The following is a 57671-nucleotide window of genomic DNA, read 5'->3' as shown; positions in this document are numbered from 1 at the left end:
GCCGGTGCGTCGTCATCGACTATCCCGAAGGTGGCGTCGAAGCGGCGGTTCTGGCGCATTATCGATCCGAGGGCTGGCACGGAACGCATTCCGAGAACTGGCTATGGAAATCGGGTTTCGGGCTTTTGTTGTGGGACATCATCTACGATCCATCGGTCGGGACGTTTCATTCGCCATTGCAATTCGCGCCCGGCGATCTTCACGAGCCTTTGTTCTACGAACGGCGGAAGGCCGCGATCGAGGACCGCCTGCTTCGCTTGGCGGAACCGCGGGCCGCACTCGCATTGATGGAGCGTCACTACCAGGCCAAGCATGGTATCGCCAACCCGTTTGTTTACTGGCACGACGAGCTGCTTTCCGTTCTTGAGATCATGGTCCATCGGCTGCCGACCGAGGGACTCGCCGCCGCACTCAGGCATTTGGCGCAGGATGTCGGGCGCCGCTCGCGCGGCCTGCCCGACTTGTTCCTCTGGACGGATCAGACCTATCGCTTCATCGAGATCAAGTCGGCGAACGACCAGCTCTCCGCGCATCAATATCAATGGCTGCAATTCCTCGAACAGACCGGGATCCATGTTTCGCTTGAAAGGATCGAGCGGCCGGGTTTCGCGCGCACTCGGAAGGGCGACAAGAGCCGCCCGACGCACACCGGGACCGACGAGGCGCGTTCAGCCTAGGTTGCAGCCTCTTCGGCGACCGCCGCCAACATTGTCGTCATGCCGCCCAGGACTTGCCAAACGCCGGGCAGATCTCCATGCCGCGCTGCAAGCCATTCCGGGTCATCATAGGCGAGCCAGGTTTGGGATGCCTCATCCTCCCAGACCAGGGCTTTGAGCGGCAGATCGATCCCCATCGTTTGTGCCGTTTGCATGAGGGGCGTTCCCGCCTTCGCGTTGCCGAAAATGAGCAGTTCGGTCGGCCGCAGCGTCAAGCCCACCTCCGCAGCGGCTTCGGCATGGTCGATACGCGCCAGAACGGTCACGCCCCGGGCGGTCACCGCAGCGGCGAGACGGTCCATCGTCTCCTTTGGACCGTGGCTGCTTGCACATGTCGTCAAGCCTTCGATCTTCATGGCGATAACCTCTCCCCACAGGCCTAAGATGAGATTTGACGCCGGATACCGATTTGAACGCAAGATCTACGGCGCGCGCGCGATGGCTGTTCGGGCTACTCGTTGGAAGTTCGCGCTGGCGGATAGTATTGCGGCGCCTCCCTGCGGTCGGCCATGCCGTAGTCACGGATAATGCGGACCTGGCGATGACGCAGCCTGCCGGTGTCCGCGACATGTGGCCTCCAACGATCGGCGGCATCAGCATTCCGCCACGAGGCGAGAAGCAGCGCCTTTCCCGGAATGTAGATGCTGTCGAAAAGCTCATGGTCCAACAGTTCCGCGGAGCCAGAGTCGCGCGCACCTAGCTCAACGGAAGGGTCGGCATCTGTGGGGTTTCCGACCGCCATCGGCATCAATTCACTGATGGTCATCCTCTTGGCCTCGCCAACCTCCGTCACATCGAATCTTTGCTCTCGCAAGCTATGACCCTGCGGAATGTTGGTGTCGGCGACGATCTCGCCGACGAGAAGATGATAATCCTCGAATACCTCGAAACGACCTTTTTCCTGAACCCCGTGATGGACTGCCAGCGTGCGCCAACGGATGACCGCCTTCTCGTCTCGCCAGGTTGAGAGCGACAGGAGCCTGCCCTTTCTGCGCCGACTCTCAAACCGTTCATTGTCAATAAAGCCGTCGATCTTCTCGAGTTCGGGCTTCAGGAACCTGGCAAGCTCAAGGTATTCGTCGAACCGTTCGGCTTTGGGTTGGACTTCAAAGATGACAGCGAACATCGTGCTCCTCCTTCGCCTCAGGCGTCGTTTGTGCGATCAGGTGAGTCGTCACCGCACAGGAAAGTCTGCGTCTCGCGATAAAGCGCGCGGCGATTTTCCTCGAGGTGCATGAGATGTGTGGCGCGTCCGATCTTGATGTCGCGCCGGATCCGCGATGCTCGCAAAGCAGACATTAGCCAAGCCGCATCCTTATCCGTGCAGAGGCTGTCCCATTCGCCGCGAATAATCGCGACGGGCGCCTGAATAGAGCCCGGGTCGTAGGCGAGTTCGCCGCCCCATGCGTCGAAAATGTCCTGGAATGCGCCGCTGGGTGTCTTCACCGCCGCGGGATCGCGCTCGCGGCTTTCGGGATCGACTTTGAGATAGGCCTCACCCCATTCCTCGAAATGCCGCTTGAGGAGAACGGGTGGCTCGCCATCGGGAACGTCCGCGACGAACCGGTTCCACTGGTCCGCCAGGGAAATCAGCCGCCAGCCGGGTAGGCGGACGGGATCATCACCGCGCTCGCGCTGGGCGATCGCACCGAAGAAGACTAGGCGGTCGATCAATTCAGGGCAGCGGCTGGCAAGGCGGCCGGCAACGATGCTGCCCCAAGAATGCGCAACGATCGACAGACCTGGAACGCCGTGATGGGCGCAGATGAAGCGAATCGCGGCTTCGAGTTGGAAGCTGGCGTCCTCGGCCCGGCCGAGCGGCGCGTGATTTTCAGCCGCCTCTACCATTTCCGGACAGGGGTCCGAGAGGTTACCGAAACCGTGAAAATCGAGGCCCCAAACATGAAAGCCGGCGTCGCCTAACTCGTCTCGCCAGGAGCGCCCATCGAAGCGATGCGCGATCGAAACCGCCGAGGGAAAAGTGCCGCCATGGACATAGAGCACGACGCGGCGGTTCGGTGTCGTGCTCTGGGCCGGCGGCAGATAGCGCAGGAAGAGCGAAAGCGCAGCATGAGGGCTCGGAACGATGAAGTGCTCTTCGCGCAGGTCTAGCTTCGGCGCTGTGGGCTTGATCGGCATGTCTAAATCTCCAGCCTGAACGCGACCGTTATCTTGGGGGCGTCCCGGATGGATGTCGCGCTCCATTACTTCGGGTAAAGCCGAAGTATGGGTTGACGATGGGTCGCGTATTCCGCGTCCATCTGACGAATGACGCGACAGGCTCGGGCGCGGGCCATGTCTCGGAGGCTCTCAGCCCTGCGGAATGACCGCGATCACGTCGATTTCGACAAGCCATTCGGGTCGGGCCAAAGCAACCACCACAAGCCCCGTGAACACCGGGTAGACGCCCTTCAACCAGCGGCCGAGCACGCCGTAGACCGCCTCGCGATGGCGGATATCGGTGAGATAGATCGTCACCTTGCAGATGTGGCCGAGCTCGGAGCCTGCTTCACGCAAAAGCAGATCGACATTGGCCATCGCCTTTTCCGCCTGGCCCGCGGCGTCACCGATTGCGACGCTCTCCCGGGTGTCGAGGTCCTGAGCGACCTGGCCGCGCAAATAGACAGTGCCATTCGCGACTACCGCCTGGCAGAGATCATTGTCGAGCTTCTGCTCGGGGTAGGTCTCCCGCGTGTTGAACTTGCGGAGGCGCTGATGGGGCATTGTGTGGTCCCTCCCCTACTCGGCCGCCTTCATGAGCGGAGCCTTGCCGGTGACCCGTTCGTTGAGGCCAGCCGATTTGCGCACAAAGTCCAGCGGTTCGTCCCAATTGAAGTTGCGATAGACCGCCGCGAGATGCGCGAAGGGTGGCGATTGCGCGAAAAGCTGGAAGGTCAGCCGGTGCCCGGCATAATCCGAATTCAGCAAATCACGCGCGAAGGCGAGGAGCTTGCGGCGGTCCTCGGCCTCCCAATTCTCGTTGATCGAATAGAATTTCTTGAGCCACGGGGCGGTTTCGGGATCGCGGAAGGCAGCGACATCGGGGGTGACGCAGATCTGGCCGCCACAAAGCTCGCGGGCGATGTGCATCATCTCATGCAGTTGCGAACAGGCGAAGACCCGGCCGGTCATGAGCAGCGACTGGTTCGGCATGAGCAGGCCGCCGGGGCTTTCCTGCGCGGTCACGATCGCCGCCGTCAAATGCGCGTTAATGCCTTCCCGGTAGCAAGCAAGCTGCGCCAGCTTCTCCTGCACCGCCTGCTGCTTGTCGAGGCCGGTTTGCCGCGCGTTGAACAGCGCCGCGCCGATCAGCATATCGGCGAGTTTGAGGTTACGCTGCACGAAAGCAAAGGCGCTGTAGCGGTGCAGGGTCGCGCGGATAAAGGTTGCCGCTTTGGTGTGCCGATAGAAGAGCACGTTCTCCCAGGGAATGAGAACGTCATCGAAGATCACCAGACACTCGACCTCGTCGAAGCGGTTGGAGAGCGGATAGTCCTCGATCGGCGCGCGGCCGGCGAAGCCAGTGCGACAGATGAACTTGAGATTGGGCGAGCCGAAGTCGCAGATGAAGCCGACCGCGTAGTCCGACAGCTCGGCATCGCCCCAATTCGCGATGGTCGGCTTCGTGAAAGCCTGATTGGCGTAGGCCGCTGCGGTCTCGTATTTGGCGCCGCGCACGACGATTCCGGCATCCGTCTCCTTCACGACATGCAAGAGCATATCGGGATCCTGGTCCTGCGGACGTTTGGAGCGATCGCCTTTGGGATCGGTATTGGCCGAGACGTGGAACGGATCCGTCAGAATGGCCTTCTCGACATGGTTGCGGATATTCGCCGAGAAACGCGGATCGACCTGGTTGAGGATGTCCTGCCCGTCGAACAGCGACCACATCTCGCCAATCGTCTCGTCGCCCACACGCGTGACGATGCCGCCGATTTCGTTGAGGACGTGATCGGTCGCCGCGCGTTTCGCCTGCCAGTCGGCCTGGCTCCGGGGCAGCTTGAGCGGGATCGAGGAGGGCTCGCCGCTCTCGGAACGGTAAGTCAGGATGTCGGCATGCGCGGGGTCATGCTGCATGTCGTAGAGGCGCGCGCGGATGTCCACGATCGGCTTGAGCATGGGATGAACCGTGACGTCCGGGATCCGCTCGCCATTCATCCAGACCTGGCGACCGTCGCGGAGAGAGTCCCTGTATTGCTGGCCGGTCCGTAGCATTGGCGCTGATTTCCAATCCTGCTCGCGTCACATGGAAGGCGATAGAGCCTGGGCAAGCGCATAGGCCTGCCCAGCATAAACCAAAGGTGAGGCGCTTCCCGCAACCGCATCCTGCACCTTGCCGATGAGCACGGTGTGGCTGCCGGCGTCGAGAACGTGCTCCACGACGCAATGAAATGAGGCGGCGGCACCGGCGAGGTGCAAGGAGCCTTCCCCCGCTTCCACCCAATCCGCACAGGCGAAGTCGAAGGGCTTATGACGAGACGAGCGTCCGGCGAAAACATCGGCGACGTGGGATTGCTTGGAGGACAGCAGGTTCATCGTGAAGATTCCATGGGCCCTCACGGCATCCGCCACCGGGCTGCGCCGGTTGATGCAGGCGAGAACCATGGGCGGATCGGCGGAGACGGAGGCGACAGCACTCACGGTAACCGCCCAGCGGCCCATGTCGCCGGAGGTGGTGATGACCGACACCCCGGTCGCCGCCCCACGCATCGCCCTTATGAACCTTTGGCGCGCTTGGTCTCCGTCCAACTCCTGTGATCGCATGGTACGTCGATCGGACATGGCGGCATCGGCCTTTAGGAGTTCCTGAAGCATGGGTGACCATGGCAGCCGCGGCTGCATTCGTTAAACATATACTTTGTCATCTTTGGTTCAGTAATTCCGATGCAAGAGAGCAGAGTGGTCCCGCGTCTACTCGTCCCCCGGCACCCCGTAGGAGGGCGCAGCTGAAGGATCCAGCGCGCGGGTAACGTAAGCCTCCATCTGCGGCTTCCAGACGTCCCAAAGCGATGCCAGTTCCGTGATCGGAGCCTCGTGCCAATCGACGCGGAGGTCGGCGATCGGCCAGGCGACCTCGCCGGCGATGAGCAGGCCGGCCGAACGGATCGGGCCGGCCTCGCCGCCCGCCGCAAGACCGGCTCGCATCGCGGCGATCACGCGGTCACCCAGATCACCAGGCGTCGTCTCAAAGGCCGCAACGATGCCTTGCGGCACGCCGGGATCGGCGAGCAGGTTGCCGGCGGAGACCACGTCTTGCCCCCGCGCCTCGGCATGGACGCCGAGAACGTGTTCGCCGGAGAAAACGGCGGTCTCGCCGTTCCGGTCGATCAGGGTGAGCTGGCGGTATTCGGGGTGGGGCGCCCCGCGTCGCAAAGCCTCGCAGGCCGGTCCCGCCGCGACCCCGAGCGCCAGCAGGTCGAGGCCGCGCGGCCCGAGCCGCGGATCCGTGATGTTCTGGGTCGTCACCGCCCCCACGTCCGCGCGCAGATGCGCGCAACGGGCGGCGACCGCCGGGGAGGATGAGGCTACGGCTACGGCAAAGCGGCCGGTGGCGGCACAACGAGCGGCGATCGAGAAGGTCATCGGCTTTCCTCTGCCCTAAGTCCGGACAGCGGAGCAGGTCCCGCCGTCCGGAACAAGATCGCGCGCCCTGCCACCGAGGGTTATCCTACCCGGAACTTCGGCAATGACGATTGAGTGGGAGACGCCGTGCGGTTCACGCTCAAGCAGATCGAATATTTCGTTGCCGCCGCTGAAACCGGCAGCATCACCCTGGCCGCGCAGCGCATCCCGATTTCACAGCCCTCCGTCTCCACGGCGGTTGCTGGGCTCGAGGAGCAATTTGGAATCCAGCTTTTCATCCGGCATCACGCCCAGGGTCTGTCGCTCACCACTGCGGGTCACCGCTTCCTCAAGGAGGCGCGGACGCTGCTGCGGCAGGCGGAAGAACTGGAAGCCGCGGCTGGCGAAATCTCGTCACGCGTCTCGGGGCCGCTGGCGATCGGCTGTCTCTCCACCCTCTACCCCCTCATGGTGCCCGAGCTGCTGCAATGCTTTCGCGCCGAACATGGGGCGGTGACCGTCGAGGCGGTGGCCGGAAACCAGATCGAGCTGTTCGAGGGGCTGCGGAATGGCCGGCTTTCCCTGGTGCTGACCTACAACCTCGACATTCCGGCCGACCTCGACTTCACGCCTCTGGCCGAACTGCCGCCCTTCGCCTTCGTCTCCGCGGACCATCGCTTCGCGGACCGCACGTCCGTGAGCCTCGGGGAGCTGGGTGGCGAAGGCTTCATCCTGCTCGACCTGCCGCTGAGCCGCGAGTACTTCCTCGGCCTTTTCGAGAAAGCGGGACTGACGCCGCGCATCATCGGCCGCTTCGCGCATATCGATGTGGTGCGGAGCCTGGTCGCGCGCGGCGAAGGGTTTGGACTTGCGAATGCGCAGCCGAAGAACCGCGCTTCGCTCGACGGGCTGCCGCTGGCCTATCTGGCGCTGGATGACGCGCCGCAGCCGCTGATCCACGGGATCGTCACTCTCAAGGGCTCACGCCGCACGCCGGCAATGCAGGCTTTCCTCGGTCTCTGCCACGACAAGCTGCACAACAAGAAGTTACCCGGAACCGTGTGACTTCCCGCGTTGCGGTCTAGACTGTGGTCGGGTGTCGCGCACCCGCCATAATCTTACGATGTACATTCGTTGCCGCGAAATCAGACCCAACCACGAGGAAGCCCATGGACGTCTCGGAAGGCAAGCCGGCGATCTATGCCGCCGCACAAACGCTCACGAATTTGGAGCGCTAGGAAAGACGATCAAGTCGGTACGCTCGGTCGTAGCGAGCCACAGGATATCGTGGCGGCAGCGGGACTTATCCGGCGCGGCGCGGTCCTTGCCTTAGGCATTCCGCTGGACCAGAAGGGGCCGCAGAATGGGTTGTTCGGTGGGCGGTGGGACCCGATCCATACGATGCTCGCGACCGGTGCCATGTTCTGGCGGAACGTTTCGACCAGGCGACAAACAATCTGCGATATTCTGATGACGCGCTGAACATGTCGATCCAGGCGGCAACGCATTGCGACAGCCTCGGTCACATCTTTCTCGATAATACGATGTACAACGGCTTCGAGGCACGCCATGTCGATAGCGGCGGCGATACCTGCATTCATCGGCTGCCCAGGCCCTTGGAGCCACTCGAAACCGTGACTGGTGGATGCGCCGTCCCCTCTTTTGCTCTCGTGCTTGTCGCGACGGCGATCTGCCGGAGACACGCGAAAAGAACCAACGACCTATGCCTGTTCAAGCGGCGTCACGCCGACCGGCGGCCGCATCCTTGCTGATGCCCTTCATATTCACGGCACAGATCGCGTCTTCTGTGTTCCATAGACGCTCTCGACATCTTCTACGATGTACCGGGAATCGATGTCGTCGTGGCGAAGCATCAAAGCGCCGCATTTATGCGCAGGAGTTATCGACCGCCGCGCAAGTGGGCGCGCCGATCATTGTCCTGATGGTCAGTAACGGACTCTCCGGCAAGAGCCGCATGCATCAGATCCGGCGCTTCCCAGGACGCCCGTCCGCCACCATGATCGAAGGGCCGGACATAGTCGCCTTCTCGGTCGCTTGGCACCTATGCCTAAGGGGTTCGGCCGGCGGCGGGTTGCGAAGCCGCTCTCGGGCGTGCTGTCGCTTATGGGCGCGTCGCACTTCTCGATCTGATCACCGACCGCGATCGGATCGCCCCGACTGTCCGGCCGGCCGACCAGTCCAACGGCAATATACGAGGGGTCATAGCGGGAGGGCTCGCGCGGGCGCGGCCAACTCGATCAGATCGCAGGTGCGTGCGATGACAGAGCAAGGCGCGCCCGCAATCTCCGGGGCGCGCCTTTGTACATCCAGGGCGGCACCGCTAAGGATGCCGCCCCGTGGGACAACCGGCTGTTATCACGTGTACAATGTGGAGTGGACACCGACCAAGGTGATGGTGGTGTTATCGCTCAAGGTCAGGACGTCGGATTTGCCCCAACCAGCGACATTCTCGACGGACTCACTTGCGACCGCGTGCCCGCCGTAGCCTGGATCGAAGAGCAGGGCATCGATACCGATCTTGAAGTTGATGATAGTCTCGCTGCCCCCAGCATGACCGTAGAGGAAGGCATAGAGGTCGGGGCCCGTGCCACCGATCACGATGGAGTCGCCTGAACCACCCACCACCATGTCGGCATTGTTATTGAGCCCGATGAAGGCCTGCCCTGATCCGGTGCGCATTTCCTCGGCGCCGGCGCCGGTGCCGCCTACCATTTCGATGGCGCCCGACCCGCCCGTGATCATCGTGTTACCGCTGCCCGCCGCCAAAGCGAGGGTAAAGCCACTGCCGCTGCCCCCGTTGAGCACGGTGGTGCCTGTCCCGAAACCACCCAGCATGAGATTCTGACCGCTGCCGCCCGTGAAGTCGGTAGCAGCGGCACCCGATCCACCGAACAAGATCATGTTCCCGGTACCGCCGCTGACCGACGCGGCGCCCTGCCCCCCAACGAAAGTGAGATCCCCGGAGCCGCCCGTGACGTCTACGTTCCCCGCTCCTCCGTGGATTGTGTCGGCGCCACTGCCGCCGAAGATCGTGTCCTGGCCTCCCGCTTGGACGAAGTCGTCGCCGCTTCCGAGGAACAGCGTGGTGCCCATCACATTGGGACCGTTATCCTGCAGGTAGAAGTCCGTGTCCTGCGTACCGGCAACCACGGTATCCCCGCTGTTGGTGTCCCAGACAGCTGTATAGCCAACAGGCACGATGGTTGAGGTCCCGCCGGTTATGATGAGCGTATCGGTGGTGCCGGTGGCCGGCGGTATTGCCCCGGAACCGTTAGCGATGAAGCTATTGGCACCAAGCCCCGCACCCGTGCCGAAGATTTGCGCGAAATCGCTAAGCGCCTGGCTGGACGCAGGAGAATTGAATCCGGCAAAGGTGAAGGTGGGCAACGCCGGGCCGCTGGTCGCCGTCGAACCGGTGCTCGGCGGCGCCGAGGCCTGCGGCGTACCGAGCAATACGCCGCCGTCGCCGTCGGACTGTTCGGAGACCGTCTCGCCCGCCGCCACGCCCGCCAGCGCTAGCACTGTGCTGCTGCCGCCCGCGGCTACGGTCAGGCTGCCATCTCCGACCTCAAGGGATGGACTGCCTCCGAAACCTCGAAGATCGATCGCGTTGCCGGCGGCCTGGTTCCAACCCTCGATTGTCGCGGCGGGGGCTGTCACGCCGTCGATCACCAAGCTGCCGCCGCTGCCAACGAAATCGATCGTGCCGGAAGCGATGGCCCCTTGCGCAAACTCGAGCACCCCGCCGCTGATCGTGGCATCGGAGATGGTGCCGCCACTGGCAACCGTCTCGGCTCCTTGGGCTCCGATCGTCTCCCCGGCCGCGGTGCCGCCTTGTTGCAGCAATTCGCTGCCGCCCGAGGCAATTGTCCCGCCGCTCGCCAATCCACCGCTCGCGACGGTCACACCACCGCTATCGACGGTGCCGATGGCGCTGCCACCCAGCTGCACCCACATCGAACCGCCCGGCGCCACGGTGACATTGCTCGCGACAACGCCGTTCGGAATGATGAGGGTGGCGCCTGACAAAACGGTACCGCCCGAAGCCGCCGCCCCTGAGGACAGGATCAGCGAAGCGCCGGACGCCAGACGAATATTCGCCGCCGAACCGCCGCTCTCGACGGTGACAGTCCCATCATCAACGGTGCCGCGCGCCGCAGCCCCGGAAAGCACCGCCAGCAAGCCGCCCGAAGCCACTTCGAGGTTACTGACAGCGACACCAGCATGAACGACAAGGGTGGCGCCTGATGCAACCGTTCCACCAGTTTCCTCCGCGCCGGAGGAAAGGACGAGGGTGCCATCAGACGTCAGGTTGGCATCCGAGGCCGAACCGCCCGCGTAGACGATCAGCGTGCCACCGCTGGTGATGGTCGTGTCGCCGGCGAGTCCGCCCGACAGGACAGTCTCGACGGCGCCGGCGGCGATGCTTCCCTCTCGTTCCGAGCCGCCAGCGCAAATGACGACGCTGCCGCTATCCGCGATTTCGCTGGCCCCGCCGTTCGACGACACCATCAGCGAACCGCCGGGCGCCACAACAACGCTGCTGGCGACGGCACCGCTCGGGACAGTCAGCGTCGCGCCCGACAGGATAGTCCCGCCGCTCTCGACCGCCCCACCCGCCAGATCCAACGAGCCACCCGAGGCCAAATCCGTCGCCAAAGACGTGCCGCCGTTGGCCACCGTGACACTGCCGCTGTCGAGGGTGCCCGCGGCGAGGCCGCCCGGGAGGATCACCAGCGTGCCGCCGGCCTCCACCGTGACGCTGGTCGCCAACGCGCCGCTGGAGATCGTCAGCGTCGCGCCCGACAGCACCGTGCCGCCGCTCTCCACCGCCCCCGAGGCAAGGTCCAGCTCGCCGCCCGGGGCCAGGGTGACATCCCCCGCCGTGCCGCCGCTCGCCACCGTCACGCTGCCGCCGTCGAGCGTGCCGGAGACGCTTCCGCCCGCCTGCAGCACAAGTGAGGCGCCAGCCGAGACGGTGGTCCCGCTCGCAAGCGCGCCGCTCGATATCGTCAAGGTGGCGCCCGAGCCGAGGGTGGCGCCGCTGGCGGTCGCCCCCGCCGCGAGCAATAGCGCGCCACCCGAGGCCAGCGTCGTGCCGGAGGCCAGGCCGCCGCTCGCCACGCTCAGACTGCCGCTGTCACAGATGATGTCGCCGCCGGCAACGCCACCCGCTTGCACGGTCTCCTCGCCGCCCGACGCGATGATGGCGCCTTGCTCCGATCCCCCCGCGCTCACCGTCACCCCGCCGCTATCGATGGTGCCCGAGGCACCGCCACCCGGCAGCACCTCCAGCGAGCCGCCCGCCGCCACGGCGGCGCCGCTGACCACCACGCCGCTGGAGACAGTGAGGATGGCACCCGACTGGATGATGCCGCCGCTCTCTATCGCCCCCGCATCCAGGGCGAGCGCGCCGCCCGAGGCCAGGCTCGGATCCTCGATCGTGCCGCCGCTCACCACGTTCTCGCTGCCGCCAGCGGCGATCGTGCCGCCCTGGTCGGTGCCGCCGGCCGAGACCGTCACCCCGCCGCTATCGATGGTATCCGAGGCACTCCCGCCGGGCAGCACCACGAGCGAGCCGCCGGCCGCCACCGTCATCCCGCTGACCGTCACCCCGCTCGAGACATACAGGGTGGCGCCGGACTGCACCGTGCCCCCACTCTCCACCGTCCCCGCATCGAGGATCAGCGAGCCGCCCGCCGACAAAATCGGATCGGATAGCGCCCCGCCGCCGCGGAGTTCCTCGGTGCCGCCGCTCAAAATGGTGTCGCCGCTCGCCGAAGCGTCATCGCCAATCGACAAAAACGCTCCGGACTCCAGCGCGCCGCCGCTCTCCACCGCCCCCAAGTCGAGTGTCAGCGCACCGCCCGCCGATAGCGTCTCGCCGAGCACCGCGCCCCCGGCGCCGACCCATTCGTCTCCGCCGTTCAGGATGTTGTCGCCGCTGGCCGTAGCGCCGCCTTCGATCTGGAGACTTCCCCCGGCCTCCACCGTGCCGCCACTCTCGGCTGAGCCGCCATCCACATCCAGCAGCCCGCCCGAGACATCCGCCTCCCGTACCGTGCCGCCACCCTCCGCCGTCTCGCTGCCTCCTAAGCCCAGGCTGTCGCCCACCGTCGTACCGCCGCCCTCCACCGTGACGCTGCCACCGTTAACGCTGCCCACGCCAACGCCGCCCGACAGCAGAACCATCGAAGCGCCTGACGCCAAGCCGACGCCGCTGACCGTCACGCCGCTGGAAACATAAAGGATGCCATCCGGCGCGATGGTGCCGCCGCTCTCCACCGCCCCCGCATCGAGGATCAGCGTGCCGCCCGAGGCCAGCAGCGGGTCATCCACGATGGCGCCGCTGCCGGCCTCCTCGCTGCCACCGCTCATGATCGCGTCCCCGGTGGCCGACACGCCGCTGCTGATGAACAGAGACGCCCCGGCTTCCACCGTGCCGAAGCTCTCGACCGCGCCGGCTGACAGAACCAGCGTGCCGCCCGACACATCCTCCTCTGTCGCCGTGCCGCCACTCGCCACCGTCTCGCTGCCGCCCGCGGCAAGGGTGTCACCCATCGTCACGCCGCCGCTGGCCACCATGATGCTGCCACTATCGATGGTGGCGTCGGCGCTGCCACCTGACAGCACCACCAGCAACCCAGCGGATGCCACGAAGAAGCTGTCCGCATCGGCGCCAGCGGATACCGTAAGTGTCGCGCCCGCCTGGATGGTGCCCGACTGATTGTCCGCGCCAGCCGCGAGGTCCAGCGACCCGCCAGAGGCCAGGATCAGGCCGTCGATCTCGCCGCCGCTCGCCACCGTCTCTCCGCCACCGGCGGCGATCGTGCCGTCCTGATCCCAGCCACCGGCCGAGACCGTCACAGTCCCGCTATCGATGGTATCCGAGGCACTGCCGCCCGGCAGCAAAACCAGCAAGCCGCCCGCCGCCACCGTCACATCGCTGACCGTAGCACCGCTCGCGACATAGAGGATGGCGCCTGACTCGACGGTGCCGCCGCTTTCCACCGCCCCCGCATCGATGGTCAGCGTGCCGCCCGAGGACAAATTCGGATCGGCCAGCGTGCCGCCACCATTTACCTCCTCGCTACCGCCGCTCAGGATGGTGTCGCTGGTGGCGGAGGCATCCCCTTCGATCAGGAGGCTCGCCCCCGCTTCCAAAGTGCCGCCGCTCTCCACCGCGCCGCCCGATAGATCCAGCGTAGCGCCCGAGCTTACTTCCGCCGCCAGCGAAGTGCCGCCGCTCTCCACCGTCTCGCCGCCACCCGAGGCCAAGTTGTCGCCGACCACCGTGCCGCCGCTCTCGACCGTGACACTACCGTTGTCGACGGTCTCCACGCCGCTGCCCCCCGTCAGCACGACCATCGTACCGCCCGACTCTACAAAGACACCGCTAGAGACGATTCCGCTCGATACGAAGATCGTGCCACCCGAGGTCACATCGACGATCTCGGTGCCGCCCGAGAGAACGTCTACAGCGGGGGTGCTGCCACCCGGGAGCAGGATCAGTGTGCCGCCAGAGGAGACGGTGACGTCGCTCGCGGTTACACCGTCAGAAATATAGAGGGTCGCGCCGGACTCGACAGTGCCGCCGTTCTCCATCGCCCCAGCATCGAGAGTCAGCGAGCCACCCGCCGACAAATCCGGGCCGACGAGCGTACCGCCTTCGCTGATCTCCTCGCTACCGCCGCTCAAGATCGTGTCGCCGCTGGCCGACACGCCGTTGCCGACCAGCAGAGATGCCCCGGCTTGCACCGTGCCACCGCTCTCCACCGCACCGGAAAGGAGGCTCAGCATGCCGCCAGAAACTAGGTCCGGCGCAAGAAACGTGCCGCCCGCGACAACGCAGATGCTACCGCTGTCGATGGTGCCGGACGCATCCCCGCCGGAGAGCACGACCATGGAGCCGCCAGATTCCACGGTATCGCTGCTCGCGAAAGCGCCATTCGATAGCCTGAGCGTAGCGCCGGACAATACCGTGCCGCCGCTTTCCATCGCACCTGAAGCGAGTAGCAGGTCACCGCTCGCCGACAGCGAAAGGCCGCGCGCCATGCCGCCGCCGTCGAGGATCAAGGTACCGCCGCTGCCTAGCGCCGCGCCAGTGACGGAGCCACCCGACGAGACATGTTCCGTTCCGCCACCACTTATATCGGCGCCGCTATCCCCCGCGCCGGCCCCGACGAGCACAAGGCCATCGATGTCATTCCCCAGCGCATAGCCGCCCGGAACCAGTGTCAGCGTAGCGCCCGCGGCGATATTCAGATTGTGGACCGTGGTCCCGCTCGATACAGCGAGCACCGCCCCCGAATCCAGCGTATCACCGCGACCCACGGCACCCGGCAGAAGGTTGAGCAGACCGCCGGAAAGCAAAATTCCCGAATGCTCCGTGCCGCCGCTGGAAACGAGGACGGTGGCGCCAGCAACGATCGTGTCGCTGGATACGTCACCGCCGCGGCTGACGATAATAGTGCCGCTATCGATGGCGCGGGCGGCGTGACCGCCCGCTAGCACGACCATCGTGCCACCCGACTCAACCAAGACGCCGGTGGAGGTGACTCCACTCGACACGTAAATGGTAGTGCCCGATGCCACCTCGAAGATTTCGGTGCCACCGGAATTGACATTGATACCGGGAACGCTGCCGCCTGAGAACAGGATTAGGCTGCCGCCGGAAGCCACGTTGATGTTGCTGGCGGTGACACCGCTCGAAACCGCGAGAGTGGCACCCGACTCCACTGTCCCACCGCTTGTCACCGCACCGGCGGCCAAGCTTAGCACGCCGCCAGAAAACAGGTTCGCGGCGAGCACGGTTGCGCCCGCGGCGACGCTGACGCTGCCGTCATCTATGATGCCGGAGACGCCGCCGCTGGGGAGGATGACGAGAGAACCGCCCGTTGCCACGGTGAAACCGCTGATGGCAATGCCGCTGGAGATGTAGAGGATGGCACCGGACTCGACCGTATCGCCGCTTTCGGCGGCTCCCGCGGCCAAAGTCAAAATGCCGCCGGAAAACAGGTTGGCGGCAAACTCGGTCGCGCCCGAGGCGACGCTGACGCTGCCACTGTCGACCGTGCCCGAGGCGCCGCCGCCAGGCAGAATGACTAGAGAACCACCGGCCTCGACCGTGACGCCGGTCGCCAGGGCGCCGCTCGATATGGTGAGTGTGGCCCCGGGCAGCACGGTTCCGCCGCTCTCCGCGGCACCGGAGGCGATCGTGAGAAGGCCGCCTGAGGCAAGCGTAATGCCCCCCGCCGTGCCGCCCGCGGCGATGCTGACAGTGCCGCTGTCGACGATGTTGAGGGCGCTACCGCCGGACTGCAAGATCAGTGAGCCACTGGCCGCAACCGTGAGGCTGCCTCCGGCCTGGGCGCCGCTCGACACGGTCAGAGTAGCGCCGGCAAAGACCGAGCCGCCGCTTTCCATCGCACCCGCAGCCAGGTTCAGCTGGCCGCCCGCAGATAGCCTTTCGTCGAGCGCGGTACCGCTGCTATCGACGGTCAGGGTTCCGCCGCTACTCACGACTCCGTCGACGGTTAAGCCTCCGGACAATACATGGGTGGTTCCTCCGCTCGATATGCGTTCATTGGTTCGCTCAGATCCGCCCGAACTGATGAGAACGAGACCACCATTGGAGTCAAAGTCGCCATAGCCTCCCTGGAGCAAGGCCAGCGTCCCGCCGGCGGACACGACGGTGTGACTGGCTACGCCGCCGCTTGATATAGCGAGCGTGGCCCCGGAGAGGATCGTGCCACTCAATTCCACGCCGCCGGATACCGAAAGAGTGGCACCAGAGGCGACGGTATCTTTGGCGTCCACGCCGCCGCTGCTGACCACGACGCTGCCGCTATCCGTGGTGCCGGCGGCACTGCCGCCCGACAGCACGACCATCGAGCCACCAGACTCTACAATGATGCCGCTGGAAGTAATTCCACTCGATACGATGATGGTGGCACCGGACAGAACGGTGCCGCCGACGGAGATCACGACAGCCCCCGTCTGGGAGGAAAGCGCGGGGTCGCTGCCACCAGATGATACAATCATGGTGCCGCCGGAGACCACGGTCACGCCGCTCGCAGTAACCCCGCTGGCGATGGAGAGGGTGGCGCCCGACAAGACGGTGCCGCCGCTTTCGACCGCGCCATGCTTCAAGGTCAGTACACCGCCCGAAGACAGCCTCCCACCGAGCTCCGTCCCGCCGCTCGAGACGAGCAGAGTGGCGCCAGAGGTGATCGCATCACCTGAGTCCACGCCACCACTGCTGACCACGACGGTACCGCTATCGGTGGCGCCTGTTGCGCTGCCACCCAAGAGGAGAGTCAGGCTGCCGCTGGAGGCCACGGTTACGCCGCTCGCGGTGACGCCGCTGGAGATCGTGAGGGTAGCGCCGGACAAGACGGTGCCACCGCTCTCTGCCGCGCCCGGCTTCAGGCTTAGCACGCCGCCCGAAGACAGGCTCGCACCGAGCTCCGTCCCGCCGCTCGAGACGAGCAGGGTGGCGCCAGAGGTGATCGCATCACCCGAGTCCACGCCACCACTGCTGACAACGACCGTGCCGCTATCGGAGACGCCTGTCGCGCTGCCACCCGACAGCACGATCAGCAAACCGCCGGCCTCGACCGTGACGCCGGTCGCGACGGCACCGCTCGATATGGTGAGCGTAGCGCCGGACAACACAGTGCCGCCGCTTTCCGCGGCACCGGAGGCGATGTTGAGCACACCGCCCGAGGCCAGCGTGACATCGCCCGCCGTGCCACCGGCGGAGACGGTGATGATACCGCTGTCTGCGGTGTGGAGGGCGCTGCCGCCGGATCGTAGGAGCATTAAGCCCCCGGTCGCGACCGTGATGCCGCTCGCCTGGACGCCGCTCGATATGCTGAGCGTGGCACCTGACCCGATGGTGCCACCGCTTTCGGCCGCACCCGCCGCGAGTTGCAGGTTAGCGCCCGCTAGGAGAAAAGGATTGGTCACCGTACCGCCGGTGTCGACAGTCAGCATGCCGCCGCTGTGGATATCGGCGAAATCGGCAACGCCCCCCGAAGCGACGTGTTCGGTTCCACCGCCCGACAATGCGAAGTCTTCGTCGAGACCGCCCGAGCTCACGACAACGAGACCGAGGTTACTTTCGCCGAGCGCGTAGCCGCCCGATAAAAGGGTCAGTATCGCGCCGGCAGCGACAGTCACGCCGTGTAAGGTGGCGCCACTCGATACGGTCAGGCTCGCGCCGGACAGGATTGTGCCCGAGCTTTCGATTGCGCCCGCGGCGAGCTGTAGGTCGCCGCCCGCCGAAAGGGTTAAGTCGTACACTGTACCGCCGCTATCGACGATCAGGGTCCCGCCGCTGCTCACCACCCCATCGGAAACCGAGCCGCCCGACAACACATGCTGAGTCCCGCCACTCAATACATATACCTCTTCGGTCCGCGCACCCGCGCTGACGAGAATGAGGCCAGCATCCTGGTCACTACTTCCGTCGTACCCGCCCGCCATAAGGGCGAGCGTTCCGCCGGCGGAGATATTCATGCTGAAAGTGACCGCACCGCTCGATACGGTGAGAGTGGCCCCGGACAGCACGGTGCCATTCTCCTCCAAGGCGCCAGAGGAGAGGGTGATCAGGCCGCCCGAGGATAATTGCGCGAGATGCTCCGTCGCTCCGCTCGAAACGAGAAGGGTGGCGCCCGCAGCGACGGTATCGCTGAAGGCCTTACCGCCGCCACTGAGCACGACGGTGCCGCTATCGGTGGTGCTGGTCGCACTGCCGCCCGACAGCACAACCATCAAGCCGCCGGACTCCACGACGACGCCGGTGGAGGTAACTCCGTTCGAAACGAAGATGGTATTGCCTGATGTGACTGTGTTGGTACTGCTGCTGGTCAGCGATATCCCAATGCCGATGTAGCCCGGATCGCTCCCGCCCTGATACAGGACCAGTGTGCCTCCGAGGGTCGTTGTAGCCGAAGGGGCTGATGCGCCACTCGAAACGTAAATTACACCCGCGATGGATGCGGTTGCACTGCTTGCCACCGCGCCATCATCGACGCCCAATGTGCCCAGAAGCTGCACGAAAGTATCGAGCGCGAAGCCACCGGATAGAACGGTCTCCGCGCCGCCCTCAATAGTGTCGTGGGTCTCCGTTCCTCCTGAGCCAACGATAAGACTACCGCCAGGAGTCACCACGGAGCTTAGTGCCAGACCGCCGCCGCTGACGATGACGGTGCCGCCATCCCCGGTTCCGACAGCGCTCCCGCCCGAGAGCAGGATCAGCGTCCCGCCCGAAGCCACGTCGATGCCGCTGGCAGTGACGCCGCTGGAGATAACGAGCGTGGCGCCGGACGAGACTATGCCGCCGCTTTCGACCGCGCCGGGCTTCAGGTTGAGCACGCCGCCCGAGGACAAATTCGCGCCAAGCTCCGTGCCCCCGCTGGAGACGAGGAGGGTGGCGCCGGCGGCGATGGCATCGCCAGAGTCGATGCCACCGCCGCTGACCACCACGGTGCCGCTATCGGTCGTATTGATGGCGGTTCCGCCGGGTAGCACAAACATCGTGTGGCCGCTTTGAAGTGCGACGCCGCTGGAGGTGATTCCACTCGAAACGAATATGGATGCGGTCAAAGAACTGAACCTTCTATAGGGATTTGCTGAGATCGAGGACTTGTTGAAATCGTGACGTGAGCTGCGCTAAGTGCGAGTATGGTGGCGCGCAGCCTCCGATTCGCATGGCAGTCTGATGGCTCCTGTTGGACGCGAGACGGAGGCGTAAGCCGCTGACGCCCAGGCTTCAGGCAGGGTGGATTGAATTCTTCCTAGCTCAATAAAGATTTTTCAGATTTCATTGGTTATTCATAAAGATTCTTTTTTACTGCGCGGATTGATGATTAATACCTGCTAAAACTCCACTTGATCGTAAGCGTTCTCCGTTGAGTGACATGCCAGACTGCGCCCCCAACAGTACAGCCTTATTTCGGCCTATGCGGGCGCGCTGAGATGAGAGGAACATCGGCGACGACTGGCTAAGAACGTAAATCGATGCTGTGTCGTAATCATTAACACCGGGCAATTTCCGGATTTAATGAGCCGCTACGCCGCTAGGCTTGAATAAGCCCACGACAAAGGGCTGATCCGCAGGATCAAGGGCGCACTCATTTAGAAATGGTGACGGACACAAGCGGGCGCGGCTCCGCGCGGCCCAGACATCATTCTTCTGCCGATTGTCCCCGGCAAGCCCGGTCGCAGCTAGAGGCGTGGGCTTTCAGTGACCTAAAGTCACCAGGCTACTGCCACGAGCGACGGATCGGCTTGAGCCATGACGCGATCTGCCTCCGCGCTTTCGTCCCAGCCGGCCAGCCAGGCGGCCCAGGCGGGCGTCCAGGGCTTGTACGGATTGGCATTCCGTACCGTTCCGGAACCGCGCGCGGTCAGTCCCTCCAGGAAATAAGCCACCTGCCTATGCAGCATCGCCAGCACCTCTGGATCTCACGAGCGACGCACGTGATAGGCGAGTTTCTTAACAAACTCCATCGAAATACACGCGAGGAGCGAGTCTCGCTGCCTAAACCCTCGGCTCCCGTGGTGTTGAGTTGCGAGGACATAGCTTCGGGCGTTTTCTATCTCTACGGCGGGGGAGCCCGGGAAGAAAGCTCTCCGGCTTTGGAGGAACGAGAATGAAGACCTACCGGGTCGAGGCGCATTGGGACGACGAGGATGGCGTCTGGTGGGCTGAGAGCAAGGAGATGCGCGGCCTTGTCGCTGAGGCGGCGACGGTCGAGCTGCTGTCTCAGGTGCTGCAGGATCTTGTTCCGGGACCCATCAGCCTGAATCTACCGGCGGCCCCGTCGGCCGAGCGTTTTCGGTTCCATGAACGCCGGCGGGCCGAGACCGATCAAGCGCGGGAAAGCGTGGCGACCATCCGGCGGTAGCCCGGAGGCAACGGCCGTCGTCAGCCGGGGTTGCAGCGGCGGTGGCTAGCGGGAAAGTCGGAGCATTCAAGACCGCGGGAATCCCACAGGAACTGGATGGCATCCTCCTGGCGGGGCCCACCCACATAGGCCTGGATAACCGCGACCCGACCGTCTGGACCGAAGGTGAAGGTAACGTCGATCGTGCGCCTCGTCTGGCCGTCGAGGGTATTGCTTAAGAATTCCAGACTGTCGCCGGTGGCCATGCCGGCTGCGGACATTGCTGACTGCACCTGATGGCGTGTCGCGCCGCGCAGGGACAAGAGCGACCGCTCGGTCGGTACTCTGCGAGACGCGGAGAGGCTCGCGGCGTCATTGCCGGTGTTCCAGCTTGTCACAAGGATCGCGGCGCTCATCGATGCGAGCAAGACCACAACCGCGACGAGCCCACTCGTCCTCCCGAGGTCCATGACATCCCTTTATTCCGATGTCAGCGCCGCACTTCAGAAACGGCGACAGAGGGCCGGATTTTGGAATGGCGCGCGCCACTAATCTTCTTCGTTGTCCTGAATAAACCTCACGCAGATCGATACTGACGGATCCTGGCGGCTGGAAGGGGCGACTGGCAATGCGATCGGATGGTGCTCCACGTACAGCACTACCAGGAAGCCTGCGGAGCCACGAATGGTGCCGACGACAATTCGATCGCCGGGTACCGGGAGTGTTTCGAAACGGAACGTCCCATAGTTCGAGACATCCTCTTCCCCATGAAGCAACGCATCAATCATCCCGGACCTCCCGGGCTGGGGTTGTTATCCTGGCTGCTGGAACGCGAACTCGCAGGTGTTATTTTCTTGGCGCAACAAGCTAAGACGATCGGCTGGCGCGAAAACACGGCCTCACAAGCTAAACGGCCGCGAGACGCTCCTCGGACGCCCGTTCAGGCGGCGACGATGCACATAGGACGACGGGTGAAGTCAATGCCCAGTTAGTACTACGCACCGACGGTGATGGACGGCCCTCCGTCTCACGCTTTGCGCAAAGCTGGGCGCAAAGCGTGGAAGCGCGGCGCTAGTGGGTCGCGTTGCGCCCTGCGGCGCGAAGTTCCAATCGTTCAGCCTGCTGTACGCTCTTCGATGGAATCGACCCGGTCGGGGTAAAAAGCGACGTGATCCTTGATCGCGGCAACCGCCGCATAAGGCGACTCGTAGGTCCAGACCGCATTGACCGATCGTTCTCCGCCATGCGGGATGCTGTAATACGCGCTGTCACCCTTGTAAGGACAGTATGTGTCATGCTGCGTGCGTGCCAGCAGCGCCATTTCGACATCCTTGCGCGGAATGTATTGGACCGCGGGATAGGATGCCTCACGCAAGGTCAGCGCCGCCCGCGTATCCGCAACGACACGTCCGGCGACAGAAACAATGACGCGAGACGGATTTGCTTCAATTGTGATGGGATGATCGGGTCCAGGTATTTTGATCGGTTTTTCGGCCATGAGTGCAATTCCTTCGTTGAGACTTTGATTTTGGCCAGGCTTCCGCTTGGTGAGCGGCGTCTCCTCAGCGCAAGATCATTGAAAAAAGTACGTGCTCCAGCCGCTGCAAGGGAACCAGGCTGCGCTGTGCCTTTGCCAAAAGAGTAGCGCCTTGCAAGGACGCCACGATGAAGCCCGCGACCTCATCACAGTCGATATCCGCCGACACCTCGCCGGCTTTGACTGCCGCCCTGAGACAATCCGCCACCGACTGCTCGACTTCGGCGAATATCTCCGTCAATCTTTGACGGATGAGCTCACTATGCTCACTCGTTTCGGCGCTGAGATTCCCCAACAAGCAACCGTTGCGTATGGCTTCTGGGGCAAAATGAGTCTTGCTGACATCGAAATAGGCCCGGAGCCGCTGAAGCGGCTGCAACGTCTCGTTCCCAAGCGTTTCGTCAATAGCGCGGCGGTTGTTAGCAAAATACAGCTCGAGAATCTCAAGCCCAAAGGCCTCTTTCGAGGCAAAGTGATTGGTGAAAGACCCCTGCGGCACGCCGGCGGCTTGGACGATGTCACGTACGCTCGCACCGCCAAAGCCACGCTCATGCACCACGCGAAGGCCTTGGGTGAGTATCTTGTCCCGGTTCGAGGGCTTGCGCATCAGGCTAATATGGCCGTCCATATTGATTTGTCAACGTCTCGTCCCGCCGGAAGCTAGGCTTCCTTGACCTTCCCGTGCCAGCTTTCGGCCCTGGCGGAGGTTCCCACCACCTGCTCATGCTCCTTTTCGCCGGGCACGGCACAAAGCCCGACCCGCATCATCCAACGCCCGAGCCTCGGCCAAGCAGTCACGCAGGCGAAGGGAACGGCAAGTAAGGAGCCGGCCAGCGTGGGAAGAGCCCAGGGCAGGGAACCCGGCGATACGCGCCAAAGCGCCGCACCGAAACAGAAACCGAGCAGCAGTTGCGGCCACAGGCCGCGGGCGGCCTCTCCGAACGGGAGGCTCTGGCCTTCGCGCTGCTGCGCCTCCCAAATGATCCGCTGGCCGAACAGCAGCCCGACAATGAAGCGCGTTTGGGCCACCATCATCACGGGGCCGATCATCAGGGTGAACAGGGCATCCGTCATAGCACCAGCGAGCAAACGTGGTGCGCCGCCCCAGCGACGACGCTCCGCCGGACGCATCATAACCTGGAGCACGCCCAGGAGACGTGGCGCGAAACCGAGGGTGAGCATGCCGAAATACATCCCGAAGGCGAGACTGCCGGGGACATGGCCGCGACTGCCGGAGAGGCCGTGGAGAACGCCCGCCGTCAGCATCAGCACCGAAGCGGGCGCCCCAAGATACATGGCGATGGCATTGCAGAGCTGAAACCGGCCCATCGGGAGAAGGCCGGGCCGGCCGACCAGCCGGAGATACTGCAAATTCCCCTGGCACCAGCGGAGATCCCGGCTGATGAAGTCCGGCAAACGCGGAGGGTTTTCCTCCCAACTGCCGAACTCTTCGGCGATGACACGCACCTCCATTCCGGCCGCCCGCATCAGCGTCGCCTCAACCTGATCGTGGCTTAGAAGGTGGCCACCGAGCAGCTGACGCTCCGGCGAAACGGGCAACTCGCAATAGGAGACGAGCGGCCTCAGGCGGATGAGCGCATTGTGGCCCCAATACGGACCGCTCGACCCCTGCCACCAGGCAATCCCCGTGGTGTGCGTGCGCATTCCGTGACGCATGCCGAATTGAAAGATACGAGCGAAAGGGCTCGCGGCTGGGCGCCCGGTCACGAGCGTTTGCAGAATGCCGAGACGGGGGTTGGCCTGCATCACGCGAACCAGCCGCAGAATCGCCGCCGCCGACATCAGGCTGTCAGCATCCAGCACCAGCATGAAATCGACACGGCCCAGAGCGGCGCAGGCGAAATCACGCAGATTGCCTGCTTTGAACCCGGTATTGGCGGGCCGGCGACGATAAAACACGCCATCCTGCGAACCGAAGACAGCAGCCTCCGCCGCGCAGATCTCTGGTTGATTACTGTCACTCAGAACGTGGAACTCAAAATGCTCCGCCTCGCCGGTTGCTCTGAGGTCCTCGCGCATCGTTGCGAGCCGGCTGGCCACGCGTGACACGTCCTCGTGTCGGATCGCGATGCAGATCGCGGTGAGTCGCTCGATCGGCGCGCCTGGTGGGGTCTCGCGCAGGGCGTCGTTCGTGTATGCGGCGGGGTCGCGTGCGCAGCACAGAATGACGAAACCGATGACCGAATTCCAGAAGGCCAGAAGTGTCCAGGGAAGTGCGATCAGGAACAGCACAAGCACGGCCACGCCTGCCACGGACCATCCCGTGGCATAGTTGATATAGCCCATCACGACGCCGAGCCCGCACCAGCTTGCGAGATTGAGCGCGATCACAAGCTTGCGCCGTGCGCGCAACCGCCTATCCTCGGCAATCGATGGTCTTATGTAAGCCACACTAAGATCGTCCACTAAAGTCTCCGTCATAGCCGTCGTAAACAAACGGACCGAATGTGATCCCCATCGAACCCCAGCCGCTCCCGCGAGCCCTATGGATGTCGGGACCGGGCCGCGCGGAAATTCGCACGCAAGCGATTGGAGATTTGGCCGCCGGGCAAGTGAGCGTTCGGGCTCTTCAAAGCGGGATAAGCCGCGGCACGGAGGCGCTCGTTTTCGGGGGCAAAGTGCCCGAGAGCGAATGGGCGCGGATGCGCTGTCCGTATCAGGAGGGCGACTTTCCGTTCCCGGTGAAATACGGCTATGCCATGGTGGGTCAGGTCGAAGGTGGATCCGTTGCTCTTCAGGGTCGGCGAGTATTTTGTCTCTTCCCGCATCAGACTCGCTTCTTGCTGCCGGAGAATGCCGCGATCGTCTTGCCGGATGATGTACCAATTCACCGCGCTGTCTTGGCGGGTCAGATCGAAACCGCGCTCAACGCGAATTGGGACGCCGCGCCGCGGATCGGCGATCGGATCGCGGTCGTTGGCGGCGGGACAATCGGCTGCCTGGTCGCGTGGCTCTGCGCCCGGATTCCTCGGGCGCGTGTCACTTTGATAGATCCCAACCCCATGCGCGCGGAAGTGGCCAAGACGCTTGGATGTGGCTTCGCTGCCCCGGGAGATGCTGAGGGCGACTGCGACCTGGTGTTCCACGCTTCCGGCACTGGCGAGGGACTCGCCCTTGCAGTCTCGCTGGCCGGATTTGAGGCTGAAATCATCGAATTGAGTTGGTACGGAACGCAGCCGGTCACCATCGCGCTTGGGGGCGCCTTCCATAGTCAGCGCTTGACCCTGCGTAGTTCGCAGGTCGGTGCCGTGGCCCCGGCGCGTCGCGCGCGTTGGAGCCATAAGCGGCGGCTGACCCTGGCGCTGTGCCTCGCCGCCGACCCATGTCTGGACGTGCTCGTCGAGAAAGTGACAAGATTCGATCGCCTTGCCGAGGCATTGCCCGAGATTCTTGGTAAGCCCGGCGCCTTGTTCCATCGTGTATCGTATGAGTTGGAGTGAAAGATGTTCGCCGTCGAAGTACGTGACCACATCATGATCGCCCATAGCCTGCCCGGAGAGGTTTTCGGTCCGGCGCAGAAACTTCATGGCGCGACCTTCATCGTCGATGTCGCGTTTTTCCGCGAGACACTTTCGCCCGACAATATTGTCGTCGATATCGGCCGCGCGCTCGACGCGCTGCGCAAGGCACTGGCGCCGTTGAACTACGCCAATCTTGACGAAGACCCGGCGCTGCGCGGTCAGGTGACCACCACGGAATTCCTCGCGCGCACGATCTTCGATCGCATGGCGCAGGCGCGGCGCGATGGCTGGCTCGGTCCTCATGCGGAGGGCGTGAGCCGGATACGCGTAACGCTCAGCGAATCGCATGTCGCGCGGGCCTGGTACGAGGCGGATGTCGATTCCTGAAGTCGGCTTCGCGATCCCAGGAGACATCGACACCCGCACCGGGGGCTACGGCTATGATCGCCGGCTGATCGTCGGGCTGCGAGCGCAGGGGTTCGCCATCCGCCATCTCGCGTGGCCTGACGGTTTTCCCTCACCGGATGGTACGGCGCTGGCGGCGGCGGCGCGTTCACTGGCATCGCAGCCAGACGGTCGCATCGTCATCGTCGATGGACTCGCCTTCGGCGCGATACCGGAACTCGCTGCCGAGGAAGGCGAACGCCTGCGATTTGTCGCACTCGTCCATCATCCGCTCGTCTTGGAAACGAATGCACCGCGGGGTCTCCACGCGGCCGAGCGGGAAGCTTTGCGCCACACGCGCGCTGTCATCGTCACGAGCAAAGCCACCGCCGAGACGCTACGCCGCGAATATGATGTGCCGATGGGCCACCTCCTTGTAGCACCGCCTGGAACCGACGCGGCGCCGCTCGCACCGCGCCACGGCAGGCCGCCACATCTGCTGTCTCTCGGCGCCGTTACACCGCGGAAGGGGCATGACATTCTCGTGGCGGCATTGGCCCGCATCGCGGATCTGCCTTGGCGCTGCACGATCGCGGGGAGCCTGGACCGCGATATGGATGCTGTTCGCAAACTGCGCGCGCAGATCGAGGCGGTTGGTCTCGGCGGACGGGTGGTGTTGCAAGGTGAAGTGGACGACGTTGGGCCACTCTTCGCAAGCGCGGACCTCTTTGTTCTCGCCAGCCGCCACGAAGGATTTGGCATGGCATATGCGGAGGCTCTGGCACGCGGCTTGCCGATCGTCGGTACGCTCGCCGGCGCCATCCCCGATGTCGTTCCGCGCGAGGCCGGAGCGCTTGTGCCGCCCGGTGATCCGGCCGCCCTCGGCGCTGCGCTACGGCATCTGCTGTCGGACCGCGAGGCGCGGGAAACGGCCGCAAGTGCGTCCCGCCGCGCTGGCGGACAGCTACCGCGATGGGGGGATACGATCGATAGCGTCGCATCGCTCCTCCGCCGTCTGTCCTGACGCCTCACGTGAAGTCGAGGTCGAACAGCACGTCGTCGCCGATCCGATGCGTGCGACAGCGGGGCCGCCTCGCCTCGGCCATATGCGCGATCGGCGGCAGACAGAGACCCGTAGGCCCCGAGCCGATGAGGACGGGGGAGACGCAAACATGCAGCCGATGAAGCGCGCCCGCCGCGACAAAGGCGGAAACAGTGCGGCCCCCGCCTTCAATCAACAGGCGCCGGAGCCCGCGGGCCGCCAAGGCCGCCACCAAAGCATGCGCTTCGATGCGACCGTTCACGGATGGGAGGGCAAGCGCCGTTACGCGCGAGGGCCGGTCTAACGCGCAGGCCTGAACCGCGATGCAATCAACACCATCCTCGGCCAGTATTCGCGCATCTGCGGGTAGACGGCCGTTGGGATCGATGACGACACGAACCGGACTTGGTCCCTCACAGTGACGCACGGTCAATTGGGGGTCGTCCTTGAGCACAGTGCCGATGCCGACCACCACGGCGTCAACCATCGCCCTGAGACGATGCAGGTGAGCGATAGCCTCGCCCCCGCCAATCGTGCGGGAGTGACCGGTGGGTGTCGCGATGCGGCCGTCCAGCGACTGCCCCAACTGGCCAAGAACGAAGGTTCCTCGTGCCTCGGCGATGGGGGCATAGAGCGGCCAAAGGTCGCTCCATTTATCCTGCCGGGCGCTGCTTGCATGCGATGTCGTGGAATGGGACCGAGGCCGCCAATCCGTTATTTCGTCCATCCCAAGCCTCGCTTTCATCCCCTAGAACACGCCGCTGCTTCGATCTATTCGATCCGGCGCTTGTTAGATGAGGATTAACGCGAAACGGGGTAGACGATCACATCTCCTTCGACATGGAGGCCAACCAGGTCGCCCACCGAGGGGCTCACATGCCCTGGCACCAGGGCGGTGACGGCCGTCTGTAGCCCTTCCAGCGCTAACATCACGCTGCAGTCGTGACCGTAATAAGTCACTGATTCGACGGTCGCAGGATGGCCCGTATCCGGACCGCTCAGGCGAATTTGCTCCGGGCGGATGAGGACCTCGGCCGCACCGGGCCGACAAGGGCGTGTCAGCGACAGGGTCCCGAGGAAGCAACTCACATGTTCCCTGGCCACTACTCCCGGCAGCAGCACGGTCTCGCCCAGAAAGCGCGCGAGGGCGACATCGACCGGGTTGCGATAGAGCGCCTTCGGATTGTCCATCTGGACGAGCGCGCCATCCCTCAGCACAGCCACCTCATCGCCCATTGAGAGCGCTTCGGCCTGGTCATGGGTGACGAGCAGCGCTGTGGAGCCGGAGGCGATAAGGGCCTGTGCGACGGCTTGCCGGGTCTCGATGCGAAGTGCCGCGTCGAGTGCGGAGAATGGCTCGTCCAGCAGGATGAGCGGCGGCGACGGCGCCAGCGCCCGCGCGAGTGCGACGCGTTGCTGCTCGCCGCCGGAGAGTTGGTGCGGCAGGCGGTCGGCATAGGATGGCGGCAGGCCGACCATCGTCAGCAGTTCCGTCACCCGGGCACGCGCTCGACGTTGCCTTCGAGGCAATCCGAAGGTGATGTTGTCGGCAACGGCCAGATGGGGGAACAGCGCGCCTTCCTGAGCGACGTAGCCGACATGCCGCTGCTCCGGGCGAAGGTGCAGCCCAGGGCCGGACACCCGGACCCCCGCGATGGTGATGCTGCCCGCATCGGCGCGATCGAAGCCGCAGATGAGGCGGAGAAGCGTGGTCTTGCCGCTGCCGGACGATCCCAGGATTGCGACCAGCCGCCGCGAGTCCACCGATAGCGTCAGGTCGCGCAGCACGGCACCCGATCCGAAGGACTTGGTCAGCCCTTCAAGCCGCAGCTCAGCCATGTCGCACGTCTTCCCTCACGGCAGGTGGGCCGCGCCGAAGCGTCGGGCGAGAACCCAGGCGGAAAGAAGGGAGAGCGCTGCCATCAACGCGGCGTAAGGCGCGGCGGCGGCGAAAGCCAGTGTCGTGGTGTTGGCCCAGACCTGAACCGCTAGCGTGCGCGTGCCGATCGGCGCCATCAGGAGGGTCGCCGTCAACTCGGTCACCACAGAGACGAAGACCATGGCCGCCGCGGCACCCAGGCCCGGCGCCGCCAGCGGCAGCAGTACCCGCAAGGAGGTCGCGAACCATCCGAGACCAGCGGCCCGGCTCGCCTCCTCCAAGCCGCGCTGTACCTGCCCGAATGCGGCGCGCACGCTGACCAGAGCCAGCGGCAGGAACAGGATGGCATAGACGATCATGAGCAACGCTGCGGATTGATAGAGCGGCCGCAGCAGGGTGATCGTCAGCGACACCATCGAAAGCGCGACCACGATGCCGGGCAGACCCTGAGCCAGATAAGCGGTGCGTTCCAGCAGCGCGATAAGCCGCCCGTCATATCGCGTGGCAAGAAAGCCAAGCGGCAGTGCCAGCGCCATCGCGATCGCCGTACCGCCAAGCGCAAGCCTCACCGAGGACCAGGTCGCACTCGCCAACGCGGGTAGATTGACCGCCGCGACCGAGGTCGCAGCGGAGTTATGTTGCGTGCACCAATAGAGAATCATGCCGAGTGGCGCTCCAAGTGTTACCAGAGCCAGAACGGCGAAACCGGCCAGAACCGGCAACCGAAACCAGCCGAGGGCGACAGGCGGCGTACGGCGTGCCGCTCCTCGCGCGACACGGCCATAGCGGGCATTCCCCCTCGCCCATTGCTCGCCCGCCAAACACAGCAGGCACAACAGGATGAGCACCATGCCGAACAAGGCGGCTTCGGAGCTGTCGTAGCTTGTGCGGTAGATGGCGAAGATCTCGGTCGTGAAGGTACGGAAGCGGAGAAGCGCGAAGGCGCCGAACTCGGTCAGTGTGTTCAAGGCCACCAGCAGGATGCCGCCGAGCAACGCGGGACGTAGCTGCGGCAACACGACCCTCGCGAAGCTCCGCCAGGGACCGAGGCCTAGACCGCGTGCCGTCTCCTCAAGCGCAGGGTCCATGCCGCGCAGGGCGGCGGCGACCGGCAGATAGATGAGGGGGAAGTAGGAACAGCTCACCACGAGCAGGGCGCCGCCGAAATCCTGCAGCGCCGGGCTCATGGAGACCCAGGCGAAGCTGGCGATGAAGGATGGGATCGCCAGCGGCACTACCGCCAGCACCGCCCAAAGGCGCCGGCCAGGCAGATCCGTCCGCTCGATGAACCATGCGGCGGCAGTCGCGACGATAGTCGTCACCACCGCCGTCGCCGCGATCAGCCCAAGCGTGTTGAGCAGCAATTCACCGACCAGTGGGCGGAACAGCAGGGAGGCGGCATCCGCCGGGCCGACCCCCGCCGCCAGACCGGCCGTCCAGGCTATGGGGATCAGAACCAGAAGCCCCGCAACCGTCGCCGCCGCGACCAGGGCAGCGGGCGGGCGGCGCGTGGATGTCCAGCTCATCCGCGAGCCGATTGGGGACTCAGATCAAGCCTGCCTCGCGCAGCAGCTTCGCCGCTGGCTGGTCATCCCCAAGCTTGGTCAGGGAGATCGCGGGCGGCTGAAGGTCGGCACGAGGCTTCATCAGCGAGTTCACGGCCACGCCGGCGGCTAGCGGGTACTCGAAGTCGACATCGGATTGCGCCAGCATCGTCTGGGTCGGCTTGGCGACCAGGAAGGCAAGGAACCTCTGCGCCGCTTCCTTGTTCTTGGACGACGCGAGGATGCCCGCGCCCGAGATATTCACCAGCGCTCCCGCATCGCCATTGGTGAAGTGATAGACCTTCGCATGCGTCTTTGCAGCGCCCTGCTCGGTCAGAAGGCGAGCCCAATAGTAGCTGTTGATGATCCCCGTTGCGACCGAGCCGCGATCGACGGCGGCGACCACGCCCTCATCGTCATCGAAGATCTGCGCATTTGCCTTGAGCCCCTTGAGCCAGGCGAGTGTCGCATCGTGCCCCTTCTCGGCCAGCACGGCGCTGACCAGCGGCAGGAAGTCGCTGTCGCTGGGGGCGATGGCGATCTTGCCCTTCCATTCCGGTTTGACGAGATCCAGCATCGACACCGGCAATGCGTCTTCCTTAATCAGCGCTGGGTTGAAGGTCAGCACGTTCTCGCGTGCCAGCACGCCAACCCAATCACCGCTCGGCGCGCTGTCCTCGCGCGGCACGGCCGCCAGCGTGCCCGCATCGACTGGCGCCAGCAGCCCTTTCTCGTCCAGCAACACGAGTTCCGGGGAGTTCTCCGTCATGAAAATGTCGGCCGGGGAAGAAGCACCCTCCTGCACGAGCTGGTTGGCGATGTCCGGCCCCTCGCCCTCATGGGCCTTTACCTTGATCCCGGTCTCCTTCGTGAAGGCGTCGGTCAGCATGTCGATGACCTGCTCATGCTGCGCCGAATAGAGAATGAGGGCCGGCGCGTCCGCGGCCTGGGCTGTGTTCATGACGGCCGGCACGCCCAGCAACGCCGCGAGGGCGGCAAGCACGGGCAACTGCGCATAGTGGTTGCGGCGGAAACTGGGGGACATAGGAGACGGCTCCTGGCGACTGCGTGCGTGGGCATAATTGCGAACGCCTCTCAATTGCAGTCGATAGGGCGTGGCTGAGCCGCGGTCAATCACTCGAAAGGTTTCAGACTGGCTGGCTCGCCTGTCAGTGGACGCCGCGGATCAAGCCGGCGACCAGGAAGCGATTCAGAACGAGTGCCACAAGGATGATGGGGATGGTGCTGATATGGGCCATGGCGCCCAAGGTGCCCCAGCTGCTGGTGGTCGGGCCGCCAAAGGCCGTCAGCAACGCGACCGAGAGCGGACGCGTCTCGGCGCGAGTGAGGAAGGCCGGATTGAGGTAATCGTTCCAGGCGAACATCATGCAGAGCAGCGCAGAGGCTACGACGGAGGTGCGGACAAGCGGCAGCGCCACGCGCCAGAAGGCGCCAAAGCCGCCGCACCCATCGACGATGGCCGCATCCTCGATCTCGGTCGGGACCGTGCGGAAGGCGGTGTACATCATCCAGGCCACGAAAGCCGTGCTGAGCGTGGCGTTCATCAAGATCACCGCCCACCAGGTCCCGAGCAGATGGATTTGCCGCATGAAAAGGTAAAACGGGATGAGTGTGACAACGGTGGGAACGCCACGGATCGCGAGAAACACATAGGCGAGGATAATGGCGCCGCGATGCCGCGCGCGGGCCAATGCGTAACCGCAAGGGATGCCCAGCAGCAGCGAGAGCAGCGTCGATCCGGCGCTGATCACCGCGCTGCCGAGTGTCAGTTTCGCCAAATCGAATTGCTGCGCGATGATGACGAAGTTCGCGAGACCTGGAACGAACCACGGTAGCGGCGGCGTGGATTGTATTGCCCTCGAAGGCTCGTAGGCGGTCAAGGCGAGCCACAGCACAGGTGCCAGAAAAACGACCAGCGCAATTATCACCGCGGAGCGCTGGGCGACCAACGTGGGGCGGGAAAGGCGGCGGCTCATGCCTGGTTCATCCGCCGGTCCAGCGAACGCAGGGTCACAATGAGCAGCGCCACCATCAAGACGATGCACAGGGTCATCAGGATGGAAATGGCTGAGCCATAGCCGATATCGAAGAAGGTCAGTCCTTCTTTGGCGGCGAGGAGCATCAGAAGGTTTGTGCTGTCGCCGGGGCCTCCGGCTGTCGCGGCGAAAACGATGTCGTAGGTTCTGAAAACGTCGGTGAAACGCAGCGCGAGCACAAGGAACAGGGACGGCAGCAGCATCGGCAGGATGATGCGCGTGAGACGCCTGGTGCCACCCGCGCCGTCGATTTCGGCCGCGTCGAGGATATCCGCGGGCAGCGCCTTCAGCGCCGCCAGCAGGATCAGCGCCACCAGCGGCGTCCACTCCCAGACATCGATCCCCATCATCGTCGCCAGCGCCGTATGGGTGTCGCCAAGCAGACCTTGCGGCGGCGCGAGACCGGCTTGCAGAAGCCAATAGCCGATCAGTCCGAAGCTGGGATCGAGCAGCGCCCTGAAGATGAGCCCGACAACGATTGGCGTGACGGTGATCGGCACCAGCATCAAAGTGGTGGCAAATCGGTTGAAGGCGCTGTCCCGCCACAGCAGCAGCGCGAGGCAAAGCCCGCAAACCAATTCGGCCGCGACGCATCCCACGGTGAAGATTATCGTCACCACAAGGGACCGGCGAACGGTGGGATCGGTGAGAGCGTCGGTATAATTTCGCAAGCCGACGAAATGGTGGATCCACGGCTGCATCAGGTTCATCTGAAACAGGCTGAACCCCATGCCGCGCAGGATGGGGTAAAGCGCGAAAACCGCGACATGGATCGCGGCTGGCGCCGCCATCAGACATAGGAAGATCGATCGCCGCTGAAGCGGCGTCAGGCGGAAGCTCATGCTCGGCAATACCCCGTCGAACGGGGATCAGAAATAGCGGAGCGCCTGTGTCTGTGCCGCGCTCAGAGCATCCTGCGGTGACGACGCCCCGACCAATGCGGAATTGACCGCCGTTCCCAGAATATCCTGAATCTGAGGATACTGCGGAACGCGTGGCCGGAAGTCCGGATCGCCATGGGTGAAGCTCTCATCGATCACCGGGAGAAACGGATACTTCTGGTTCAACTGTGGGTCGTGGATTTCGCTTTTGCGTAAGAAGCTGCCAGCGTTGAGGAGGTTGAGCGCCTTGTGGATCTCGGGACTGGTGATCCATTTGATGTAAGCCCAGGCGGCTTCCTTCCGCCGGTCCTCGATATCCGCGTTGATCGCGATGCCCCATCCGCCGATGCCGTAGCGTGGCTTCATGCCGGTCGCGGTCGGGGTCACCATCAGCGCCGCGGTTTCGGTCACTTTGGACTGCGTCGGATCGAAATAACCGAGCGCGCCGACCGACCATGTTTGCATATTCGCGGCAAGCCCGTTGCGAAAGCTCGCCTCGCGGCCATCCCAATCCCAATTGACAGCGCCGGGCGGCGCCGCCTTCTGGAAGAGGTCGCGATACGTCGTCAGACTTTTCACATTCGGCGCGGCATCGAGTGTCGGTTTGCCGTCCTGCACCAGCACACCGCCGACCTCGGCGAGATATTGCATCCAGTCCTGCGCACAGGCCGCGCCCTTTTGGCCGTTTGCAACCCAGCCGTATTGATTCCGGGACTTGTCGGTAAGCTTATACGCCGCCGACACAAGCGCCTGCATGGTGGCGGGCGGTTGCAGATTGGCGGCCTTATAAAGATCCTTGCGATAGGCAAGTACATTCGCGTAGCCGGCGAGCGGAAACGCGACTTGCTTGCCATCATAATTGCCCAGCGCCGGGAACAACACGGGATAGATGTCGTCGAGCTTCATCTCCTCCGCGTCATGCTTCATCCAATCGTTTAGCGTGACGGTATAGCCGGCCTCCGCGAGTTGCGGCGCCCAAACATTATCGGTGGTCGCGAGGTCGTAGCCCTTGGTGTGTCCGACGTAATCCGTGGTGATCTTGGTCTGGAGTTCTCCGTAGCCGAGGATGTCGACCAGTATGGTGACGCCGCTTTCCTGTTTGAATCGCTCAGCGAGCGTCTTGATCCCCGGTGAATACTGGTCGTTGACGCAGGCGAGACGCAGCGTCATGCCGTCGAAAGGCTTGCTCTGGCTCCAGCCGCGTCGGCTCCATGTCATGGCCGCCGCGGTTCCGATACCCGTCGCCAGGAGGGTTCTGCGCTTCATGCTCATCCTAAATTCCACCGCTCCGGACCCCTCAGACCTTACGGGAAGCGAAAAGACCACCGCAAGGTTGAATGCTGCCGGCTTGGCGGGCATCCTGTCGCCATGAATGCAATTGTGACCAATTTGAAGGCAGAGGCGCGCCGCGATAGCGCGGAATTTCCGCCCCTGATGGCCAATCACCTGCCGATGATCCTGGTGGCGCTCGAGCGGCTCGGCGCGACACCGGACCGGCTCCGCCAGTTCGATCGTGTCTATCGGGACAGTAGCGGACTGCATCCGCCGCCACCGCCGATGCGGCCAGTCACCGGCGATCAGTGGATGTCGCTGCTGGGCCAGCGGGCGAGAGAGACGGATCTGCGGGCGTTCTTTGTCCAGCAGGTCGCGCGAACTGGCGGAAAGGTGACGATCCGCGCCGCTCTCCCCGCGCTTGCCCCTGGAATAGGCGCGAGCGCCTTCCATCCCCTGATGCGCCTCGCCTATGGCGTGCTGGAGGATGACGAGGAGGAAATCGGCATCGCCCTCGGCTTCTGGGCCGCGACCTATCTGCCGCTTTGTCCGCCCGGAGCAACCAGCGGTCTCACCTCGGATCCGGCCGAGGTGCTACTGCGCGCCGCAGCTCTACCGGGACTATGCGATGCCATGCCGGAAAGCGATCTCGTCTGGCACAATATGCGGGCTGTCGCGGCGATGCCCTCGTTTGCGGGAGTCGTTGATTGGCTCACCATCGACGGCGAAACACTCGATCGGATGGCCGCGACATCGCTCGCTCTTTTCGCCGGCACGATGAGCTTCGAGGCGCTGCATGCCGTCACCGGTTGTCACTGGCTACGACTTCTGCAACCTGTCGCGCCAGATATGGCGCCGTTGCTGCGGCATTTCTGGGTGGCTATTGCCGCCCTCATGCCGAAGATGGGATTTCCGACGCCACCCTTGGTAGAACAGCTCGCGGATTGGCGGCAAGCACCCTGCCCCGGCTGGTCAGAGATCAAGGCCACTGCCGTCGCTTCAGATGACGAGCACGATCCCAGTCTGGTCTTTTCGGCCTTCGAGGAGTGGCGCCGCACCGGTGACACCCTCTATCGCCACGTCGCCGCGAGACGCGTCGGGCTTGTCGCGTGACGCAACCTCGCAGCTTGACCAATGCTCGCCTTGCCGACGGGCGGCTGGTGGATATCGACCTTCTCGATGGGCGCATCGCCGCCATATCGCCTGCCACAAGCGCGCCTGAAGCGCAGGACCGGTTGGACCTTTGCGGCAGGCTGCTCGTGCCAGGCTTCGTCGATGGTCACATCCATCTCGACAAGACATTGCTCGGATTACCTTTCCAGCCGCATCGGCCAGGCGACAGCATTGCCGAGCGGATCGCCGCTGAAAAAGCCTTGCTGCGCCACCTGCCGATTTCAGTGGAAGCGCGCGCCCATGTTTTGGTGGCGCAGGTGTCTCGCTTCGGCACGATCGCTTTGCGCAGCCATGTCGACATCGACACCGACTACGGACTGTCCAACCTCCACGCGCTGCTGAGCGTGCGCGAGGCCGTCCGCGATGTCATGGACATCCAGATCGTCGCCTTCCCGCAAAATGGCATTTTACGTGATGCTGGCACGGCTGAGTTGCTCGACGAGGCTGTGGCGACTGGCGCGGATCTCGTTGGTGGTCTTGATCCAGCCGGTATCGATGGCGACATCACGGCGCATCTCGATATCGTCTTCGGCATTGCGGAGCGGCGTGGTGTCGGGATCGATATCCACCTGCACGACCCCGGCGCGCTCGGCTGCTTCGAGTTGCGCGACATCGCATCACGAACAATGGCGAGCGGCTTGCAGGGTCGCGTGGCCGTTGCCCATGCCTTCGCGCTGGGCGAGGTCGAGCCCGCGGTCTTTGGCGCCACCGCCGAAGCTCTCGCCCGAGCCGAGGTCGCGATCATGACGAACGAGCCGGGCGCCGCGCCGATGCCGCCAGTGGGTCGCCTGCGCGACGCGGGCGTGCTGGTCTTCGCGGGCTCCGACAATATCCGCGACGCCTGGTCCCCCTATGGCAACGGTGACATGCTGGAGCGGGCAATGCTCATCGGCTACCGCCAGGGCATGATGGCGGATTCGGACCTCTGCCACACCTTCGCCATGGCGACGGCGCTACCGGCGCGCGCTTTGGGGCTGGGCACCGACTACGGGCTGGCCCCGGGCGCGCGAGCCGATCTCGTCGCTCTCGATGCCGGTTCTGTTCCCGAGGCAGTTGCCGGGCGGTCCGGCGGTCGCATCGTGATCAAACGTGGACGCGTGCTCGGCCATCGGTGACGACGGCGCCGCCGAGTGGTCCCCGCCCCGCCGGGACCTATCGGCTCGTGGACCACCGCGTTAGGGTTTGTCGATGACCACTTTCGAGACCCGGCACCATCAGATGTTCCCCACGCTCGACCCCGCCCAGGTCGAGACGGCCAAGCGTTTCGCCAGTGCCGCGCCGACAGCTTTCGCGCCCGGCCAAGTCGTCTACGGGTTTGGCGAGCATCACAGCTCCGCCTGGCTCGTGTTGGAAGGGACGATCGACATAGTGCGGCGGGACGGTCTCGACCGCGAGGCATTGGTCACCACCGAGAGTGTCGGCCAGTTCACGGGCGAATTGAGCCAACTAGCCGGCCAGGGAGCGCTGGCCACTGGGCGAGCCGGGCCGCAGGGCTGCACCGCTTTGCCTTTCGATGCCGCCCATCTTCGCGCGCTCGTCATCGGCTCCGCGGAAATCGGCGAGATCATCATGCGCGCCTTCATCCTGCGCCGCGTCGCTTTGATCGAGGCAGGTGGCTCGGGTTCAGTGCTCGTCGGCATTCCGGGTGCCCCCGACCTTGTGCGGCTCCAAGGTTTCCTGGCGCGCAACGGCTACCCCCACTTGGTGGTGGATGCAGCGGGCACGCCCGAGGGTCGTGCCCTTGTCGAGCGGTTGGGCGTCCTGCCGCAGGATCTCCCCCTGATGGTCTGCGCGAACGGCACCGTGCTGAAGCGGCCGACCGACGCGGAGGCCGGCGTTTGTCTGGGCATCACTCCTGAGCTCGATCCGAACACAATCTACGACGTGGCGGTCGTCGGCGCCGGTCCCGCGGGCCTCGCCACCGCGGTCTATGGTGCGTCCGAAGGCTTGTCGGTTCTCGTCTTCGATCAGCGGGCTTTCGGCGGCCAGGCGGGCGCATCGGCGCGGATCGAGAATTACCTGGGCTTTCCTACCGGCATCTCGGGCCAGGCGCTGGCGGGGCGGGCTTTTAGCCAGGCGCAGAAGTTCGGCGCGCAGCTGGCCATTCCGCTGGAAGTGACGCGTCTCGATTGCAGTCACCGCGAGCAGCGGCCCGACGAGCCTCTGCGCCTGGAACTGTCGAATGGGCAGGCGGTCCGCGCCCACATCGTCGTCGTGGCCTCCGGTGCGCGCTACAGACGGCCCGATATTGCCAACCTCGCGACCTTCGACGGGGCGGGCGTCTCTTACTGGGCGTCGCCGGTGGAAGCCAGGCTTTGCGAAGGTGGGGAAGTGGCCCTGGTTGGCGGCGGCAATTCCGCCGGGCAGGCCGTGGTGTTCCTGGCGCCGAAGGTAAAGCGGCTGCATCTCATCATACGAGGGAAGAGCCTCGAATCCTCTATGTCGCGCTACCTGATCGACCGGATCTCAGCTCTTCCCAATGTGGAGCTGCATAGCGAGACCGAGGTGATCGGCCTGGAGGGAGATCGTACCTCGGGCTTAACTGCGGTGATGTGCCGCAGCCGGAGCAGTGGCGTCACGCAGACACGACCGCTCCGTCACCTCTTCCTCTTCATTGGCGCCGAGCCGAACGGCGGTTGGCTGAGGGGCTGCGTCGCCGTCGACGGCAAAGGCTTTGTCATCACCGGAGCGGGTGTGGATGCCGAGGGGCGAACGGCTCAGCTCCTCGAAACCAATTTGCGAGGCGTCTTCGCGATCGGCGATGTACGCGCGGGTTCGACCAAACGCGTGGCCGCCGCCGTAGGGGAAGGCGCGGCGGTTGTGGCGCAAATCCATGGTGCGCTCGCGAAGGTTGCCCCGCAGATGTGAGGTTTACGCAAGCGCCTCGCGTCAAACCTCGTCAAGCTTCGTCAGAACTCGATGTGGGTTTTGAAACCGAAGACCGCGGCGTTCTGCAGGTTGTCCTGAGCGTTCGGGTGGAAAATGTATTGGAAGTCGGGCTCGAAATTTACGCCGCGAAAGACGTGGATGTCGTAATTCGCTTCCAGTATCTCCTCGTGGGTTTGCACACCGGTCGCGTTGTTGCTGAAGGCTAAACCAAATTCCTGTTCCTGCTGCTGCGCGCTCGTGAGCTGGTTGCTGACGGTCTGGTAGGTGAAGAGCAGCCCGATCGTATCGAGCGGCCGGGCTTTCCAGAAGCCTCCATCGACGAAACCGGCGAAGGCTTCGTCGTGATAGACATTGGCGCCCGGATTACTGTGGATATAGCCTGCCAAGGCGATCAGGCCGGCGGTGTCCCCGTCCCCCTGGCGGATCAACATCTGGTCCGCCAATGCCCAGAACTGAAACTTGCCGCTGCCGGTCAGGGCTGGCGCGGCAGGCGGTGCTGGCGGATTGCCGTTCGCGTCGACGAATTGCGTGTAGGGCGAACTGTCGTAGCCAAAGCCGACCTTGTAGTGACCGATCAAACCGCTTTTGCCGAATTTCGGCTCCCAGGCCAGTTCGACGGGCACTTCGACGCCGCTGTAGCGGGAGGGATCGATATCGAAGCCGGTGCGGTCGAAAACGTCACTATAAAGGAAAGGATCGACGCCATAGAGGCCGATTTGCACATAGGTATCCTCGGTCGGCCGCCCCCGGATCCGGCCGCCGATCGTTGCGTCCGGCCAGGCGCTGAAGCCGAGATCGCCGCCGGATAGCTCCTTCGGATTGCCGCAAAGCCCGTTGTTCATGAAATTGCAGTTGAGCGGCGAGGCAGCGAAATCATTGCCAACCGGCATCACTCCCGCGGCGATGTCGAGGCGGCCATTGAACAGCGTCTCTTCGCCATAAACATAGACGAGGTGAACAGCGACATCGCCGCCGGCGCCATAAATCTCCTGCGCAGGCATCAAATTGTCACCGAAGCCCTCGCTGGCGTTGCTGCCGCCGCGATTGACGAAAACAGTATGGGTCGCGAAGCCCTGGATACCGGCTAACTTCTGCCAGTCGATATCGATCTCGAGCCCGAGCTGATAGGCGGAGCCGAAATCCCGTTGCTTGCCGCCACTCACATTCCCGGCGGATTCCGACGTGTAGTTGAACATGACATTGATCCCGAGCTTGCCGAGATCCGTGCGGATGCCACCCCAGTCACCAAATAAATGTTCGGGCTGGGGAAAGTCATCGAATGGCGAAGCTTGCGGCGCGGTCGTCGAAAGCGAAGCGCTGGGACCAATACCGACGCCACTATTCGACTTTTGGGCCCAAACTGGATTGCCGATTGCCACCGCCAAGAGAGCGATGCCTCCGAGCAAAGCGACGCGGGTGATCAGCTTCCCGATCGATGACTCTCGATTCTTTTCCATTTCCGCGCCACCCTACTCGATTGACATCACGGCTTTGTTTCACCCTTGATAGCACCGTGGCGCCGGTTGTCGAACAGACGGTAGTGCATCAGGGGTCACCACGGAACCGTCGGTTGAGCAATCCGGAAACGGCGGGACCGATTACCTCCCAGGTCATCGGTCGCTCCTGACCGAGGTGGTAGACCGACAGGATGACACTCATCGCGATGCCATCGAGAGCCGGTTCCGTCGCGCCGATCGGCGCCCAGCTTCGGAACTGGCGGCTGCGGCGCCGGCTGAGCCAGCTCGATCTCGCCTTGGACGCGGGCATCTCCCAGCGCCACCTGAGCTTCGTCGAGAGTGGCCGCGCCGCGCCAAGCCGCGACATGGTGCTCCATCTCGCCGAGCAACTCGAAGTGCCTCTTCGCGAGCGCAACATGCTGCTACTTGCCGCCGGTTTCGCGCCTCGCTTCTCGGATCGACCGCTGGACGACCCGGCGCTAGCCGCCGCGCGGGGTGTGGTGGAGGCGATCCTGCGCGCTCATGTGCCGCACCCTGCCCTGGCCGTTGACCGGCACTGGACAATGGTGGCGGCAAATGAAGCGGTGGCGCCTTTGCTGGCTGGCGTGCGCGACGCGGCGCTTTTGCGCGCGCCCGTCAACGTGCTTCGTTTGAGCCTTCATCCTGGCGGCCTCGCCCGTGCCATCGCAAATCTTCAACAGTGGCGTGCTCATGTGCTGGGGCGCCTAAGACGACAGGTGATCGCGAGCGCTGATCCGATTCTGGCCGCTCTGCTCACCGAGTTGTCGGATCTTGCTCCGGACGGGAGGGATCGAACCGTGGTCGAGCCATTCAAGGACGAAATCGCGATACCTTTGGAACTTGATACAGCGCAGGGCCGGTTGTCGCTCATCTCGACGACAACGGTGTTCGGAACACCGACTGAGGTAACATTGTCCGAACTGGCGATCGAAGCCTTTTATCCGGCGGATGGCGCAACAGTGGAGCGACTTCAGCGCCTGAATCAGCCTCAACCCGGCGCGCGCTAAAAAACGCTTCGAGCGCGAACGACTTTATCGCAAAACGATATTCTACGACCAGCGAGGTAATCGACGCGCCGCATCTCCGTGGCGATCATCCTGCCGCCGGACTTTCCCGGTTCATCAAAGGATTTTCTCTATGACCGACGCAGCGACCATCGCGAATCGTTACATTGAAACCTGGAATGAAGCGGACACCATACGGCGACACACGCTCATCGCTAATGGATGGGCCGAGAACGCCAACTACATAGACCCGCTCATGCGTGGCGAAGGCCGCGAAGAAATTTCGGGCCTGATCTCCGCCGTGCAGGAGCGTTTCCCCGGTCACGCTTTTACCTTGATCGGACAACCTGACGGACATGCTGACCGAATTCGCTTTTCATGGCGGCTTGGGGCACAGAACGGACCCTGCATCGCACAGGGAACCGACTTCGCGGTGGTGGATGAGCAGGGACGTCTGCTGAGCGTCACGGGCTTCCTCGATCAGGTCGCGGCCTAGCAGCGCCCTTCCAGCCGGGCGGGCTGCATTGCCTGCTCGGCTCCATCGCCGCCCCGACCTTCTCCATCGAAGGCGGAAGGAGTAAGATAGCGGCGATGGTTCGCGCTTCGCTTCTTCTCGGCCTTCTTGCCTTGTCCGGTTGCGGTCTGTTTGCCGCGCCGTGCCGTGTAACCTCCGCCGCGCTCGATGTCGTGCCGGTCGTCGGCCACGCGGCGGCAACACCTACCAATGGTTGTGCCGCCGCCATCGATCCCGGCGGATAATCAACAGTGACGAGTCACAAGATATTGAGGTGATTGTGTATCGATACAGGTGTCTCGATACACAAATTGGTTGATATTTGACGCTTCCCTCCGTCAAAGAGCCGCCTGAAACGGAATTCTACAGGGTTTAGATAGTTACCATGATAGTGACGGCCGTGGCCGTCGAGGAGGTGCGAGTGCCGTCTGCCGGAGAACGACCAGTTGCCAAAGTCATTGAGGTCGCAGCCGAAAGGCTTGCGACAACAGAGGCTGGTGGCCTGAAATCCGCAGCGAGCCAAGTTTCGCCGAGCCACAACGCTGTAATCCTCTGGACGGGTCTCACCGCCACCGATGAGAAGAATGCCGGCTGGCTGAAGGATATTTTCTCGCATGCCGGCTACGACGCTCCGGGCTCCGCCGAGGCGCCGCCACCGCCCGTCCGGGAGCAGCCCAGGGAGCGCCCGCAAACGCTGGAACAGGCGAGACGGAATGCCGCCCAGCGGCGAGTTGCCCTGACGCGAGTTTATATGGGAGCGATCGCTTGCGGTCTGTTCTTGTCGGTTGCCGCCGCGGCCGGCGTCGCTTGGCCTAGTCTCCAGTCGGCCTTGAGCACTCACAAGCCCGCGCTGGCCGCGACCGCCATCAGCCTCCCGACCAAGCATGTCAGCGCCCTCACCCATCACGTCTCCGTGAACCCTGGTCCAAATCCGGGCGTGGTGCAGCCCGTTCCGGATAGTGACAGCGGATCGAGCCCCTCGGTTTACCCGACACAACCTGTGGAGAAGCCTCCGAAGGCGCTGCTCGACTGGGCGAAGGGCTGGGATCGAGGCAACGCGTCCGCCCAAGCGCCGTCGGTGCCAGCTCGTCCGACAACTTCAGCGAACCCCTCGACACCGCCCGGAGGTTCCTCCTAAAGGCTCGCCCGGCGAGCGACCCGCCCGGTCGCTCAGACCGACAGGTGCCGGCGGACATCTTCCTTGTCCAAGTCATCGCGGGCGCCAGCGACCACAACCACACCCCGATCCATCACGGCGAGCGTCTGCGCGAGTTCGTGCGCGAAGTCGTAATATTGCTCGACCAGCAGGATCGCCATGTCGCCGCGTCCCCGCAGCAACTCGATCACCCGGCCGATGTCTTTGATGATGCTGGGCTGAATGCCTTCCGTCGGCTCGTCCAGCACCAGCAGGCGAGGCCCCATGACCAGGGCGCGTCCGATCGCGAGTTGCTGCTGCTGGCCGCCTGACAGGTCGCCGCCCCGTCGTTTCAGCATGGTCTTGAGGATGGGGAAGAGGTCGAAGATCTCATCGGGCACACGGCGCTTGCCGCGTGGGAGCACCGCGAAGCCGGTCTCCAGGTTTTCCTGGACCGTCAGGAGCGGAAAAATGTCGCGGCCCTGCGGCACCCAGGCAATGCCGCGCTTCGCGCGCTCGTACGCGGGAAGCTTGGAGATCTCCTTGCCCTCCCAGCGGATCGCTCCGTTGCTGATGGGATGCGCGCCGACAATCGCGCGGAGCAGGCTGGTTTTACCCACACCGTTACGGCCGAGGATGGCGGTGACGGACCCCGCCACCGCCTTCACCGATACGCCGCGCAAAGCGACGGCCGCGCCGTAATGCAGGCTGATGCCTTCGACTTCGAGCATCGCTGCGCTCCTTAACGGCCGAGATAGACGTCGATGACGCGCGGATCGGCGCTGACGTGATCGAGCGTGCCCTCCGAGAGCACGCTTCCCTCATGCAGCACCGTGACCTTGACGCCGAGCGCGCGAACGAAGGCCATGTCATGCTCCACCACCACGACGCTGCGCGTGCGGTTGATGTCGCGCAGCAGATGTGCCGTTTGCTCGGTCTCGGAATCGGTCATGCCAGCGACGGGCTCATCGACCAGCAGAAGCTGCGGATCCTGGGCGAGCAGCATGCCGATTTCCAGCCATTGCTTCTGGCCGTGCGAGAGATTGGCTGCGAGCCTGTTGCGATGCGACGTGAGCCTGATGGTTTCAAGCAGCGCCTCGACCTTCTCGGTTTCGGCTGCTGTGCGACGCGCACGAAGCGTGAAGCGGGCGCGACGGTCGCCGGCGAGCGCCAGCAGCAGATTGTCCCAGACGGTGTGGCTTTCGAAGACAGTCGGTTTCTGGAACTTGCGGCCGATACCCAGCGAGGCGATCGCCGGCTCGTCCATACGGGTGAGGTCTGTCGAGGCGCCGAATACAACACGGCCGGCATCCGGCCGGGTCTTGCCCGTGATGATGTCCATCATGGTGCTTTTACCCGCACCATTCGGGCCGATCACCGCGCGCATCTCGCCACGGTCTAGCGTGATGGAGAGGTTGTTAATCGCACGGAATCCATCGAAGGTCTTGTTGACGCCACTGAGGTAGAGAATCGTGTCGGAGGTTGGCCCGATCGGCTGGTTCATGCGGGCTTCTCCATTTCGGCGCCGCTCTCACGCAAATCGGCCTGCACACTGTCGATGGCCGCTATGCCCTGCGGCTCGTCCGAGGTCGGCAAAATAGCGTCCCGCGCATTCTTGCGGCGCAGGCTGCCGACGATTCCGCGCGGCAGGAAGATCGTGACCAGGATGAACAAACCGCCCAGCGCATAGAGCCAAGCGCCGGGCAGTGCGCCCGTCAGGATCGTCTTGCCAAGGTTGACCAGCACCGCGCCTAAGATCGCGCCGGACAAGGTACCCCGACCGCCCACAGCAACCCAGATTACCGCCTCGATGGAATTGGCGGGCGCGAATTCGCTCGGGTTGATGATGCCGACCTGCGGGACATAAAGCGCCCCTCCGATACCTGCGAGCATCGCCGAAAGGGTCCAGACGACGAGCTTGTAGTATTCGGGCCGATAGCCGAGGAACCGCGTGCGGCTTTCGGCATCTCGCATCGCCACCATCACTTTGCCGAAGCGGCTGCCGGTGAGCCAACGCGCGCCGATATAGGCGAGCGCCGTGCAGATCGCGGAGATAACCATCAGCGCGGTGCCGGTGCTGCTGCGGCCGATCGGCGCGCCGAGGATGTCCTTGAAGTCGGTCATCCCGTTATTGCCGCCGAAACCCATGTCGTTGCGGAAGAAGGCGAGCAGCAGCGCGTAGGTCAGCGCTTGAGTGATGATCGAGAGATAGACACCGCCGACGCGGCTGCGGAAAGCAAAGAAGCCGAAGATGGCGGCCAGAACGCCAGGAACGATGAGCGCCATGACGATCGCGAAGGGAAAATGCGCGAAGCCGTGCCAATACCAGGGCAGGTTCTTCCAGCCGAGAAAGATCATGAAATCCGGCAGCTGTGCATTCGCATACACACCGCGTGCGCCGATCTCCCGCGTGAGATACATGCCCATCGCGTAACCGCCGAGGGCGAAGAAAGCGGCATGGCCCAGTGTCAGGATGCCGGCAAAGCCCCAGACAAGATCAACGGCGAGGGCCAGCATCGCGTAGCACAGGTATTTCCCGGCAAGCCCAACGACAAAATCCGAGACATGCAGGGCGCTGGTTGCCGGCGTCCCAAGGTTCAGGATCGCGAGTATCGCCGCGACGACAATGATGATGACGGGCGTTACGGTGAAAGAAAGGCGGGTCATGCCTCCACCGCCCGTCCCTTGACCGGGAACAAGCCACGCGGCCGGCGCTGGATGAACAGGATGATGAGCACGAGCACGACGATTTTACCGAGAACAGCGCCCGCCACCGGCTCCAGAGCCTTGTTGACGATGCCGAGCACGAGCGCCGCGAGCGTCGTGCCCCACAGATTGCCGACACCGCCGAAGACCACCACCATGAAGCTGTCGATGATGTAGTTCTGACCGAGATTCGGCGACACATTGTCGATCTGGCTGAGCGCCACGCCAGCGATCCCGGCGATGCCCGAGCCGAGGCCGAAGGTCATCGCGTCGATCCATGGGGTGCGGATGCCCATGGAGGCCGCCATGCGACGGTTTTGCGTTACCGCCCGCATCCGCAAGCCCAGCGGCGTGTAGCGCATCACCGCCATCAAAGCCGCGAGTACGATAATGGTGAAAACGATGATGGCGAGGCGGTTGAGCGTGATCGTGAGACCACCCAGCGCGAAATAGCCGCTCATCCAGTCCGGCGTGCCGACATTCTGGTTCTCGGCGCCGAAGATGCTGCGGATCGCCTGTTGCAGGATGAGGCTAAGTCCCCAGGTTGCCAGCAAGGTTTCCAGCGGTCGGCCATAGAGGAAGCGGATCATGCAGCGTTCGATCAGGATACCGATCGCACCGGCGACCAGAAAGGCGGCCGGGATCGCGACGATCAGGCTGCTGCCAAACATATCCGGAATATAGGCACGGAAGACCTGCTGCACGCTGAAGGTGACATAGGCGCCGATCATAACCATTTCGCCATGCGCCATGTTGATCACGCCCATCACGCCGAAGGTGATGGCGAGGCCAGCGGCGGCGAGTAGCAAGACGGAACCGAGGCTCAAGCCGTAATAGACTGTCTCCAGCCAGCTCCACAGACGCAGCGTGAAATCGATATGCGCAATGGCGGCGGCGGCGGCGGTTGCCACCGGTCCGTGCTCGCCCTGCAGAGATGAGAGCAGGTTGCGCGCTGGCATATCGTCGCGCGCGGCTACCGCGTGGATGGCGGCGAGCCGCTCGTCGCTGCTCGCGGATGGCGTCGAGAGGATATCGGCGGCTTCCGCTTGCAGGAGTGCCGCACGCGCGGCGGGGTTCTTCTCAATGGAAAGCGCATGCCGCACACCCGGTAGTGTGGCGGCGGCAGGGTTGGCGAAGATCGCGCTCGCGGCGGCCTTGCGGAGCGCCGGATCCGGGGAGGAAAGATCCAGAACGCCAGTCGCCGTCTGGAGCGCATTCTTCACCATATCATTCGCGACGATGCGGCGAACCTGCATGAAAGGTGGGGCGTGAACCGGATCACCTGTCCGCGCGTTCAGCCATTTCCCGGTCTGCGGATCGTGGATGAAGAGAGCGTGGTCGGGACGGTCGTAGCGCCAAGTATAGAGTGCGTTGTTGCCGAGGGCGTCGAGAACCTGATGCGCGCGGGCATCGCCGGACAAGGCAACGGCCTGCACGGCCGAAACGATTGAGTCGAAGCTCTGCGAGGCTAGGCCGGCATAGGGATCGGCAGCCGTATCAGCGCGAGCCTTCGCCCCACCAAAGACAAGAAAAAGGGTAAGCGCCAGGGCACAGCAGAGAGAGGCGAAACCGCGCCGCGTGCCGCCCTTCCCCGCCATCACCCTCGGCAAGTGCCGAGGATGATGAGAGGGGCGCAATGACAGAACCGCGTCGGGAGACTTTCGATCGGACAGACATGCAGCGGGCGTCATGCGCCTCTCCCCCCGTCCCGGTTAGGCCGGTTTAGCGCTGAGGCACTTGCCCTGAACCACGTCGTAATTTCCGCAGGACATTGGCGGCAGCCAGTCGCCGATCAGGTCCTTGCTTTCCGGCAAATACGGCGACCAGGGCTGAGCGACGATGGTGCCGGGGGTCTGCCAAACCACATTGAACTGGCCGTCGCCCTGAATTTCACCGATGAGCACGGGCTTGGTGATGTGGTGGTTGGGCATCATCGTGGCGTAGTCGCCGGTCAGGTTCGGCACGGCGACACCGACCATCGCGTCGATCACGGCGTCCACATCCGTGGTATTCGCCTTCTCGACCGCCTTCACCCACATGTTGAAGCCGATATAGGCGGCTTCCATGGGGTCATTGGTCACCCGCTTGTCGTTTTTGGCGAATTTCTTGAAGTCGCTGATGAACTGGGCATTCGCGGGCGCATCGACGCTCTCGAAGTAATTCCAGGCGGCGAGATGGCCGACCAGCGGCTTGGTGTCGATGCCGGCCAATTCCTGCTCGCCGACGCTGAAGGCCACGACCGGGATGTCGGTCGCCTTGATCCCCTGATTGCCGAGTTCCTTGTAGAAAGGAACATTGGCGTCGCCGTTGATGGTGGAGACCACGGCGGTTTTCTGGCCCGAGGAGCCGAAGCTCTTGATCTGGGAGACGATGCCCTGCCAGTCGGAATAGCCGAAGGGCGTGTAGTTGATCATGATGTCCGAGGCCGCGACGCCCTTGGACTTCAGATAGGCTTCCAGGATCTTGTTCGTGGTGCGGGGATAGACATAGTCGGTTCCGGCCAGAACCCACCGCTTTACGTGCTCGGTGTTCATCAGGTAGTCCACCGCGGGGATCGCCTGCTGGTTCGGCGCCGCACCGGTGTAGAAGACATTGCGGCTGCACTCCTGGCCCTCATACTGGACCGGGTAGAACAGGATGCCGTTCATCTGCTCGAAAACCGGCAGCACCGATTTGCGGGAGACGCTGGTCCAGCAACCGAAAGTGGCCGAGACCTTGTTGACGCTGAGGAGCTGCTTGGCCTTCTCGGCGAAAAGCGGCCAGTTGGAGGCGGGATCGACCACCACGGCCTCGAGCTGACGGCCAAGCACGCCGCCATTCGCGTTCTGCTGGGCAATCAGCATCAGCATGACTTCCTTGAGCGGAGTCTCGCTGATGGCCATGGTGCCGGAGAGTGAATGGAGGATACCGACCTTGATCGACCCGGAGGATTGCGCCCGTGCCCGGCTGCTGCCGAGAACGGTGGTGCCGAGAGTGACCGCGGCGGCCGCGGCCAACCCGAGCTTGCCGAGGTCGCGCCGTCCTGGGCCGGCGGGCGCCACGGATGTGTCTTCGTTTCTGACTGTCTCGTCCGTCATGGGCTCAGCTCCTAAAGGGGGACAGCTTCGTTGCGGGATCGTTCAGCTATACGGCTCCGAAACTGAGCAGCGCTTCGCCGTTGCGCCATACGCGAAACTGCGTATGGCGGGTTTGCGCCGGCCTCCTCTCCTCTTGGCGGCAGCAACGTTGACGGGGAGAGGCTGAGCGGGTGAGCAAGCTTCAACCGGCGGCACCACGCGCGGCACGCCAGCGCATCGTGCCGACGCGGCGGGAGTACAACCGCTGGGTCGCCAATCAGACGCTCGAGGATTACGCTCTCCGCTTCACCGCCAAGAGCGCCCGCAAGTGGTCGGCGCTACGCGTCGCCAATACGGCGCTGGGTGCCGTGTCCTTTCTGGCGCTGGAGGCAATCGGCGGCGGCATTACCCTCGCCTATGGTTTCACCAATAGCGTCGCCGCGATCGTCTTCGTCAGCATCATGATTTTCGCGATCAGCCTGCCGGTTTGCGTGCATGCGGCGCGGGCGGGCGTGGATGTCGATCTGCTCACGCGCGGCGCGGGCTTCGGCTATATCGGCTCGACGATCACCTCGCTGATCTACGCGTCCTTCACCTTCATCTTCTTCGGCATCGAGGCCGTGATTCTCGCGGCGATGCTGCAGGCATTTTTCGGCGTGCCGGAATGGCTCGGATATATTCTTTGCGCCGTCGTGGTGGTGCCACTGGTCACCCATGGCATCACCTTCATCAGCCGGTTGCAGCTGTGGACGCAGCCGATCTGGTTCGTGCTCAACCTGGTGCCGATCGCGGCGATGCTGGTCGTCCATCCGGAATGGCTCGGCGGCTGGGCGCACTATGGCGGAGACCATCAAGCGAGCAACGGTTTTCATCTTGTTGCCTTTGGCGCCGCCGCCTCGATCCTTTTCGCGCTGATCACGCAGACGGCCGAGCAGGTCGATTTCATCCGCTTCCTGCCGCCGCGCAAAAGCATGAGCGGCCTGCGGTGGTGGATGGCGCTGTTGCTCGGCGGTCCTGGCTGGATCGCCATCGATATCGTGAAGCTTCTCGCGGGCTCGCTGCTCGCCTATGCGGCTTTGCGGACCGGGCTTATTCCGTCACGCGCCGTGCAGCCGGCGGAGATGTACCGGCTCGCATTCAGCACCATCGCCTCGCCGGGGATGGCGATCGCGTTGACCGCCGCGCTGGTCGTGCTGTCGCAGATCAAGATCAACGTCACTAATGCCTATGCCGGGTCGCTCGCCTGGTCGAATTTCTTCTCGCGGCTGACCCATAGCCATCCGGGTCGGGTGGTCTGGCTGATCTTCAACATCGCCATCGCCCTGCTGCTGATGGAGACAGGGGTGACCCAAACCATCCAGCATACGCTGGTGGTCTATTCGGATATCGCCGCCGGATGGATGGGCGCGCTGGTGGCGGATCTCGTCGTCAACAAACGCCTGGGGCTCAGCCCCAAGGGAATCGAGTTCAAGCGCGCGCATCTCTTCGACATCAATCCGGTCGGTGTCGGAGCGATGCTGCTGGCGGTGATCCTCTCGCTCTGCGCCTATGCCGGGCTGCTGGGGCCGGTGGCGGGCGCACTTTCGACCTTCGTGGCTTTCGGCTCAGCCTTCGTGGCGGCGCCTGTCATTGCCTGGGCCACCGGCGGGCGAACCTATCTCGCGCGCCGTGGCCGTGCGGCCTGGGCCTCGCGCGGCACCATCCCCTGCCGGGTCTGCGAGCATGCCTTCGAGCCTGAGGATATGGCCTATTGCCCGGTCTATGCCGGACCGATCTGCTCGCTTTGCTGCTCGCTCGATGCGCGCTGCCATGATGCCTGTAAGCCGCATGGCCGCATCGCCGCGCAGGTGACCAAGCCCCTACGGGCGGTGCTGCCTGAGGCAATCGTCAACCTTGTGAACGTGCGGCTGGCGCGCTTCGCCGGCGTGTTCTTCCTCTTCGCCGCCGGCACCGGCCTGTTGCTGGTCGCCATCGCCGCCCAGACGATTGGCGAGGCGCCGTTGACGCATGAGGTGGCGCGCGCGGCGTTCTGGAAGACCTTCCTCATCATGCTGGTGATCGGTGGCGTCGTGTCCTGGCTGGCGGTGCTCGCGCAGGAAAGCCGGCGAACGGCGGAGGAGGAGACCCGGCGGCAGACCGGGCTGCTGCTGGACGAGATCGGCGCGCATCAGCGGACCGACGCGGCGCTGCAACGCGCCAAGGAGGCCGCCGAGGCCGCAAGCCGCGCCAAAAGTCGCTACGTGGTCGGCATAAGCCATGAACTACGCAGCCCGCTCAACGCCATCCTCGGCTATGCGCAGCTTCTGGAAAAGGACACCGACATCCCGGCGCGAAAGCGCGAGGGTTTGCGCATCATCCGGCGCAGCGGCGAACATCTCACCGCGCTGATCGGCGGATTGCTCGATATCTCCAAGATCGAGGCGGGGCATATCGAACTTTACCGCGATGAAATCCGGCTACCGGAATTCCTCGATCACCTCGTGCAGATGATGCAGCTTCAGGCGGAGACGAAGGGCATCGAATTGGTCTATCGCGCGGAAGGGCTGCCCAGCCTGGTCTATGCGGATGAGCATCGCATGCGGCAGGTGCTGATCAATCTGCTCTCCAACGCCATCAAGTTCACCGATCGTGGCCGTGTCACCTTCTCGGTCCGTTACCGCAGCCAGGTCGCCGAGTTCGAGATCGCCGATACCGGCCGCGGCATAGCGGCCAGCGACATCGCGCGTATTTTCGAGCCGTTTCAGCGCGCGGGCGACGCGCAATCGACCCCTGGGACCGGACTTGGCCTGACAATCGTCCGGCTGCTGACCGAGGTCATGGGCGGCGAGGTTACGGTCGCCAGCAGCGAGATCGGCAAAGGAAGCCGTTTCCGGCTGAGGCTCATGCTGTCGGAGGCTGCCGAAACCTTGCGGCCTAGCCCACCAACGCTGGAAATCACCGGCTATCGCGGGCGGCGCCTTACCGTGCTTGTCGCCGATGATGATCCGTCGCAACGCGCGTTGATGCTCGATTTGCTTACGCCGCTCGGCTTCACCGTCATGGGGGCGGCTGGCGGTGTCGATTGCCTGGAGATGGCGGCACAGTGGCGTCCCGATCTCATTCTGCTCGACCTGTCGATGCCCGACATGACGGGATGGGACGTGGCGGCGCGCTTGCGGGACGATGTTTACGCGCGCGCGCCGATCGTCATCATCTCCGCCAATGCGCGGGAGTTGGAGGCAGCGCCGCGCGAAGGGCAGCACCATGACGACGTCATGGCGAAACCGCTGCGGCTCGATCTTCTTCTGGAAACGATCGGGCGGCTGCTCGGCGTCGAATGGATGCGGCTCGAAAGCGATGTCGCGCCCGTCGCTGAATCGGCGGCGACGCTGACACCCGCGCAGCTCGATGAGCTGCGGGCGCTCGCGGCCATCGGCTATGTGCGGGGCATCCGCCAGCGGCTCGACAGCCTGGGCGACGAGTTCCCCGCTTTGAGCGCCGCGCTGGAACCTTTGCGGGCTCCAATCGCTGAATATCGCCTCGACGATTTTGTTCTGGCACTCGACCGCGCCGGTGCCGCGGTGACCGCTTCGTGAACCGGCGCGACATCGTTCTGGTGGTCGATGACTCGCCAGGCACGCTCGGCGTTCTCAATGAGACGCTGGAGAATGCCGGCTACACGGTGCTGATGGCGCAATCCGCTGCCGCGGCGATGATGGTCATCGCGCGGGTGCTGCCCGACATCATCCTCATCGACGCCATGATGCCCGATATGGATGGTTTCGAGGCTTGCCGACGCATGAAGCGGAATCCGGCGCTCGCCTCCGTTCCCATCGTCTTCATGACCGGCCTCACGGAAAGCGAGGATGTGGTACGCGGATTGGAGGCCGGCGGCGTGGATTACGTCACCAAACCGCTGCAACTCGACGAAGTCGTGGCCCGGATAAGCGTCCACCTGATGGGCGCGCGGCGCACGCGAAGCGCTCATGCCGCGCTCGACACCGCCGGCCGCTTCCTGCTCGCGACCGACGCCCAGGGCAATCTCGCCTGGTCAACACCCCAGGCGGCGCGTCTGCTAGCGAAGGCCGGAATCTCGGAAACGGCCTGCGACTGGGTGGCGGCCTGGCTTGGCGAAGCGGGCGAGCGATTGCCAGGAGAAGTCGCGGCGACGGCGGGGCAGTCACCGTTGCTGCAATTCGTCTATGTCGGACGGCTGGCGGCCGATGAACTGCTCTTCCGCGTGCAGGAACGCCAGACATCGAGCGAGGAATCCCGCCTCCGCGAGCGTTTGGGTCTGACCGCGCGCGAGGCCGAAGTTCTGCTCTGGATCGGGCATGGCAAATCGAGCCGGGATATCGCCGAGATCCTTGGTCTCAGTCCTCGCACGGTGCAGAAACACCTGGAGCAGATCTACACGAAACTCGGAGTGGAGAACCGCGCCGCCGCTGCGGCGGTCGCGGTGCGCACCATCGGGTAGGTGGCGACCCGGGATCAGAGCTTGTCTTTTGCCAGCATCATATGCGCGCCCTTCACCATATCGACGATCTGCGTCACCCGCAGATCACCCGCAAGCGAGCACAGCATATAGGCCTGGTTGGGCGAGAGATTGGTGCGGGCGCAGACGTGATCGACCATTTCCAGAACAGCCTGCTTCGCGGCGTCGTCCAAATCCTCATCTAGACCGATCGAGATGAGATGCGTGGCGGTCTCGGCAAAGGGGCGTTTGAGATGCAGGTCGCGCCGCACCGTCAGGCGAAAGGTGCCGGTGAGGCCGATTTCGAGCGCCGAGATGCAGACCTCGCCATCGCCTTGCACGCCGTGACCGTCGCCGGCCATGAACAACGCGCCATCATTGAAGATGGGAAGGTAGAGGGTGGCGCCGGGCTTGAGTTCCTTGTTGTCCATATTGCCGCCGAAAGCGCGCGGCTGCACGGAACTGCACGGACCCCAGGCCGGCGGGGGCGCGACGGCAATGATGCCGAAAAAAGGATCGAGCGGCAGGCGCGTGCCCCAAGGCAGTTCGACCGTCGATGCCGCAAGATCAACCTTCGGATGGATTGTTTCGTAGTCGGTAAAAACCTCCGGCGCCGCGCCAAGCAGGGGCATGATGGCGGTGAACCCCCACTCCATCCAAGGACGCGCCTCCAGGATTTCGACCTCAAGCGTGTCGCCGATGCGCGCGCCCTCCACATAGACCGGGCCACTCATGAAATGACCGCCGTGCGGCTCCGGAAAGGCCTCCAGCCCGCGTCGCCAGATTTCCGGAATGGCGCGCCCGTCTGTTGGCATGCGATCGAGACCGCCGGCTGGCAAAGCGGACAAAGCCACGGTATCGCCGGAGGCGACGCGCAGTACCGGTGGCACCGCGGCATCCAAGATGCCGCGAAGCATGGTCTCGGGGACGAAGGGAAGCTGGTGATGCGCCATGGGACTGATCCTGCGATGCCGTCACCATCGAAAACCAATGTGGGCGCGAGCGCAACCGCTTCTAAGCGGCGCCGGCAAGCCCGCCCTGACGCTCAATGAAAGCGGCGATTTCGGCGACGCCGTGCCCGGCTCGGATATTGGTGAAAACGAAAGGCCGCTCGCCGCGCATTTTGCGGGAATCCCGGTCCATCACTTCCAGGCTGGCGCCGACATGAGGCGCGAGATCGATCTTGTTGATCACCAGAAGATCGCTGCGTGTTATACCGGGCCCACCCTTTCGCGGGATCTTGTCGCCTGCGGAAACGTCGATGACATAGATGGTGATGTCGGCAAGCTCCGGGCTGAAGGTCGCCGCCAGATTGTCGCCGCCGCTTTCAATGAGAATCACATCCAGAGCCGGGAAGCGGCGTCGCAATTCCGCAACACCCGCCATATTGATGCTGGCATCCTCGCGAATGGCGGTGTGCGGGCAGCCACCGGTTTCGATTCCGAGGATGCGATCCGGAGTTAACGAGCCGGCCCGCGTGAGGAACTCGGCATCCTCCTTGGTGTATATGTCGTTGGTGATGGCCGCGATCTCGTAACGGTCACGAAATTGCTTGCAGAGCGCGTCCATAAGCGCGGTCTTACCGGTGCCGACCGGGCCGCCGACGCCGACACGCAGCGGGCCATGGGAAGAAGCATGCATCTCTAAGTCACCTCAATCCGATAAAGGCGCTCCAGGCGCATTACGTGGTTAGCGAGGCGGGGTAGAGCGCGCAAGCAACCGTTTCTCGAGGCGTGGCCCGCACGTCGTTGCGGTGTGCCGCTCGTGGAGCGCACGCCGAGCGATCGGCACAAGTCATTCCGAAGTCGGATCATATCGAATGGCAAAATAAATTCACTGTTAACCTGAAACGGCAATAAAGGTTCTCATTCAACAGATGGAGAATTCTCTTGGGAATGACAAATCCTGCCGGCAAAGCGCGCCTTGGCGTGTCGTCTGCGGGCGAAATGCCGGAACTCGACGACAACGCCTGGAAAAGTCTCCGCGAGTTCTAGGCCAAAACTAAATTTGCTCGAACGCGACGAACCTTCTGCCAGCGTCGAGTAACACCACGCTCTGCAACAACACGGCCCTCACGACGGGCGCGCAGACCTACCAAGGCGGGTTCAGTCCGTCGACGTTTGCGATGTTCACCCTACCGGTACTCGGCCTTGGCTGTGCGGCCTACACCGTTTACAACCGCCGTCAGCCTCTTGGATATGTGCGACCGACCGACGTGTAGCCCGTCAGCTGCGGAACAGACGCGTGTATTGTGTCTCGTGATGCAGGGCAGCCAATTCGGCGCGTAAGGCGGCGGTGCCGAGATCGTCGAGCGTCGCCGCGCGTGTTTCCTCCGCCACGGATAGCAGAACAGGTTCCAGCGCCGCCAGAATGCGCAAGCCCGCCTGCTGGCCCAGAGGCACGAGACGCACCGCCGCCGAAACGAGATTCGCGGCGAAGGCGTGCAGCAAACCCAGCGTCGCCCGCTCCTCTGGCACGCCATGCGCGGCGGCAACGGCGCCGACAGCGATAGGATACGCGATGTCGCCTTCAGCGAGCCGCGCCAAAACAGGCGCCGGCCAGGCGGCGGCGGCGAGGAGGAAGGCGCGGCCCTGGGCAGTCGTCTCCAGAAAGCGTTCGCGGCCGAAGGGCAAGGCGGCGCCAAGTTCCGCCAGTTCAGACAGCGCCGCCCAATCCTCGGCCGTCGTCGCGCGATGACTGTGGCGCAGCAGGATAGCGTCAGTGCGGCCGCTACCTTGTTCCAGGATATCCACGAGCCAGGCGACCAAACCGGCAGTGCTGCGCGCGTCCCCCCTTTCGATCGCCCATTCGAGGCCGTGGCTATAGGCGAAACCTCCTGTTGGGAAGGCCGGAGACAGCCAGGCAAGCAGGCGCAAAAGCCCGCCGTCCTCAGTCATGATGATGGTCGTGGTCGCCGTGATGATGGTGATGGCCGCCAGTGCCGGGGGCGTAGGCGCCGGATTCGGGATCGAATGGCGCGTCGTTCTCCTCCGCGTGTCCGCCGAGACCTTCGACCATTTCGGCTATGACATGGTCGTACCGGATACGTATCTGGCCCGGCAGGAACTGCACCGGAAGATGACGGTTGCCGAGATGCCAGGCGATGCGCATCAGGGCATCCTCGTCATGGGCGTGGATGTCGAGCACGCGCTCCGCCATGGCTTGCACCGCGATGAGCCGCCCGTCCTCCAGGCGCAATGCATCGCCAGCGCGCAGAGCAACGGCTTGGGGAAGGTCGAGCATGACTTCGCCACCAGCCAGAGTTTTGAGGAGGAAGCGGCGACGATGGCGGTGGTCGTGGTCAAGCAACACGGCATCGGTGGCTTCGGACGTGGACCAGCTACCGGCGGGAATGTATTCGGTCGCGCGGATCATGCGAGTGTTACTTACCCGCGACCCACCCCGGCCCCTCCCTTTCAGGGAGTGGACATGCGTTCTGCACCCCTCCCTGAAAGGGAGGGGCCGGGGGTGGATTCGCCCAAGCGGCAAAGCGCAGCATGGTCAGCGCCTCAAAACAAGAAATACCGCTGCGCCATCGGCAACACCGTCGCCGGCTCGCAAGTCAGGATCACGCCATCCGCGCGTACTTCATAAGTCTCGGGATCGACCTCGATTACCGGCGTCGCGTCGTTATGGATCATGGAACGCTTGCCGATCCCGCCACGCGTATTGGAGACCGGCAGCAACTGCCGCGTGAGGCCCAGGCTGCGGCCGAGATCCGCGTCGATCGCCGCACCCGACACGAACAACACTGACGACAACACCAAACTGCGGCCGTAACCGCCGAACATCGGCCGCGCATGCACCGGCTGAGGCGTCGGGATCGAGGCATTGGGATCGCCCATCATCGCCATCGCGATCGTACCGGCTTTCAACACCAGATCGGGCTTCACGCCGAAGAATGCCGGCGACCACAGCACCAGATCGGCGATCTTGCCGACCTCGACCGAGCCGATATAGGCCGAGACACCCTGAGCGATGGCCGGGTTCATGGTATATTTGGCGATGTAGCGCTTCACCCGCGCATTGTCGGCAGCACCATCACCCGGCAAAGCGCCACGCTGCACCTTCATCTTATGCGCTGTCTGCCAGGTCCTCGTGATCACCTCGCCCACACGGCCCATCGCCTGGCTGTCCGAGCTGATGATTGAGAAGGCGCCGAGGTCGTGCAGAATATCCTCCGCCGCGATCGTCTCGCGCCGGATGCGGCTTTCGGCGAAGGCGATGTCCTCGGGGATCGAGGGGTCGAGGTGATGACAGACCATGAGCATGTCGAGATGCTCGTCCAGCGTGTTAAGCGTGTAGGGGCGCGTCGGATTGGTCGAGGACGGGATGACATTGGGCAATCCCGCCACACGGATGATGTCCGGCGCATGGCCGCCGCCCGCGCCTTCCGTGTGGTAGGCGTGGATGGTGCGATCCTTGAAGGCGGCGATCGTGTCCTCGACGAAGCCGCTTTCGTTCAGCGTGTCGGTATGGATCATCACCTGCACGTCGAAGCGATCGGCGACGGAGAGACAGTTGTCGATGGCGGCGGGCGTGGTGCCCCAATCCTCGTGCAGCTTCAGCGCGGCGGCACCGGCACGCACCATTTCCTCCAGCGCCTCGGGGCGCGTCGCATTGCCCTTGCCCGCGAACATGATGTTGATCGGCAGCCCTTCCGCCGCCTGCATCATGCGCCCGAGATGCCAAGGTCCTGGCGTGCAGGTGGTGGCGGAGGTGCCTGTCGCCGGGCCGGTGCCGCCGCCAAGCAGCGTGGTGATGCCGGAAGCCAGCGCTTCCTCGACCTGCTGCGGGCAGATGAAATGCACATGCGCATCGAAACCGCCGGCAGTGAGAATCTTGCCCTCGCCGGCGATGATCTCCGTCCCCGGACCGATGATGATATCGACATTCGGCTGCGTGTCGGGATTACCGGCCTTGCCGATGGCGGCAATGCGGCCGTCCCTGAGCGACACGTCGGCTTTCACGATGCCCCAATGATCGATGAT

General features: G+C 63.9%; 48 protein-coding genes (2 of these 48 only partly in view). 16 read left to right on the top strand and 32 right to left on the bottom strand.

Annotation, left to right across the window (positions count from 1 at the left end; translation table 11 throughout):
- On the top strand, positions 1–677 hold the end of the coding sequence (locus tag GSQ92_RS21650) for a VRR-NUC domain-containing protein (protein ID WP_159013904.1). 1045 nt of this gene lie to the left of the window's left edge; the window shows 677 of its 1722 coding nt (coding positions 1046–1722); its start codon lies off the left edge, out of view; the stop codon is at positions 675–677.
- Here GSQ92_RS21650 and GSQ92_RS21645 read toward each other — a convergent pair.
- The 7 genes from GSQ92_RS21645 to GSQ92_RS21615 all read right to left on the bottom strand — a co-directional run bounded on the left by GSQ92_RS21645 (position 674) and on the right by GSQ92_RS21615 (position 6299).
- Positions 674–1018 carry a DUF302 domain-containing protein gene (locus GSQ92_RS21645; protein WP_216849940.1) on the bottom strand — a complete coding sequence of 115 codons (345 nt, stop codon included), beginning with the start codon at positions 1016–1018 and terminating at the stop codon, positions 674–676. The two genes, GSQ92_RS21650 and GSQ92_RS21645, sit on opposite strands and share 4 nt — an antisense overlap.
- A gap of 149 nt (positions 1019–1167) precedes the next feature.
- Complete coding sequence (locus GSQ92_RS21640) at positions 1168–1842, bottom strand: antibiotic biosynthesis monooxygenase (protein ID WP_158801857.1); 675 nt, start codon at positions 1840–1842, stop codon at positions 1168–1170.
- Between the two features lie 17 nt (positions 1843–1859).
- Positions 1860–2855: an alpha/beta hydrolase gene (locus GSQ92_RS21635; protein ID WP_159013903.1), complete on the bottom strand. Its 996-nt coding sequence runs from the start codon at positions 2853–2855 to the stop codon at positions 1860–1862.
- Positions 2856–3026: 171 nt separating this feature from the next.
- The gene (locus GSQ92_RS21630; RefSeq protein ID WP_158801859.1) at positions 3027–3440 is read right to left on the bottom strand and encodes a RidA family protein; all 414 of its coding nucleotides are present in this window, start codon (positions 3438–3440) and stop codon (positions 3027–3029) included.
- A gap of 15 nt (positions 3441–3455) precedes the next feature.
- A complete protein-coding gene (locus GSQ92_RS21625) occupies positions 3456–4931 on the bottom strand; it encodes a 4-hydroxyphenylacetate 3-hydroxylase family protein (protein ID WP_159013902.1) in 1476 nt (491 codons plus the stop codon).
- Between the two features lie 27 nt (positions 4932–4958).
- Positions 4959–5426: a flavin reductase family protein gene (locus GSQ92_RS21620; protein ID WP_158801861.1), complete on the bottom strand. Its 468-nt coding sequence runs from the start codon at positions 5424–5426 to the stop codon at positions 4959–4961.
- Positions 5427–5627: 201 nt separating this feature from the next.
- Complete coding sequence (locus tag GSQ92_RS21615; protein WP_158801862.1) at positions 5628–6299, bottom strand: DUF1028 domain-containing protein; 672 nt, start codon at positions 6297–6299, stop codon at positions 5628–5630.
- Positions 6300–6425: 126 nt separating this feature from the next.
- Between GSQ92_RS21615 and GSQ92_RS21610 the strand changes: the two genes are divergently transcribed.
- On the top strand, positions 6426–7343 hold the full coding sequence (locus GSQ92_RS21610; protein WP_159013901.1) for a LysR family transcriptional regulator: 918 nt from the start codon (positions 6426–6428) through the stop codon (positions 7341–7343).
- A 222-nt stretch (positions 7344–7565) separates the two neighbouring features.
- Positions 7566–7760 carry a hypothetical protein gene (locus GSQ92_RS21605; RefSeq protein ID WP_159013900.1) on the top strand — a complete coding sequence of 65 codons (195 nt, stop codon included), beginning with the start codon at positions 7566–7568 and terminating at the stop codon, positions 7758–7760.
- 894 nt (positions 7761–8654) lie between these two features.
- Here GSQ92_RS21605 and GSQ92_RS21600 read toward each other — a convergent pair.
- The gene (locus GSQ92_RS21600) at positions 8655–18911 is read right to left on the bottom strand and encodes a hypothetical protein (RefSeq protein ID WP_159013899.1); all 10257 of its coding nucleotides are present in this window, start codon (positions 18909–18911) and stop codon (positions 8655–8657) included.
- A 651-nt stretch (positions 18912–19562) separates the two neighbouring features.
- Positions 19563–19754, bottom strand: a complete 192-nt coding sequence (locus GSQ92_RS21595) for a hypothetical protein (protein ID WP_158801866.1) — start codon at positions 19752–19754, stop codon at positions 19563–19565.
- 206 nt (positions 19755–19960) lie between these two features.
- On the opposite strand from GSQ92_RS21595, the gene GSQ92_RS21590 reads away from it, so the two are divergent.
- On the top strand, positions 19961–20215 hold the full coding sequence (locus tag GSQ92_RS21590) for a DUF1902 domain-containing protein (protein ID WP_158801867.1): 255 nt from the start codon (positions 19961–19963) through the stop codon (positions 20213–20215).
- Between the two features lie 20 nt (positions 20216–20235).
- Here GSQ92_RS21590 and GSQ92_RS21585 read toward each other — a convergent pair whose 3' ends face one another.
- The 5 genes from GSQ92_RS21585 to mdoH all read right to left on the bottom strand — a co-directional run bounded on the left by GSQ92_RS21585 (position 20236) and on the right by mdoH (position 24104).
- Positions 20236–20664 carry a hypothetical protein gene (locus tag GSQ92_RS21585; RefSeq protein ID WP_158801868.1) on the bottom strand — a complete coding sequence of 143 codons (429 nt, stop codon included), beginning with the start codon at positions 20662–20664 and terminating at the stop codon, positions 20236–20238.
- A gap of 78 nt (positions 20665–20742) precedes the next feature.
- The gene (locus GSQ92_RS21580) at positions 20743–20982 is read right to left on the bottom strand and encodes a hypothetical protein (RefSeq protein WP_158801869.1); all 240 of its coding nucleotides are present in this window, start codon (positions 20980–20982) and stop codon (positions 20743–20745) included.
- A 326-nt stretch (positions 20983–21308) separates the two neighbouring features.
- A complete protein-coding gene (locus GSQ92_RS21575) occupies positions 21309–21692 on the bottom strand; it encodes a DUF427 domain-containing protein (protein ID WP_158801870.1) in 384 nt (127 codons plus the stop codon).
- A 64-nt stretch (positions 21693–21756) separates the two neighbouring features.
- Positions 21757–22359, bottom strand: coding sequence for a TetR/AcrR family transcriptional regulator (locus GSQ92_RS21570; RefSeq protein WP_216849942.1), 603 nt, complete (start codon positions 22357–22359; stop codon positions 21757–21759).
- A 32-nt stretch (positions 22360–22391) separates the two neighbouring features.
- Positions 22392–24104 carry a glucans biosynthesis glucosyltransferase MdoH gene (gene mdoH, locus GSQ92_RS21565; protein WP_159013898.1) on the bottom strand — a complete coding sequence of 571 codons (1713 nt, stop codon included), beginning with the start codon at positions 24102–24104 and terminating at the stop codon, positions 22392–22394.
- A 137-nt stretch (positions 24105–24241) separates the two neighbouring features.
- Between mdoH and GSQ92_RS21560 the strand changes: the two genes are divergently transcribed.
- The 3 genes from GSQ92_RS21560 to GSQ92_RS21550 are packed head-to-tail and all read left to right on the top strand — an operon-like array spanning position 24242 to position 26621.
- Positions 24242–25192, top strand: coding sequence for a zinc-binding alcohol dehydrogenase (locus GSQ92_RS21560; protein WP_158801872.1), 951 nt, complete (start codon positions 24242–24244; stop codon positions 25190–25192).
- Between the two features lie 3 nt (positions 25193–25195).
- Positions 25196–25600: a 6-carboxytetrahydropterin synthase gene (locus tag GSQ92_RS21555; RefSeq protein WP_158801873.1), complete on the top strand. Its 405-nt coding sequence runs from the start codon at positions 25196–25198 to the stop codon at positions 25598–25600.
- Positions 25587–26621, top strand: a complete 1035-nt coding sequence (locus GSQ92_RS21550) for a glycosyltransferase family 4 protein (RefSeq protein WP_158801874.1) — start codon at positions 25587–25589, stop codon at positions 26619–26621. The genes GSQ92_RS21555 and GSQ92_RS21550 overlap by 14 nt, the downstream gene beginning before the upstream one ends.
- A gap of 4 nt (positions 26622–26625) precedes the next feature.
- Here the strand turns inward: GSQ92_RS21550 and GSQ92_RS21545 are convergent, their stop codons facing one another.
- From GSQ92_RS21545 to GSQ92_RS21515, 7 genes are all read right to left on the bottom strand, one after another.
- Entirely contained in the window at positions 26626–27366 is a 741-nt protein-coding gene (locus tag GSQ92_RS21545) for a RibD family protein (protein ID WP_216849943.1), read from the bottom strand.
- 74 nt (positions 27367–27440) lie between these two features.
- A complete protein-coding gene (locus GSQ92_RS21540) occupies positions 27441–28478 on the bottom strand; it encodes an ABC transporter ATP-binding protein (RefSeq protein WP_158801876.1) in 1038 nt (345 codons plus the stop codon).
- A gap of 15 nt (positions 28479–28493) precedes the next feature.
- A complete protein-coding gene (locus GSQ92_RS21535; protein WP_158801877.1) occupies positions 28494–30044 on the bottom strand; it encodes an iron ABC transporter permease in 1551 nt (516 codons plus the stop codon).
- 19 nt (positions 30045–30063) lie between these two features.
- Entirely contained in the window at positions 30064–31107 is a 1044-nt protein-coding gene (locus GSQ92_RS21530; protein WP_158801878.1) for an iron ABC transporter substrate-binding protein, read from the bottom strand.
- 124 nt (positions 31108–31231) lie between these two features.
- Complete coding sequence (locus tag GSQ92_RS21525; RefSeq protein ID WP_158801879.1) at positions 31232–32059, bottom strand: carbohydrate ABC transporter permease; 828 nt, start codon at positions 32057–32059, stop codon at positions 31232–31234.
- On the bottom strand, positions 32056–32961 hold the full coding sequence (locus tag GSQ92_RS21520; protein WP_158801880.1) for a carbohydrate ABC transporter permease: 906 nt from the start codon (positions 32959–32961) through the stop codon (positions 32056–32058). Before GSQ92_RS21520 ends, GSQ92_RS21525 begins: the two co-directional genes overlap by 4 nt.
- A 27-nt stretch (positions 32962–32988) precedes the next feature.
- Positions 32989–34266, bottom strand: a complete 1278-nt coding sequence (locus GSQ92_RS21515) for a sugar ABC transporter substrate-binding protein (protein ID WP_216849944.1) — start codon at positions 34264–34266, stop codon at positions 32989–32991.
- 114 nt (positions 34267–34380) lie between these two features.
- On the opposite strand from GSQ92_RS21515, the gene GSQ92_RS21510 reads away from it, so the two are divergent.
- The 3 genes from GSQ92_RS21510 to GSQ92_RS21500 all read left to right on the top strand — a co-directional run bounded on the left by GSQ92_RS21510 (position 34381) and on the right by GSQ92_RS21500 (position 38313).
- Entirely contained in the window at positions 34381–35385 is a 1005-nt protein-coding gene (locus GSQ92_RS21510) for a questin oxidase family protein (protein WP_216849945.1), read from the top strand.
- Positions 35382–36560: an amidohydrolase family protein gene (locus GSQ92_RS21505; RefSeq protein ID WP_158801883.1), complete on the top strand. Its 1179-nt coding sequence runs from the start codon at positions 35382–35384 to the stop codon at positions 36558–36560. The genes GSQ92_RS21510 and GSQ92_RS21505 overlap by 4 nt, the downstream gene beginning before the upstream one ends.
- Positions 36561–36633: 73 nt before the next feature.
- Complete coding sequence (locus GSQ92_RS21500) at positions 36634–38313, top strand: cyclic nucleotide-binding domain-containing thioredoxin-disulfide reductase (RefSeq protein WP_158801884.1); 1680 nt, start codon at positions 36634–36636, stop codon at positions 38311–38313.
- Positions 38314–38354: 41 nt separating this feature from the next.
- On the opposite strand, the gene GSQ92_RS21495 is transcribed toward GSQ92_RS21500, so the two are convergent.
- On the bottom strand, positions 38355–39791 hold the full coding sequence (locus GSQ92_RS21495) for a carbohydrate porin (protein WP_158801885.1): 1437 nt from the start codon (positions 39789–39791) through the stop codon (positions 38355–38357).
- 191 nt (positions 39792–39982) lie between these two features.
- Between GSQ92_RS21495 and GSQ92_RS21490 the strand changes: the two genes are divergently transcribed.
- The 4 genes from GSQ92_RS21490 (at position 39983) to GSQ92_RS21480 (ending at position 42468) form a co-directional block, all read left to right on the top strand.
- Positions 39983–40819 carry a helix-turn-helix domain-containing protein gene (locus GSQ92_RS21490; protein WP_158801886.1) on the top strand — a complete coding sequence of 279 codons (837 nt, stop codon included), beginning with the start codon at positions 39983–39985 and terminating at the stop codon, positions 40817–40819.
- A 130-nt stretch (positions 40820–40949) separates the two neighbouring features.
- Positions 40950–41312: a nuclear transport factor 2 family protein gene (locus GSQ92_RS21485; RefSeq protein ID WP_158801887.1), complete on the top strand. Its 363-nt coding sequence runs from the start codon at positions 40950–40952 to the stop codon at positions 41310–41312.
- Between the two features lie 95 nt (positions 41313–41407).
- Positions 41408–41575: a DUF6726 family protein gene (locus tag GSQ92_RS29860; RefSeq protein WP_174246628.1), complete on the top strand. Its 168-nt coding sequence runs from the start codon at positions 41408–41410 to the stop codon at positions 41573–41575.
- A gap of 140 nt (positions 41576–41715) precedes the next feature.
- Positions 41716–42468: a hypothetical protein gene (locus tag GSQ92_RS21480; protein WP_158801888.1), complete on the top strand. Its 753-nt coding sequence runs from the start codon at positions 41716–41718 to the stop codon at positions 42466–42468.
- A 32-nt stretch (positions 42469–42500) separates the two neighbouring features.
- Here GSQ92_RS21480 and urtE read toward each other — a convergent pair whose 3' ends face one another.
- From urtE to urtA, 5 genes are all read right to left on the bottom strand, one after another.
- On the bottom strand, positions 42501–43196 hold the full coding sequence (gene urtE / locus GSQ92_RS21475; protein WP_158801889.1) for an urea ABC transporter ATP-binding subunit UrtE: 696 nt from the start codon (positions 43194–43196) through the stop codon (positions 42501–42503).
- A gap of 11 nt (positions 43197–43207) precedes the next feature.
- Positions 43208–43969, bottom strand: coding sequence for an urea ABC transporter ATP-binding protein UrtD (urtD, locus tag GSQ92_RS21470; protein WP_158801890.1), 762 nt, complete (start codon positions 43967–43969; stop codon positions 43208–43210).
- Positions 43966–45132 (bottom strand): urea ABC transporter permease subunit UrtC, encoded by a 1167-nt coding sequence (gene urtC, locus GSQ92_RS21465; RefSeq protein ID WP_158801891.1) that lies wholly within the window; start codon positions 45130–45132, stop codon positions 43966–43968. Before urtC ends, urtD begins: the two co-directional genes overlap by 4 nt.
- Complete coding sequence (urtB, locus tag GSQ92_RS21460) at positions 45129–46769, bottom strand: urea ABC transporter permease subunit UrtB (protein WP_158801957.1); 1641 nt, start codon at positions 46767–46769, stop codon at positions 45129–45131. The genes urtC and urtB overlap by 4 nt, the downstream gene beginning before the upstream one ends.
- Before the next feature lie 114 nt (positions 46770–46883).
- Positions 46884–48248 carry an urea ABC transporter substrate-binding protein gene (gene urtA, locus GSQ92_RS21455; RefSeq protein ID WP_158801892.1) on the bottom strand — a complete coding sequence of 455 codons (1365 nt, stop codon included), beginning with the start codon at positions 48246–48248 and terminating at the stop codon, positions 46884–46886.
- A gap of 170 nt (positions 48249–48418) precedes the next feature.
- Between urtA and GSQ92_RS21450 the strand changes: the two genes are divergently transcribed.
- Together GSQ92_RS21450 and GSQ92_RS21445 are read left to right on the top strand one after the other, a co-directional pair.
- A complete protein-coding gene (locus tag GSQ92_RS21450; protein ID WP_158801893.1) occupies positions 48419–51802 on the top strand; it encodes an ATP-binding protein in 3384 nt (1127 codons plus the stop codon).
- Complete coding sequence (locus GSQ92_RS21445; RefSeq protein ID WP_158801894.1) at positions 51799–52683, top strand: DNA-binding response regulator; 885 nt, start codon at positions 51799–51801, stop codon at positions 52681–52683. Before GSQ92_RS21450 ends, GSQ92_RS21445 begins: the two co-directional genes overlap by 4 nt.
- A gap of 14 nt (positions 52684–52697) precedes the next feature.
- Here the strand turns inward: GSQ92_RS21445 and GSQ92_RS21440 are convergent, their stop codons facing one another.
- From GSQ92_RS21440 to ureC, 5 genes are all read right to left on the bottom strand, one after another.
- Positions 52698–53633, bottom strand: coding sequence for an acetamidase/formamidase family protein (locus tag GSQ92_RS21440; protein ID WP_158801895.1), 936 nt, complete (start codon positions 53631–53633; stop codon positions 52698–52700).
- 61 nt (positions 53634–53694) lie between these two features.
- A complete protein-coding gene (gene ureG, locus GSQ92_RS21435; RefSeq protein WP_158801896.1) occupies positions 53695–54321 on the bottom strand; it encodes an urease accessory protein UreG in 627 nt (208 codons plus the stop codon).
- 584 nt (positions 54322–54905) lie between these two features.
- Positions 54906–55577 carry an urease accessory protein UreF gene (locus GSQ92_RS21430; protein ID WP_158801897.1) on the bottom strand — a complete coding sequence of 224 codons (672 nt, stop codon included), beginning with the start codon at positions 55575–55577 and terminating at the stop codon, positions 54906–54908.
- The gene (gene ureE, locus GSQ92_RS21425; RefSeq protein WP_158801898.1) at positions 55570–56055 is read right to left on the bottom strand and encodes an urease accessory protein UreE; all 486 of its coding nucleotides are present in this window, start codon (positions 56053–56055) and stop codon (positions 55570–55572) included. The genes GSQ92_RS21430 and ureE overlap by 8 nt, the downstream gene beginning before the upstream one ends.
- A 134-nt stretch (positions 56056–56189) precedes the next feature.
- Positions 56190–57671: the 3' portion of an urease subunit alpha gene (ureC, locus tag GSQ92_RS21420; RefSeq protein WP_158801899.1), read on the bottom strand. Its footprint extends 225 nt past the window's final position; the window shows 1482 of its 1707 coding nt (coding positions 226–1707); its start codon lies beyond the right edge, outside the window; it ends in the stop codon at positions 56190–56192.

Source organism: Acidisoma sp. S159 (assembly GCF_009766125.1).
Taxonomy (GTDB): Bacteria; Pseudomonadota; Alphaproteobacteria; order Acetobacterales; family Acetobacteraceae; genus Acidisoma.
Note: the sequence above shows the minus strand (reverse complement) of the source record. Positions and strands in the feature narration are given on the sequence as shown.

Bases quoted from the DNA above. Each gene is read 5' to 3' on its own strand.
- GSQ92_RS21645 (WP_216849940.1), bottom strand. From the start codon at position 1,018: ATGGACCGTCTCGCCGCTGCGGTGACCGCCCGGGGCGTGACCGTTCTG.
- GSQ92_RS21640 (WP_158801857.1), bottom strand. From the start codon at position 1,842: ATGTTCGCTGTCATCTTTGAAGTCCAACCCAAAGCCGAACGGTTCGAC.
- GSQ92_RS21635 (WP_159013903.1), bottom strand. From the start codon at position 2,855: ATGCCGATCAAGCCCACAGCGCCGAAGCTAGACCTGCGCGAAGAGCAC.
- GSQ92_RS21630 (WP_158801859.1), bottom strand. From the start codon at position 3,440: ATGCCCCATCAGCGCCTCCGCAAGTTCAACACGCGGGAGACCTACCCC.
- GSQ92_RS21625 (WP_159013902.1), bottom strand. From the start codon at position 4,931: ATGCTACGGACCGGCCAGCAATACAGGGACTCTCTCCGCGACGGTCGC.
- GSQ92_RS21620 (WP_158801861.1), bottom strand. From the start codon at position 5,426: ATGCGTGGGGCGGCGACCGGGGTGTCGGTCATCACCACCTCCGGCGAC.
- GSQ92_RS21615 (WP_158801862.1), bottom strand. From the start codon at position 6,299: ATGACCTTCTCGATCGCCGCTCGTTGTGCCGCCACCGGCCGCTTTGCC.
- GSQ92_RS21595 (WP_158801866.1), bottom strand. From the start codon at position 19,754: ATGCTGCATAGGCAGGTGGCTTATTTCCTGGAGGGACTGACCGCGCGC.
- GSQ92_RS21590 (WP_158801867.1), top strand. From the start codon at position 19,961: ATGAAGACCTACCGGGTCGAGGCGCATTGGGACGACGAGGATGGCGTC.
- GSQ92_RS21585 (WP_158801868.1), bottom strand. From the start codon at position 20,664: ATGGACCTCGGGAGGACGAGTGGGCTCGTCGCGGTTGTGGTCTTGCTC.
- GSQ92_RS21580 (WP_158801869.1), bottom strand. From the start codon at position 20,982: ATGATTGATGCGTTGCTTCATGGGGAAGAGGATGTCTCGAACTATGGG.
- GSQ92_RS21575 (WP_158801870.1), bottom strand. From the start codon at position 21,692: ATGGCCGAAAAACCGATCAAAATACCTGGACCCGATCATCCCATCACA.
- GSQ92_RS21570 (WP_216849942.1), bottom strand. From the start codon at position 22,359: ATGGACGGCCATATTAGCCTGATGCGCAAGCCCTCGAACCGGGACAAG.
- GSQ92_RS21560 (WP_158801872.1), top strand. From the start codon at position 24,242: ATGTCGGGACCGGGCCGCGCGGAAATTCGCACGCAAGCGATTGGAGAT.
- GSQ92_RS21555 (WP_158801873.1), top strand. From the start codon at position 25,196: ATGTTCGCCGTCGAAGTACGTGACCACATCATGATCGCCCATAGCCTG.
- GSQ92_RS21550 (WP_158801874.1), top strand. From the start codon at position 25,587: ATGTCGATTCCTGAAGTCGGCTTCGCGATCCCAGGAGACATCGACACC.
- GSQ92_RS21545 (WP_216849943.1), bottom strand. From the start codon at position 27,366: ATGGACGAAATAACGGATTGGCGGCCTCGGTCCCATTCCACGACATCG.
- GSQ92_RS21540 (WP_158801876.1), bottom strand. From the start codon at position 28,478: ATGGCTGAGCTGCGGCTTGAAGGGCTGACCAAGTCCTTCGGATCGGGT.
- GSQ92_RS21535 (WP_158801877.1), bottom strand. From the start codon at position 30,044: ATGAGCTGGACATCCACGCGCCGCCCGCCCGCTGCCCTGGTCGCGGCG.
- GSQ92_RS21530 (WP_158801878.1), bottom strand. From the start codon at position 31,107: ATGTCCCCCAGTTTCCGCCGCAACCACTATGCGCAGTTGCCCGTGCTT.
- GSQ92_RS21525 (WP_158801879.1), bottom strand. From the start codon at position 32,059: ATGAGCCGCCGCCTTTCCCGCCCCACGTTGGTCGCCCAGCGCTCCGCG.
- GSQ92_RS21520 (WP_158801880.1), bottom strand. From the start codon at position 32,961: ATGAGCTTCCGCCTGACGCCGCTTCAGCGGCGATCGATCTTCCTATGT.
- GSQ92_RS21515 (WP_216849944.1), bottom strand. From the start codon at position 34,266: ATGAAGCGCAGAACCCTCCTGGCGACGGGTATCGGAACCGCGGCGGCC.
- GSQ92_RS21500 (WP_158801884.1), top strand. From the start codon at position 36,634: ATGACCACTTTCGAGACCCGGCACCATCAGATGTTCCCCACGCTCGAC.
- GSQ92_RS21495 (WP_158801885.1), bottom strand. From the start codon at position 39,791: ATGGAAAAGAATCGAGAGTCATCGATCGGGAAGCTGATCACCCGCGTC.
- GSQ92_RS21490 (WP_158801886.1), top strand. From the start codon at position 39,983: ATGACACTCATCGCGATGCCATCGAGAGCCGGTTCCGTCGCGCCGATC.
- GSQ92_RS21485 (WP_158801887.1), top strand. From the start codon at position 40,950: ATGACCGACGCAGCGACCATCGCGAATCGTTACATTGAAACCTGGAAT.
- GSQ92_RS29860 (WP_174246628.1), top strand. From the start codon at position 41,408: ATGGTTCGCGCTTCGCTTCTTCTCGGCCTTCTTGCCTTGTCCGGTTGC.
- GSQ92_RS21480 (WP_158801888.1), top strand. From the start codon at position 41,716: ATGATAGTGACGGCCGTGGCCGTCGAGGAGGTGCGAGTGCCGTCTGCC.
- urtE (WP_158801889.1), bottom strand. From the start codon at position 43,196: ATGCTCGAAGTCGAAGGCATCAGCCTGCATTACGGCGCGGCCGTCGCT.
- urtD (WP_158801890.1), bottom strand. From the start codon at position 43,969: ATGAACCAGCCGATCGGGCCAACCTCCGACACGATTCTCTACCTCAGT.
- urtC (WP_158801891.1), bottom strand. From the start codon at position 45,132: ATGACCCGCCTTTCTTTCACCGTAACGCCCGTCATCATCATTGTCGTC.
- urtB (WP_158801957.1), bottom strand. From the start codon at position 46,769: ATGGCGGGGAAGGGCGGCACGCGGCGCGGTTTCGCCTCTCTCTGCTGT.
- urtA (WP_158801892.1), bottom strand. From the start codon at position 48,248: ATGACGGACGAGACAGTCAGAAACGAAGACACATCCGTGGCGCCCGCC.
- GSQ92_RS21440 (WP_158801895.1), bottom strand. From the start codon at position 53,633: ATGGCGCATCACCAGCTTCCCTTCGTCCCCGAGACCATGCTTCGCGGC.
- ureG (WP_158801896.1), bottom strand. From the start codon at position 54,321: ATGCATGCTTCTTCCCATGGCCCGCTGCGTGTCGGCGTCGGCGGCCCG.
- GSQ92_RS21430 (WP_158801897.1), bottom strand. From the start codon at position 55,577: ATGACTGAGGACGGCGGGCTTTTGCGCCTGCTTGCCTGGCTGTCTCCG.
- ureE (WP_158801898.1), bottom strand. From the start codon at position 56,055: ATGATCCGCGCGACCGAATACATTCCCGCCGGTAGCTGGTCCACGTCC.